Origin of the sequence: Empedobacter sp. GD03739 (genome assembly GCF_029843245.1) — a bacterium.
In the GTDB taxonomy this organism is placed as follows: domain Bacteria; phylum Bacteroidota; class Bacteroidia; order Flavobacteriales; family Weeksellaceae; genus Empedobacter; species Empedobacter falsenii_B.
In genome coordinates, this window is record NZ_JAOCHX010000025.1 from 1 (window position 1) to 50,978 (window position 50,978).

At 31.9% G+C, this 50,978-nt stretch carries 44 protein-coding genes, 2 tRNA genes and 2 riboswitches; of the genes, 31 read left to right on the forward strand and 15 right to left on the reverse strand.

Going from position 1 to position 50,978, the window contains the following annotated elements; all coding sequences use genetic code 11:
- Positions 1–148: 148 nt before the first annotated feature.
- From N5E64_RS09520 to N5E64_RS09535, 4 genes are all read left to right on the forward strand, one after another.
- Positions 149–568 (forward strand): hypothetical protein, encoded by a 420-nt coding sequence (locus tag N5E64_RS09520; RefSeq protein ID WP_280037293.1) that lies wholly within the window; start codon positions 149–151, stop codon positions 566–568.
- 5 nt (positions 569–573) lie between these two features.
- On the forward strand, positions 574–1,584 hold the full coding sequence (locus N5E64_RS09525) for a hypothetical protein (protein WP_280037294.1): 1,011 nt from the start codon (positions 574–576) through the stop codon (positions 1,582–1,584).
- Between the two features lie 695 nt (positions 1,585–2,279).
- On the forward strand, positions 2,280–5,408 hold the full coding sequence (locus tag N5E64_RS09530) for a SusC/RagA family TonB-linked outer membrane protein (RefSeq protein WP_280037296.1): 3,129 nt from the start codon (positions 2,280–2,282) through the stop codon (positions 5,406–5,408).
- Positions 5,409–5,421: 13 nt separating this feature from the next.
- Entirely contained in the window at positions 5,422–6,906 is a 1,485-nt protein-coding gene (locus tag N5E64_RS09535) for a RagB/SusD family nutrient uptake outer membrane protein (protein WP_115001928.1), read from the forward strand.
- 145 nt (positions 6,907–7,051) lie between these two features.
- Here the strand turns inward: N5E64_RS09535 and N5E64_RS09540 are convergent, their stop codons facing one another.
- Both N5E64_RS09540 and N5E64_RS09545 read right to left on the reverse strand, forming a co-directional pair.
- A complete protein-coding gene (locus N5E64_RS09540; protein ID WP_280037300.1) occupies positions 7,052–7,450 on the reverse strand; it encodes a DUF4296 domain-containing protein in 399 nt (132 codons plus the stop codon).
- Positions 7,447–8,169, reverse strand: a complete 723-nt coding sequence (locus N5E64_RS09545) for a polyprenol monophosphomannose synthase (protein WP_280037302.1) — start codon at positions 8,167–8,169, stop codon at positions 7,447–7,449. Before N5E64_RS09545 ends, N5E64_RS09540 begins: the two co-directional genes overlap by 4 nt.
- A 66-nt stretch (positions 8,170–8,235) precedes the next feature.
- On the opposite strand from N5E64_RS09545, the gene N5E64_RS09550 reads away from it, so the two are divergent.
- The 3 genes from N5E64_RS09550 to recJ are packed head-to-tail and all read left to right on the forward strand — an operon-like array spanning position 8,236 to position 11,416.
- Positions 8,236–8,910: a DUF4271 domain-containing protein gene (locus tag N5E64_RS09550; protein ID WP_219034040.1), complete on the forward strand. Its 675-nt coding sequence runs from the start codon at positions 8,236–8,238 to the stop codon at positions 8,908–8,910.
- Positions 8,911–8,917: 7 nt separating this feature from the next.
- Positions 8,918–9,667 carry a uroporphyrinogen-III synthase gene (locus N5E64_RS09555; RefSeq protein WP_019974792.1) on the forward strand — a complete coding sequence of 250 codons (750 nt, stop codon included), beginning with the start codon at positions 8,918–8,920 and terminating at the stop codon, positions 9,665–9,667.
- Positions 9,668–9,715: 48 nt separating this feature from the next.
- On the forward strand, positions 9,716–11,416 hold the full coding sequence (gene recJ, locus N5E64_RS09560; protein ID WP_280037306.1) for a single-stranded-DNA-specific exonuclease RecJ: 1,701 nt from the start codon (positions 9,716–9,718) through the stop codon (positions 11,414–11,416).
- On the opposite strand, the gene rsmI is transcribed toward recJ, so the two are convergent.
- The 3 genes from rsmI to N5E64_RS09575 all read right to left on the reverse strand — a co-directional run bounded on the left by rsmI (position 11,413) and on the right by N5E64_RS09575 (position 14,456).
- Entirely contained in the window at positions 11,413–12,087 is a 675-nt protein-coding gene (rsmI, locus tag N5E64_RS09565) for a 16S rRNA (cytidine(1402)-2'-O)-methyltransferase (RefSeq protein ID WP_221854392.1), read from the reverse strand. The genes recJ and rsmI overlap by 4 nt on opposite strands.
- Positions 12,088–12,147: 60 nt before the next feature.
- On the reverse strand, positions 12,148–12,642 hold the full coding sequence (locus N5E64_RS09570; protein WP_038336746.1) for a DUF4252 domain-containing protein: 495 nt from the start codon (positions 12,640–12,642) through the stop codon (positions 12,148–12,150).
- Positions 12,643–12,704: 62 nt separating this feature from the next.
- Positions 12,705–14,456, reverse strand: a complete 1,752-nt coding sequence (locus N5E64_RS09575) for a 1-deoxy-D-xylulose-5-phosphate synthase (RefSeq protein WP_280037309.1) — start codon at positions 14,454–14,456, stop codon at positions 12,705–12,707.
- Between the two features lie 71 nt (positions 14,457–14,527).
- Between N5E64_RS09575 and N5E64_RS09580 the strand changes: the two genes are divergently transcribed.
- From N5E64_RS09580 to N5E64_RS09595, 4 genes are read left to right on the forward strand one after another with little or no spacing between them, the layout of a single operon-like run.
- The gene (locus tag N5E64_RS09580) at positions 14,528–15,106 is read left to right on the forward strand and encodes a DUF3109 family protein (protein WP_280037310.1); all 579 of its coding nucleotides are present in this window, start codon (positions 14,528–14,530) and stop codon (positions 15,104–15,106) included.
- A 13-nt stretch (positions 15,107–15,119) separates the two neighbouring features.
- Positions 15,120–16,781: a DUF6909 family protein gene (locus N5E64_RS09585; protein WP_280037312.1), complete on the forward strand. Its 1,662-nt coding sequence runs from the start codon at positions 15,120–15,122 to the stop codon at positions 16,779–16,781.
- A gap of 5 nt (positions 16,782–16,786) precedes the next feature.
- Entirely contained in the window at positions 16,787–17,791 is a 1,005-nt protein-coding gene (locus N5E64_RS09590; protein WP_219034045.1) for a Gfo/Idh/MocA family protein, read from the forward strand.
- Positions 17,772–18,167, forward strand: a complete 396-nt coding sequence (locus tag N5E64_RS09595) for an acyl-CoA thioesterase (RefSeq protein WP_038336752.1) — start codon at positions 17,772–17,774, stop codon at positions 18,165–18,167. The genes N5E64_RS09590 and N5E64_RS09595 overlap by 20 nt, the downstream gene beginning before the upstream one ends.
- Positions 18,168–18,215: 48 nt before the next feature.
- On the opposite strand, the gene N5E64_RS09600 is transcribed toward N5E64_RS09595, so the two are convergent.
- Positions 18,216–18,737 (reverse strand): acyl-CoA thioesterase, encoded by a 522-nt coding sequence (locus tag N5E64_RS09600; RefSeq protein WP_219034046.1) that lies wholly within the window; start codon positions 18,735–18,737, stop codon positions 18,216–18,218.
- 180 nt (positions 18,738–18,917) lie between these two features.
- Between N5E64_RS09600 and N5E64_RS09605 the strand changes: the two genes are divergently transcribed.
- The 4 genes from N5E64_RS09605 to N5E64_RS09620 all read left to right on the forward strand — a co-directional run bounded on the left by N5E64_RS09605 (position 18,918) and on the right by N5E64_RS09620 (position 25,179).
- Positions 18,918–19,313, forward strand: a complete 396-nt coding sequence (locus N5E64_RS09605) for a hypothetical protein (protein WP_125349977.1) — start codon at positions 18,918–18,920, stop codon at positions 19,311–19,313.
- Between the two features lie 156 nt (positions 19,314–19,469).
- Positions 19,470–20,552: an efflux RND transporter periplasmic adaptor subunit gene (locus N5E64_RS09610; RefSeq protein ID WP_219034048.1), complete on the forward strand. Its 1,083-nt coding sequence runs from the start codon at positions 19,470–19,472 to the stop codon at positions 20,550–20,552.
- A gap of 18 nt (positions 20,553–20,570) precedes the next feature.
- Positions 20,571–23,738 (forward strand): efflux RND transporter permease subunit, encoded by a 3,168-nt coding sequence (locus tag N5E64_RS09615; RefSeq protein WP_125349975.1) that lies wholly within the window; start codon positions 20,571–20,573, stop codon positions 23,736–23,738.
- Positions 23,731–25,179: an efflux transporter outer membrane subunit gene (locus N5E64_RS09620; protein WP_280037316.1), complete on the forward strand. Its 1,449-nt coding sequence runs from the start codon at positions 23,731–23,733 to the stop codon at positions 25,177–25,179. The genes N5E64_RS09615 and N5E64_RS09620 overlap by 8 nt, the downstream gene beginning before the upstream one ends.
- Before the next feature lie 78 nt (positions 25,180–25,257).
- On the opposite strand, the gene N5E64_RS09625 is transcribed toward N5E64_RS09620, so the two are convergent.
- A complete protein-coding gene (locus tag N5E64_RS09625) occupies positions 25,258–26,412 on the reverse strand; it encodes an SPOR domain-containing protein (protein WP_114998158.1) in 1,155 nt (384 codons plus the stop codon).
- Positions 26,413–26,500: 88 nt separating this feature from the next.
- Between N5E64_RS09625 and dprA the strand changes: the two genes are divergently transcribed.
- From dprA to N5E64_RS09645, 4 genes are all read left to right on the forward strand, one after another.
- Positions 26,501–27,598, forward strand: coding sequence for a DNA-processing protein DprA (gene dprA, locus N5E64_RS09630; protein WP_280037317.1), 1,098 nt, complete (start codon positions 26,501–26,503; stop codon positions 27,596–27,598).
- 88 nt (positions 27,599–27,686) lie between these two features.
- Positions 27,687–29,954, forward strand: coding sequence for a two-component regulator propeller domain-containing protein (locus N5E64_RS09635; RefSeq protein WP_280037318.1), 2,268 nt, complete (start codon positions 27,687–27,689; stop codon positions 29,952–29,954).
- Positions 29,954–30,673, forward strand: a complete 720-nt coding sequence (recO, locus tag N5E64_RS09640) for a DNA repair protein RecO (RefSeq protein WP_280037319.1) — start codon at positions 29,954–29,956, stop codon at positions 30,671–30,673. Before N5E64_RS09635 ends, recO begins: the two co-directional genes overlap by 1 nt.
- Positions 30,674–30,756: 83 nt before the next feature.
- Entirely contained in the window at positions 30,757–31,908 is a 1,152-nt protein-coding gene (locus N5E64_RS09645) for a cystathionine gamma-synthase (protein ID WP_125349970.1), read from the forward strand.
- A gap of 48 nt (positions 31,909–31,956) precedes the next feature.
- On the opposite strand, the gene N5E64_RS09650 is transcribed toward N5E64_RS09645, so the two are convergent.
- On the reverse strand, positions 31,957–33,015 hold the full coding sequence (locus tag N5E64_RS09650; RefSeq protein ID WP_280037321.1) for a hypothetical protein: 1,059 nt from the start codon (positions 33,013–33,015) through the stop codon (positions 31,957–31,959).
- 131 nt (positions 33,016–33,146) lie between these two features.
- On the opposite strand from N5E64_RS09650, the gene N5E64_RS09655 reads away from it, so the two are divergent.
- Positions 33,147–33,740 (forward strand): hypothetical protein, encoded by a 594-nt coding sequence (locus N5E64_RS09655; RefSeq protein ID WP_280037324.1) that lies wholly within the window; start codon positions 33,147–33,149, stop codon positions 33,738–33,740.
- Positions 33,741–33,744: 4 nt separating this feature from the next.
- On the opposite strand, the gene N5E64_RS09660 is transcribed toward N5E64_RS09655, so the two are convergent.
- Positions 33,745–34,329, reverse strand: a complete 585-nt coding sequence (locus tag N5E64_RS09660; RefSeq protein ID WP_280037326.1) for a hypothetical protein — start codon at positions 34,327–34,329, stop codon at positions 33,745–33,747.
- A 27-nt stretch (positions 34,330–34,356) separates the two neighbouring features.
- Complete coding sequence (locus N5E64_RS09665; protein ID WP_280037327.1) at positions 34,357–34,836, reverse strand: hypothetical protein; 480 nt, start codon at positions 34,834–34,836, stop codon at positions 34,357–34,359.
- A 48-nt stretch (positions 34,837–34,884) separates the two neighbouring features.
- Here N5E64_RS09665 and N5E64_RS09670 point away from each other — a divergent pair, with 48 nt between their 5' ends.
- Positions 34,885–35,631 (forward strand): alpha/beta hydrolase, encoded by a 747-nt coding sequence (locus N5E64_RS09670; RefSeq protein WP_280037329.1) that lies wholly within the window; start codon positions 34,885–34,887, stop codon positions 35,629–35,631.
- Here N5E64_RS09670 and N5E64_RS09675 read toward each other — a convergent pair.
- Positions 35,628–36,068 carry a nucleoside deaminase gene (locus N5E64_RS09675; RefSeq protein ID WP_115001927.1) on the reverse strand — a complete coding sequence of 147 codons (441 nt, stop codon included), beginning with the start codon at positions 36,066–36,068 and terminating at the stop codon, positions 35,628–35,630. The genes N5E64_RS09670 and N5E64_RS09675 overlap by 4 nt on opposite strands.
- A gap of 250 nt (positions 36,069–36,318) precedes the next feature.
- On the opposite strand from N5E64_RS09675, the gene N5E64_RS09680 reads away from it, so the two are divergent.
- Positions 36,319–37,050 carry an EamA family transporter gene (locus tag N5E64_RS09680; protein ID WP_347881229.1) on the forward strand — a complete coding sequence of 244 codons (732 nt, stop codon included), beginning with the start codon at positions 36,319–36,321 and terminating at the stop codon, positions 37,048–37,050.
- A 36-nt stretch (positions 37,051–37,086) separates the two neighbouring features.
- Here the strand turns inward: N5E64_RS09680 and N5E64_RS09685 are convergent, their stop codons facing one another.
- Positions 37,087–38,163, reverse strand: coding sequence for a DUF5074 domain-containing protein (locus tag N5E64_RS09685; protein ID WP_180905735.1), 1,077 nt, complete (start codon positions 38,161–38,163; stop codon positions 37,087–37,089).
- A 6-nt stretch (positions 38,164–38,169) separates the two neighbouring features.
- Entirely contained in the window at positions 38,170–39,978 is a 1,809-nt protein-coding gene (locus N5E64_RS09690; protein WP_280037332.1) for a TonB-dependent siderophore receptor, read from the reverse strand.
- A gap of 33 nt (positions 39,979–40,011) precedes the next feature.
- Positions 40,012–40,155, reverse strand: a riboswitch (cobalamin riboswitch).
- A 174-nt stretch (positions 40,156–40,329) separates the two neighbouring features.
- Here N5E64_RS09690 and N5E64_RS09695 point away from each other — a divergent pair.
- The 5 genes from N5E64_RS09695 to N5E64_RS09715 all read left to right on the forward strand — a co-directional run bounded on the left by N5E64_RS09695 (position 40,330) and on the right by N5E64_RS09715 (position 46,405).
- Complete coding sequence (locus N5E64_RS09695; RefSeq protein WP_038336776.1) at positions 40,330–40,581, forward strand: TM2 domain-containing protein; 252 nt, start codon at positions 40,330–40,332, stop codon at positions 40,579–40,581.
- A gap of 158 nt (positions 40,582–40,739) precedes the next feature.
- Complete coding sequence (locus tag N5E64_RS09700; RefSeq protein ID WP_114998120.1) at positions 40,740–41,717, forward strand: pyruvate dehydrogenase complex E1 component subunit beta; 978 nt, start codon at positions 40,740–40,742, stop codon at positions 41,715–41,717.
- Between the two features lie 78 nt (positions 41,718–41,795).
- Positions 41,796–44,333: a DUF5686 family protein gene (locus N5E64_RS09705; protein WP_280037334.1), complete on the forward strand. Its 2,538-nt coding sequence runs from the start codon at positions 41,796–41,798 to the stop codon at positions 44,331–44,333.
- A gap of 30 nt (positions 44,334–44,363) precedes the next feature.
- Entirely contained in the window at positions 44,364–44,846 is a 483-nt protein-coding gene (locus N5E64_RS09710; protein ID WP_038336778.1) for an inorganic diphosphatase, read from the forward strand.
- A gap of 125 nt (positions 44,847–44,971) precedes the next feature.
- The gene (locus N5E64_RS09715; RefSeq protein WP_280037338.1) at positions 44,972–46,405 is read left to right on the forward strand and encodes a M28 family peptidase; all 1,434 of its coding nucleotides are present in this window, start codon (positions 44,972–44,974) and stop codon (positions 46,403–46,405) included.
- A gap of 40 nt (positions 46,406–46,445) precedes the next feature.
- Here the strand turns inward: N5E64_RS09715 and N5E64_RS09720 are convergent, their stop codons facing one another.
- Positions 46,446–47,822: a tryptophanase gene (locus N5E64_RS09720; protein ID WP_280037340.1), complete on the reverse strand. Its 1,377-nt coding sequence runs from the start codon at positions 47,820–47,822 to the stop codon at positions 46,446–46,448.
- A 117-nt stretch (positions 47,823–47,939) separates the two neighbouring features.
- On the reverse strand, positions 47,940–48,353 hold the full coding sequence (locus N5E64_RS09725; RefSeq protein ID WP_125349957.1) for an acyl-CoA thioesterase: 414 nt from the start codon (positions 48,351–48,353) through the stop codon (positions 47,940–47,942).
- A 116-nt stretch (positions 48,354–48,469) separates the two neighbouring features.
- Positions 48,470–48,610: riboswitch (cobalamin riboswitch) on the reverse strand.
- 86 nt (positions 48,611–48,696) lie between these two features.
- On the opposite strand from N5E64_RS09725, the gene N5E64_RS09730 reads away from it, so the two are divergent.
- The 4 genes from N5E64_RS09730 to N5E64_RS09745 form a co-directional block, all read left to right on the forward strand.
- Positions 48,697–49,848 carry an LOG family protein gene (locus N5E64_RS09730; protein ID WP_280037341.1) on the forward strand — a complete coding sequence of 384 codons (1,152 nt, stop codon included), beginning with the start codon at positions 48,697–48,699 and terminating at the stop codon, positions 49,846–49,848.
- Positions 49,849–50,017: 169 nt separating this feature from the next.
- Positions 50,018–50,090: transfer RNA gene (locus N5E64_RS09735), tRNA-Met, on the forward strand.
- Between the two features lie 6 nt (positions 50,091–50,096).
- A tRNA-Met gene (locus N5E64_RS09740) sits at positions 50,097–50,169 on the forward strand.
- Between the two features lie 144 nt (positions 50,170–50,313).
- Positions 50,314–50,978, forward strand: a 665-nt coding sequence (locus N5E64_RS09745; RefSeq protein ID WP_280037342.1) for a hypothetical protein, incomplete at its 3' end; no start/stop codon positions are given.

Here is a 50,978-nt window from a genome sequence, read left to right on the forward strand (position 1 = left end):
AAGACATTATATTTTTTTATACAAAATGATTTTGTTTTTATACAAAAACCCGCAATTCTTCGGTTTTGTATAAAATACGCATTGGTTCGTATAAATTTGAATTTGGGACTAATTTTTTGCTTTTTATTTACGTCGAAAAATTAGTAATATGTCGCATGCAAAAGTGTTAGAATTATATAATCTTATAGACGAAACTTCGTTATCTGAAGAACAACTTGAGTGTAAAATTATTCAAATAGTTGATCTTATTCGGTTTATAGAAATTTACAATGATTCAATTTTGATCAAAGATTTTTTGAAATACAATTGTAGCATTATTTCCCATGAAAATAAATCAATCGGAATTGTATTTTGTGAGCAACTCGAAGAAATTGAATCGCTTATCGCCACACAAAAACTTTTGATGATAAAGGAAAAAGAATTTCTGAATGAATTATGGATTGTTTTTGTTAAAGATTATCAACAATCAATTAATATTGAAAGTATTAGCAATGATCGTAAACTCAATCTTTTTGACAAGATTTTTAATTTCAATTTTTATAAACAAACAATTTTACAAGCCAGATAATAGCCATGAAATTAATTAAAACGTCAACAATATTATTTTGTCTTCTAACAAATGTTACCAATGTATATGGGCAAGACAATAAGGAAATAAAAGAACAAGATAGTATTTCCAAAAAAGCCTATATATATTTGACGCAACAATTTTCTGTTGCAAGACCATTGAATGTAGAATACACTTATGCCACGCCAACAAAATTTACTTCGAAAACGGATGGGAACAAAACTGATGGTAATCGAATTAATCATTATTCACAACTGAATATCAGTACAAATATCAATATTTTGAAAAAAAAGAATTGGATTCTTAGTACGACTCTTGGTTATAAGAATACCAATATGGATATAGAATTTGCTGAACCAACGTTTCAAGAAACAAAAAATGTAGATATTAATGCACATTATCTCTATGAATCCTTGAATTTGGCTTATAGTACAAAACTTTTTAACAAGCCTACTTTTCTAAGTTCTAGTCTTATTTTTGATGGTAGCGACAAATATTTTGGTCGAGTAAAAGGACTTGTAACAGGAAATATTTTATTAAAATCTACAGATCGAACTAAAATATTAGTAGGATTAGGATTGAACATTGATGAAGGTACTAAAACACCTGTAATTCCAATGTTTACCTTACAACATAGATTTAATAATGACTTTTTTGCAGATATTATTTTACCAAAACAAATTCTTTTCAGAATGCATCCTTTCAAAAATTCTCGATTATCAATAGGAACTGAATTGGAAGCAAACACGTTTTATTTATATCTTTTGAATCCTAATAATTTATCTGAAAAATACGAATATAGACAAGTTGACTTAAACAATGGATTGAAGTATGAATATTTGTTAAAACACAATTTTATTATCATCGCTAAAACAGGAGTAAAAACGCTAATTACAAATGGTTTATTTAATAAAAAAGACACGTTTGATGACAAGATTTTCTCTTCGACACAAGATCCTTCGTTTTATTTTAATTTAGGTATTTCTTATAATCCTTTTGTAAAAAAGCGAAAATAAATCAGTTATTGTCTCCCCAAAAAAAGCCTTACAATAAGTATCGAAAGACTTTTTAAATCTATCAACTATTAACTACTTGGGTAGTTATTACCTTTTGCAATATTGTGAAATAAGACGATTTCCTTTAAGATAAATACAGGGATTTGTTCGTCAAGAATTCAAAAATTTTAAGATGGTTAAAGCGACTACTATAATTAAAATAGAAACAATAACGATGTCTTTATAATTGATTGTTTTCGAACCAAATCCAACTTTCTTTGATTTACTTATCTTTTTAGATTGCATCAGAAGGATTTTTTAGTTAATACAAATATAGATTATAAATTTAATTGAATAACTTATTTGTAATTAAATAATTGTAAAAATATCAATATAATATATAAGAATGATTTTTATTGTTTTGAAATCTATTTGATTTATATACAAAATCATTTTTTGTGTGAAACGTGAAAAATTATGTTTTCTCATAATACTTTTTCATTTTCTCAAAAATCAGGTTGTACGTTTTAGTACAATTATATGTTAAAAATAGTTAAAACAACATATTTGAAATTTCTCCTAAATATTCCATTAAATAATAAACAAAATCATTGATTATTTATGTTAAGTAAATTTTAATAAAAATTGAATGAAAGTTAAAATAATCTCGAAGTTAAAGATGTCAAATATCATTGTAGCATCAATTTATATTAAACATGAGAAAAAAATTAACTTCATTAAGCTTATTCGCTTTTCTTGGTTTTGCTGCATTTTCGTATGGGCAAACGAAAGGAATTATAAATGATGGCAATGGTTTTCCAGAAGCAGATGTGCAAATTACGATCAAAGGATCTGACAAGGTAGCTTACACAGATGAAAATGGAGAATTTGATATTGATGCTAAAATTGGTGATATTTTAATCATTAATGGAAAAGAGTATGTGGTTTCGAGCAATCATTTGGGTGTTATAAAATTACAGTCTAACTCAACTGTAGATCTTGCTGAAACGGTTGTGACCGCATTTGGTGTACAAAAAAAGGAAACTGTGGTTGGTTCTGTTGGAACTATTAGTGCAGAAGATATAGAAAATAGACCTTTGTCTAATGTGGCAAAAGCATTAGATGGCGCTGTAGCTGGTGTGCAAGTTTCTACTGGTTCTGGACAACCAGGTTCTGGATTATCGGTGCAAGTTCGTGGAGTAGGTTCTTACAATTTATCGAGTTCGCCTTTGTATGTTGTAGATGGTGTAATTTACACAGGAAGTTTGCAAGATTTGAATCCGAATGATATTCAATCTTTAACAGTCTTGAAAGATGCTGCTTCAACTTCTTTATATGGTGCATCTGCAGCAAATGGAGTGGTGATGATTACAACAAAAAAGGGTAAAAAAGGTAAAGGATCGTTTAGATTATCTTCTAATACAGGAGTTGTAACAAGAGCTACGCCAGAATATTCGAGAGTGGGAGCTGGAGATTATTATGTTGCAACTTGGGAATCTATGCGAAATGGCTATTTAGCTTCGAATTCTTCTGCAACATTGGCACAAGCGAATGCTTATGCTTCAACTAATTTAATTACAAATAATCTTAAAAATAATATTTACGGAGTTGCCAATGATCAGGTTGTGGTTGATGGAGTTTTAACTTCGTCAGATGCTTTGTACAATGATTTTGATTGGCAAGATTATATTTCTCGAACTGGATCTTTTCAAAAGTATGATATAGATTATTCGGGTGGTGATGAGAAGACGACCTATTTTGCAGGGTTTGGTTATAATAAAGAAACTGGTTATGTGATCAAGTCTGATTTTGAGCGTTACAATGCACGTGTAAATGTGGATTCTCAAGTTACAGATTGGTTAAAATTAGGAACTAATTTAACGGGAAGTTTAATAAAATCGAATCAAGCAGATTCGAGTGGAGGATCTTCTTATATCAATCCATTTTATTTTACACGAGCAATGGGGCCAATTTATTCGCCTTATTTGTATGATGCAAATGGACAACGTGTTTATGATACTGAAGGAAATCCTGTTTATGATGGAAACGAATCTCGTGGTAGAGGTTCTAGTGCGAGTTCTGGACGAAATGTGTTGCAAGAAACGTTATTGAACAATCAGTATCAAGATACAAATTCTATTAATTCGAGATTCAATGCTGAAATTAAACTTGCAAAAGGTTTAACATTTACGACAAACTTATCGTATGATGTAAGGAATTACAAATACAAAGAATACGGAAACAAAGAAATTGGAGATGCGTCTGGTACTGCTGCTTTAGAAATTACGGATTATAAGTATACAGGAACAACATTCAATCAAATCTTAAATTATAGAAAATCATTTGGTTTACACAATTTTGATGCAATATTAGGTCACGAAAGTTTTGAAAGAAAAACTGATTATTCTAATGTGCGCAAAACTGGTGAAACGGTTTCTGGTATTTATGAATTAATTAATTTTTTGAATACAACAAGTGCAACGGGTTACAATTATATCATTAGAAAAGAAGGATATTTTGCACGTGTTAACTATGATTATGCAAGCAAATATTTGCTATCTGCTTCTGCTCGTTTAGACAAATCTTCTCGTTTTTCGGACGAAAATAATCAAGGTATTTTCTGGTCTGTAGGTGCAGGATGGAATATTCATAAAGAGGATTTCTTAAAAGATTCATCAGTGATTAATGAATTAAAATTACGTGCTTCTTATGGACAAGTAGGGAATGATGGTGGAATTGATGAAGAACCAGGTTATCAAGTCGATTTAGATTTATATTCTTTGGGATATAACAATGGAACAGAATCAGGAGTTTTACTTGGTCAAGTTGGTAATTCTAACTTAACATGGGAGTCTAAAAATTCGTTTGATGTAGGATTAGATTTTGCTTTGTTCAGAAATAGAATTTCAGGATCGTTAGAATATTATTTACAAGATGTAAAAGATATGATTTTCGCTGTTCCTGTGCCAAATTCTGCTGGAGTTCCAGGAAACTCTATTTATCAAAATATTGGTAAAATGAGGAATCAAGGAGTCGAGCTTTCATTAAATTTTGGGATTGTCAGAAACGAAAAATTCTCATGGGATTTAGGCCTGATTGCTGCTCATAATGAAAACGAAATGTTGAAAATGGCAAATGGAGCGGATGATGCAATTATTAATGGAACAAAACGTATTGCAGAAGGTCATTCTTTGTATGATTTCTGGTTACGTCAATGGTATGGAGTAGATTCTTCGGATGGAGCTGCATTGTATGTTCAAGATCCAACAAAAGCAGACGATTCTAACACGCGTACAGTTAACGGAACTAAAGTAACGACTAATTATGCAAATGCATTGTACGATTATTCAGGGTCATCATTACCAGATGTTTATGGTAGCATTACAAATAATTTCAAAGTAGGGAATTTTGATGCTTCAATCATGTTGAATTATCAATTAGGAGGAAAAACATACGATAGTAATTACGCTTTATTGATGAGTTCTTATCCGCAAGGGCAAGCAATTAGTACAGATATGTTATCAGCTTGGAAAAATCCAGGAGATGTTACAAATGTTCCGATTATGAGTACGGCAAATACAACAAATGCTTCTGCTGCTTCTACGAGATGGTTGGTTAGTTCAGATTATTTAACAATCAAAACAGTACAATTAGGTTACAATTTCGATAAAAGAGCAATTGAAGGAATTGGTTTAAGCAATTTGAGAGTGTATGTTTCTGGTGAGAATTTATATTCTTGGACTGCAAGACAAGGTTTAGAGCCAGCTCAATCATTCAATGGTACAACAACTTATCGTTATACGCCTTCTAGAACGGTAAGTTTAGGACTAAATGTTTCTTTCTAAAATTGAATTTATAATGAAAAAGATAAAATTATTACTAGCAGTTATTGCAATATCGTCGCTTTCGCTATCATCGTGTAGTGATGATTATTTAGATGTTGTTCCAACGTCTTCAGTAAGTGACCAAACTATTTATTCAACAGCAGATAACTTAATGGCTGCAATAAATGGAATGCATAGAAATATGTATGTTAGACAAAATGAATCTCAAGGAAATAATGGATATACTGCACAATTGATTATTACAGATGTAATGGGAGAAGATGTTGTGTTTCCTTCTACCGGAAATGGATGGTTTGTAAGTGAATTAAGATGGATTTCTCAAAGCAACAATTCTTCAACAACTTCATCTTATCCTTGGACGTTTTGGTACGAAATGATCAAAAATGCCAATAATATTATTACTTATGGAGAAGAAGCTTCTGGAGATCAGAATTTAAAAGATCAAGCTATTGGAGAAGCCTATGCTTACCGTGCATTTGGATATTTTCAATTAGTTCAGTTGTATGGTAAAAGATATGTAGCAGGTGCCGCAAATTCTGATTTAGGAGTTGTTTTAAGAGATGATCCAAAAGATGTTGATCCAAAAGCACGTGCAACTGTACAAGAAGTTTATACTGAAATTTGGAATGATTTAGCCAAAGCAGAAACTTACTTAACAGGAAAAACAGCTTCTAATGCGTCACATTTTTCTCTCGAAAATGTAAAAGGTATTATGGCAAGAGTTGCTTTGGTTCAGCAGGATTATACAAAAGCTGCTCAATATGCAAATGAAGTAAAATCAGAATTTTCGTTAATGTCACAAACGCAATACAAAGCTGGGTTTAACGATTATTCAAATCCAGAATGGATGTGGGGTGTAACAATTCAAGAAGATCAATCTGATTATTTCGGAAATTTCCATGCTTATATGTCACGAAATTATAACTCATCTCAAATTCGTACTGCTCCAAAAGTGATGAATACCAATTTGTACAATTCTTTTCCAACGACAGATGTTCGTACGCAAGTTGTGGATCCGACTGGAAAACATACAAGTTTAGGTTTACCGTCTAATTATTCGCTATTTGCATATACCTCTCAAAAATTCCTAGCACAAAGTACATCAAGTTCTTTAGGAGACGTTCCGTTTATGCGTGTCGCTGAGATGTATTTGATCGAAGCAGAAGCGTTATATAAATTAGGAAAAGAAACCGAATCCAAAGCAGTTCTAGCAACTTTAGAAAAAGCGAGAGATACAGACTTTACAGGATTTACAACTTCTGGAGATGCATATTATCAACAGATTTTATTGAACAGACGAATCGAATTATGGGGAGAAGGATTTAGATTCTTCGATTTAAAACGATTAGGTCAAAAATTAGATCGTACAGGAGCAAATCACAACGCAACTGTTATTAATAATGTTTATACAATAGAGCCAACAGATTTAAAATGGCAATGGATAATTCCTGTCGCTGAAATCAATTCGAATCCATTGTGTGAGCAGAATCCATCGTGATAACATTTTTTTTATATATCTTCTCCTCATAGAGAAGTATAACATTTTTAGATGTTTTCCATTCGGAAAACCTCTATTTTATTTAAAATTATATATACTAAAATATACCAAACAAAAAACCTCAAGTGATTCACTTGAGGTTTTGTTATTTTTCTGCTTCTATAACGTTATTTAAGCTATTCTTTTGATTTTTTTGACGCTCTTTTTCTTCGTCAGATAATTTATCTTCAAGATTTATTTTCACATCATTCAGCATTTCTTTGAATTTTTCAGGTTGCATCATATAATATTTGTAACTCTCAGAAAATTGATGAAATGTGATATCATAATTTTTCATAATATCTACCGCATCTTTTGCTAAATCGATACTTTGATCTTGATTTTGAATAGGAAACATCTGCAATCCTTGTTGACTAATATATAAATCAGTAAGAATATCAATCATTTCAGATTTACCGATGAGATCTTTTGGTTTGTCGTAATTTTTTGGTGCGCAACTAAAAATACTCAAAAAAATCAGTGATAAAAAGATCAAGTTTTTCATAATTTGCCAAATATTTTTCTTAATCGTAACGAAATTACACCAAAAACGGCTTCTCCAATAATATCAGAACTAATTTTTGATTCGCCTAAAGTTCTGTCTGTAAATATAATTGGAACTTCTTTTAGTGTAAATTTTTTAATCCAAGTTTTGTACTTCATTTCAATCTGAAATCCATACCCTTTGAATTGTATTTTATCCAAATCCAGAGACTTCAACACGTTTGCTCTATAACCAACAAACCCTGCTGTAGCATCATGAACAGGTAATCGCGTGATGATGCTCACATATTTCGACGCAAAATAAGACAATAAAACTCTGTTCATTGGCCAATTCACAACATTTACACCATTAGAATAGCGTGAGCCAATAGCTAAATCGGCACCATCTGCTAAAGCTTGGTATAAGCGAGGTAAATCATTTGGATTATGCGAAAAATCGGCATCCATTTCGAAAATATATTCGTATTTATTTGCTAAAGCCCACTTAAATCCATGTACATAAGCGCGTCCTAAACCATCTTTTGTGGTACGAATTTCTAAATGCAAACGTCCATTAAACTCAGGAATCAAACGTTTTACAATATCATTCGTTCCGTCTGGGGAACTGTCGTCAACAATAAGCACATCAAATGCTCCGTCAACAGCCAAAGCTGCACGAATAATGGCTTCTATGTTTTCTTTTTCGTTATAGGTCGGGATAATAACTAATTTGTCCGACATAAATATTATTTTGTGGGCATAAAGATAGTTATAAGATTGTTAGTCTTTTGTATTTTTGAAAAAATTATGAAAACAAACGATTTAATCTCGATAGGAAAAAATACACTTGGCAATGATACTGTTCTTATTGCTTTGACGGTGTGTTTGTTATTGGTTTGTGCAGCAAAATACTTGTTTGCTAAAAATTTCAAAACGCTAGATAATAAAACCGAATACATGAGTTTTACAGATGATAATACGACCTTATTTAGTTTTATTGTCAATGGTGTGACGGTTTTACTGATAAGTTTGTTGTTGGTTTCGTATTTTGATATTACGTATAATCATATTCCAAATTTTAAGTTTTATTATCTTTCACGTGTCGGAATTACCTTTGGTGTAATCAGTTTGATTATGCTCTTTAGGTTGATGATTGAGGTAATTTTTTATCGTGTTTTCTACGAATCTAGTTCTCTTTCATATTTTATGAAAAGTTCGAGTTTTGTTAATGCAAAAAATGTTTTACTCTTACTTATTATTTGTTTTTTGTTTTTTTACACACAAATTAACAAAGATTACTTGATGGTGATTGGCTTTATTTTGTTGTTTTTGAATAGAATATTCGAAATTTATCATATATATGCAAAACAAATAAGTGACAATAAATCAGTTTGGTATTATAATATTTTGTACCTTTGCACCCTAGAAATTTTACCTATAATGGTTTTAGCAAAACTATTAATTGTAGGTAAAGTAATCTAAAATTACTATGAAAGTTAAATCAATATTAGTATCTCAACCTAAGCCTCAGGCAGAAAACTCGCCATACTACGAGATTGAAAAAAGAAATAAAATCAAAATTGATTTTAGACCATTTATCCAAGTTGTCGGAATAGACGCTAAAGAAGTAAGACAACAAAAAATTGACTTTAGCAAAGTGACTGCTGTAATTTTTACAAGTAGAAACGCTATTGATCATTTTTTTCGTTTAGCAGAAGAAATGCGCTTTACTGTTCCAGATTCTATGAAATATTTCTGTGAGTCTGAAGCAATTGCATTCTATTTACAGAAATACATTGTTTACAGAAAACGTAAAATTTATATTGGAGAAAAAGTTTTTGCTGATATGGTGCCTTTATTTAAAAAGCACAAAGACGAAAACTTTTTATTACCAGCATCTGATGTTTTAAAACCAAATGTTCCTACTTTACTAGATAGTTTAGGATTAACTTGGCAAAAAGCAACTTTGTTTAGAACTGTTTCGAGTGATTTATCTGATTTGTCTGATGTAAAATACGATATTTTAGTATTTTTTACACCTTCAGGAATCAAATCATTATTCGAAAATTTCCCAGATTTCGTGCAAGAAAATACAAGAATTGCCGTTTTCGGGAAATCGACAGTAGATCAAGCAAAAGAGATGGGATTACGTGTAGACATTGAGGTGCCAACACCACAAACGCCTTCAATGACAATGGCGTTAGATAAATACGTGAAAGAAGCAAATAAATCAAAATAATATTCGCTTTACCCTTCTCTCTAATTAAAAAATATGTAAATTAAAGAGATGGAAAAAAGATGGGAAATAAAAGAACAGCCCAATACTGAAGTTGTTAAGGATTTAAGAGAATCGCTTAACATTTCTGAGGTGCTTGCTATTTTATTAGCCCAACGTGGAATTACGAATTTTGCGCAAGCCAAATCGTATTTTAATCCATCCTTAGACGAATTGCATGATCCTTTTTTGATGAAAGGAATGTCTGATGCGGTTTCACGTATCAAAAATGCAATTGATGACGAAGAAAATATCTTAATATTTGGAGACTACGATGTAGATGGAACGACAGCCGTAACTTTGTTTTACGAGTTTCTGACTTCTATCTACTCGAAAGTCTTTTTTTATATTCCAGACCGAAATAACGAAGGTTATGGAATCTCTCAACAAAGTATAGAATTCGCTGTACAAAACAATATTTCACTTGTAATTGCTTTAGATTGTGGAATAAAAGCGCACGAAGAAATAAAATATGCCCAATCAAAAGGCATCGATTATATTATTTGTGATCACCATTTACCAGATCGTTCTGTGCCAAAAGCGTACGCGGTTTTAGATCCGAAACAAAAAGGTTGTCGTTATCCTTACAAAGATTTGAGCGGTTGTGGTGTTGGGTTTAAATTGGTGCAAGCTTATACAGAGAAATTCAATCTTCCGAAAGAAAATCTTTTACCACTTTTAGACTTAGTTGCTGTAAGTATTGCGGCTGATATTGTTCCGATTACAGGAGAAAATCGTGTGCTGGCTTATGCCGGCTTGAAACGATTAAATTCAGAACCTCGTTTGGCTTTTCAGCAATTAATTCCGACCAATATTAAAAATAATGTCAATATTTCGAATGTTGTTTTTTCTATTGCGCCAAAAATTAATGCTGCAGGTCGTATAAAACATGGTTCGGAAGCGGTTCGTTTTATGTTGAGTACCGATGAAGAGGATTGCCGTAAATATTTGAATGATATTAATTCATTAAATAACGAGCGCAAAACTTTGGATCTTGATATGACGCATGATGCACTCTTTCAATTGGATCAAATCAATACCAAAGAAAAATATTCTACAATTGTTTACGATGCGTCTTGGAATAAAGGTGTAATCGGAATTGTTGCTTCTCGTTTGGTCGATTTGTATTATAAACCAACTATTGTTTGCACGAAGAATAATGAAGGTGAAATTGTAGGTTCAGCCCGTTCTATTCAGGAGTTTGACATACATTCGGCAATCGAAAAAAACAAAGATTTGTTAACACAGTTTGGTGGACATATGGCTGCAGCTGGTTTAGCAATGAAAGAAGAAAATTTTGAAGAATTCAAGATTAGATTTGATCAAACAGTGAAAGAAATGTCGAATGGAAAACATTTTACGCCATCAATTTTGATCGATAAAGAGATTTCTTTTAACGATATGACACGTTCTTTCTTGGAATCGGTGATGCGAATGGCACCTTTTGGGCCAGATAATATGAATCCTGTTTTTATTTCGAAGGATTTATTGGCAACCGATTTCCGATTAGTTGGTAAAGAACACGCGCGTTTGTACGTACATCAGCGAGATACACGTATTACGTTTCCTGCAATTGGTTTCAAATTAGGGAAATTTGGACCAAAATTAGAGAAAGGACAATCGTTTGATATGGTTTACACAATCGGAATGAATTATTGGCAAGGAAAAGGAACTTGGCAATTGAATATCAAAGATATTCGCTTCAACGATTAATGATGTCCTTCTATAACCAAAACCATTTCACCTTTTAAATTTCTTTTTTCAGCTATTTCGGCTAATTCAGTTAATGTTCCGCGTAAAGTTTCTTCAAATTTTTTCGAGATTTCGCGTGATAAACTTGCTTTGCGTTCAGCTCCAAAAGCTTCGGCTAAATCTTTTAATGTGCGTCCAATTTTATGTGGAGATTCGTAGAAAATCATCGTTTTCTTTTCTTCTACTAATGAATCTAATTTCGATTTTCGACCTTTTTTCACAGGTAAAAATCCAACAAAAGTAAATTCATTATTTGGTAATCCAGAAACAACTAATGCAGGAACAAAAGCGGTTGCACCTGGTAAACATTCGATTACGATATTATTTGCTACACATTCTTTTGCTAATAAATAACCTGGATCAGAAATACCTGGAGTTCCGGCATCAGTAATAATCGAAATGATTTGACCATCTTTTAGCTGACGAATAATATCTTCAGTTGCTTGATGCTCATTGTGCATATGGTAGCTACGCATTGGAGTAGAAATTTCGAAATGTTTCAGTAAAATACCACTATTTCGCGTGTCTTCTGCCAAAATCACATCCGATTCTTTTAGCACATCAACCGCTCTAAATGTCATATCTCCCAAATTTCCGATTGGCGTCGGAACCAAATATAATTTTCCACTCATGCGACAAAGTTACAAAGTAATTTCAAAAGAAAAAGCCAGCAAATTAGCTGGCTTCCTATATTATTTCAAAATATCTGCTAAATCTGCAATATCTTCAGCCGAAACTTTGTCCAAAATTTTGTCTAAATCTGTTCTAGGAATATCTAATTTCGAATCGATAACCAATACATTTCGTAAACCGTTAATTCCAAAAATCATTTTCTTAACTCGTCCGCCATCTTCTTGTAATGAAATGTTCAAACGGCTGTCTTTCGCTTTGAATTTGACTAAGTTCTCATATTTTTCACCACGCATAGATGACTGCAAATCATTCATGATTCTTTTTTGCTTTCCTTGTCCAGCATCTGAAACAACAAAAACTTTAGCCGATTTTAAATAATTAAATAAATCTGTTCCACCAGCTTTTCCAGCTAATTTCAACGCAAAAGAAGGTAAAGGAATTACAGTAGATTGATTATCATATTTTTTGTAGAATTCTTGCATGTTGCTTGTTGTACCGCAAGATTGCAATGTTAACAATACTGCTATAAAAGATAAACCGATTATTTTTTTCATTGTTCTTGTGTTTATAAATTAGAAAAAGCTATTACAACTCTCGTACCGAAAATTATTAATTTTTAGGATTGTTGAATTTTTAGGTAGGAAAAAATCATTTCTAAAATCGATGAATCATCTAAACCAATCATTTGTTCTAATTCGGTAATCGAAGCGTGTTCGATAAATTCGTCTGGATAACCGTTGATTGTAATATTTCCTTTGTAATGTATTGAATTCAGAAACTCTAAAATTCCACTTCCGAAACCACCTTTTTTTATTCCATCTTCAAAAGTTAGAATGGTAGAATATTTTAATGAAATAGCTTTTAAGCGAGATTCATCCAAAGGCTTGATAAATGGAAAATCAATCAAAGCGACTTTATCTTGAAGATGATTTTGGATGATAATTTCTTCGATTCGAGAACTAATCAATCCAGTTGAAAGAATTGCTAATTGACTTCCTTCAAAAATAATTTCAGATTGACCGATTTCTATTTTTTTGACTTTAGAATTGCTTGTTTGGATATTATTTTTTGGATAACGAATAGCAAATGGTTGAGTTGTAAACTGCGCTGTGTACAATAGATTTTTGAAATCTTTTTCGTTTCGAGGCGAAGACACAATCATATTCGGAATTTCGCGCAAATACGCAATATCAAAATAACCATGATGTGTCGCGCCATCTGTACCAACGAATCCTGCACGATCAATACAAAATACAACAGGTAGATTCTGTAACGCTACATCGTGAATGACTTGATCGTATGCACGTTGTAAAAATGTCGAATAAATCACACAATACGGAATGGTATTTTTCGTCGCCAGACCAGCTGCAAACGTCACCGCATGTTGTTCTGCAATCCCGACATCAAAAACACGTTCAGGAAAATCTTGATGACATTTCACCAAATTACTTCCTGTTAACATTGCAGGCGTTATCGCAACGATTTGTGAGTTATTTTCAAGTAATTGATGCATGGTTTCACCAAAAACATCTTGATACGATTTTTCTTTTTTCTTTGATTTTATTTCGCCCGTTTCTTTATCAAACAAACCTGGAGCATGCCATTTTACTTGATCGATTTCGGCTTTTTCGTAACCTTTTCCTTTTATTGTTTTGATGTGTAAAACTTTCGGACCTTTTATAGAATCAGCTTTATTGAAAGCATTTAATAATTCATCAAAATTGTGTCCATCAATTGTTCCAATAAAATTTAAACCGAAATTGGTAAAGATATTTTCGGATTGATTTTCTAAAGATTTAAAATGTTTTTTCAATCCACCAACCGAAGGATCAATTCCGATATCATTATCATTCAAAATCACTAAAACATCCAAATCTGTAGATCCAAGATGATTCAATGCTTCTAAACTCATTCCAGAAGTAATCGATGCATCACCAATAATTGCAATGTGTTTTCTATTGATTTGATTGATTTTATCTGCTGTTGCCATCCCAACAATTGCTGAAATAGATGTAGAAGAATGTCCCGTTCCAAATGTATCAAACTCACTTTCTATACGCGTTGGAAAACCAGAAATACCATCTTTTTGACGAAGAGAATCGAAAATTTGTTGACGACCAGTCAAAATTTTATGTGGATAACATTGATGACCTACATCCCAAATCAACAAATCTTTAGGTGTATTGTAGTGATAATGTAAAGCAATCGTTAATTCAATCACACCCAAACTAGCACCTAAATGTCCTGGTTTTACACTCAAAGTATCCAAAATAAATTCGCGCATCTCGTGAGCTAAAGCAGTTAATTGAGACGCTTCAAAAGTCCTAAGTTCCTTAGGATGATTGATTTTTGAAAGTAGATTATCCATTATTCTTTTACAAAATTACATTTTTCTGAGGAAAATTCCGTACCTTTGCATGTTACAAAATTTAATGTAACATGTTCCAAATAGGAAAAACCCTTGTATCTGAAGAACTACTAAATGAAGATTTTGTTTGTAATCTGAACAAATGTAAAGGGATTTGTTGTGTAGAAGGTGACGCAGGAGCGCCTTTGAATGATGACGAACTAATTGTATTAGACGATATTTATGAAGATGTAAAACCTTATTTGCGTCCAGAAGGAATTGCGGTGATTGAGCAAGAAGGTAAGTACACAATGGATACTGACGGCGATTGGGTAACTCCATTAGTCAATAATCGTGAATGTGCCTATTTAGTTTTCGAAGAAAATGGTTTTTCAAAATGCGGTATTGAAAAAGCATACGAAGATGGAAAGGTCGATTACAAAAAACCAATTTCTTGTCATTTATATCCAGTTCGTGTTAAGGAATATTCAAATTTCACTTCTGTGAACTATGATGTATGGGATATCTGCTCAGATGCTTGTACCTTAGGAAAAGAATTGAAAGTGAATGTTGCAACATTTGCAAAAGATTCGTTGGTCCGAAAATTTGGACAAGAATGGTACGATGAATTAATGGCCATTCAACAAGAATTAAACAACCAAAAAAAGTAAAAAAAAAATTATTATGTCAATAACAAGAGCAAGAAGATCTACTGACGCTATTGAAAGATTATATATCTCTATGCGTCATTTATTTCATAGAGGAGTGTACCGTCCATCTGGTGCACCTGGAAAAATATTAAGAAATTTATTATTCGAAATTAATCCTGAAATCTACGGGTCAATGACAGATCCAAACAAAGTAGAATTAAGTGGGTTGATGTACGTTTTAGATCGTTTACCAGAAGGAATTGTAGAAACGCCATATGTGTCTTTTACATCTGACGAAGGTTATGATCGTTCTATTTTTACACCAATTATTCCTGCAAAACGTCGTCGTTTTTGCTATAGAATTGATGATGACCAGATGAATATCGAAATTTCTCGCGGTCGTTCTGACATTTATGATGTGTTAACGCACTTAACATTTTTATATAACGAAGCGGATAAAATCAGAAATAGAGCATTTAGTAACGAAACACTTTCTAAAAGTAGAGCGTGGGAATTTATCGAAAATGTTGCATTTAATGAAGTTGAAATTTCTCGAAAAGAACGCGAAGTTGCTTTGATGCATTTATCGACGATTTTAGGAAGAACATTTGAAGAAACACAAGAAATTCATCATTATTTCAGTAAAGCAGACGACAAAGATTATTTTTTCCGTGTAGTTTATTGGATGGGATATACTAGCCAACAAGATCGTATCGGAACAAAGAAACGTGAAATTACATTTACGTCAACTTTACGTGAATCGATTGGTCATCATATGATTGGAGAAAAATGGGCGAATGAAATCAAACGTGTATTATTCGAAAATAATCTTCAAGATAAAAACATTCACATCATTTCTGCTAATATGCATAGTGTGTCTAACATGTTGTATGCCTATGATGGATTAAAAAGAAAATACAAAAATGATGGTGTAGAAATTTACGAAGATTTGAGTGCGGCAAACAACAAAATGTTGCGCGATTCGTTAAATGAATACACTCAACAAAATGGTTTAGTTTACATCAAAGATCAATCAGGAACAAATATCGATGTTCAAATTATTGATTTATCTAAAGTAAACATTGCTAATTCTGCATTTTCTTATGCAAAAGATAAGAACAATGAGGTGATTATTGTGATGGATTATGCTTTTGGTGAGCAAGCATTCGAGGCGATGGATGAATTGTTGAAACCATACAAAGTTGGAGATGTAAAATTCAAAATGAATGTAAAATCTGTTGCGATTATGGGTAAAGCTGGAATTTTAGAAGGAAATAAAGGTGATATTATGATTGCTACAGCACATGTTTTCGAAGGAACTACAGATAATTATGTTTTTGATAACGAATTAACTGCTGCTGATTTCGAAGGTCAAGGTTTAGGTGTTTACGAAGGACCAATGATTTCAGTTTTAGGAACATCATTACAAAATAAAGACGTTTTAGAATATTTCAAAAATTCGTCTTTCCAAGCAATTGGATTAGAAATGGAAGGAGCGCATTACCAAAAAGCAATTCAGGTTGCATCAAAAATTAGACATCACATCGATAAAGATGTTAAAGTAATGTATGCATATTACGCTTCAGATAATCCTCTAGAAACAGGAAGTACATTGGCTTCTGGTGGTTTAGGATTAACAGGTGTAAAACCAACATATCTAATCACACAAAAGATATTAGAAAAAATTATTAAATAAATTCAATGAAGAATTTTTCCATTTTAGGCTACGGTCATATTGGACGTGTACATCAACAAGCAATAGAGGAAACGGAAAACGCACAATTAATTTCGGTGATTGATTTCAATTTACCAGAAGATTTACCTTTCAAAGGTTATTCAACACTTGAAAGTTTTCTGAATGAAGATCAAGAAACGGATGTTGTTGTGATTGCTACGCCAAATGGTTTGCACCGCGAACATGCGATTCGTTGTTTAAAAGCGGGAAAAAATGTTTTGATTGAAAAACCAATTGCATTAACTGTAGAAGATATTACTGAAATACTGAAAGTTGCTGACGAAAAGAAACTTAGAGTTTTTACGTCGATGCAGCTTCGTTTTTCTCCAGTTGTGCAATATGTAAAGAATTTGATAGATAATAATTCATTAGGGAAAATTTTCATGGTGAATATTAATTGCTATTGGAATCGTAACAAGAATTATTACAAGTTGCGTGAATGGCACGGAAACCAAGAAATGGATGGAGGTGTTTTATTTACTCAATTTTCGCATTTTGTTGATATCATGAATTTTTGGTTTGATGAGGTAATTTGTACAAATTCAAAAAGTTTCAATTTTACGCATCAAGAAGTGACAGAATTTGATGATTCGGGTTGTGTTGATTTTACTGCCGATGGAGCAATCGGACATATGATTTATACAACGTCAGTTTTCAATAAAAATTTCGAAAGTAATATCACGCTTATTGCTGAAAAAGGAACAATTAAGATTGGAGATCAATATCTTAATCAAATGATTTATTCTGATTTAAAAAATGTGTGTTGTTCAAACAAAATTTCTACTGAACAAAAGAATTTTCATCCTAACGCCATTGCCGAAATTTCTGACGCGTTAATCCGTCATAATGAATCTTTGTTAGATGGAAAATATGCTGTAAATTTAGTCAAGTTTATTTCGGATGCGAATCATTTGGCAACAGAAAATAAGCAAGAACTTAAAATAGAAAACTATGAAATTTCACACTCGTAAATGGGTAAAACCAGAAGATCTTAACCCAAACAAAACACTTTTTGGAGGAAAGCTTTTGGCTTGGATTGATGAAGAAGCGGCGTTGTATAGCATTGTGCAATTAGAAAATTCGCATGTTGTGACCAAATATATGTCGGAAATCAACTTTATGGCTTCGGCTCGTGAAGGTGATATTGTAGAAATTGGAATTGAAGTGGTGAAATTTGGAACAACTTCATTGGTTTTACAATGCGAAGTACGTAACAAAATGACGCATGAAACCATTATTACAGTCGATCGAATTACGATGGTAAATTTAGATGCAGAAGGAAAACCAAAACCACACGGGAAAACACAAATAGAATATGTGGTGGATCGTTTAGCTGGAAAAGGTTAAAAAATTATATCAATAAAAAAGTCGAAACATTGTTTCGACTTTTTTATTTTATTCTGTAATAAACAACGATTTTAATTCGTGTGCATCAGCAGGATTCATTCTGCCAGCCAAAATCAAACTTAATTGTTTACGACGCAAAGCAGCTTCATAACGCTCGATTTCTTGTTCAGATTCTGGAATTAATTCAGGGACTTGAACAGGTTTATTATCATTATCAACGGCTACAAATGTATAAATACCGCTATTTGTTTGGTTATAAACACAATTTTCGTAATCGTAAACATAGACATCAACATACACTTCCATCGATGATTTGAATGCGCGAGTTACTTTAGATTCTAACTTCACTGTACTTCCCATCGGAATCGGAATGTTAAACGCAACGTGATTGACACTTGCTGTTACAACCAAAAAACTTCCACCATGCATTTTCGCAGAAATAGAAGAAATTCTGTCCATAGAAGCCAATAATTCGCCTCCGAACATGTTTCCTAAGTTGTTGGTTTCATTCGGTAAAACCAAGTTTGTCATTACTGCTAACGACTCTTTTGCTGTTTTTGCTTTCGCCATAAACTTTTGTTTGTTGGGTGCAAATTTCAACAAAATATTCGAGTTTTGAAACAGTTATTATCGTTGTGTTAAGTGTTTGTAATTGAGTTTTTTATTAAATCAATAAAATTTTATAGTTAAAAAATGTTAATATAGATTATTGTATTATTTCAAGTCTTACATTTGAACAGAATTATGAAAATGTTTATCACATACTTGCTATCTGCTTTGTTTCTGCTATTTTTTGCGGAAACTAAAGTGTTTGCGGGTACTCAACATTTTCAAGGAAATTTAACTTCACAGACGGTTGTTAATGATAATACACATATTTATCACGCAAGTAAAATTGTTGAAACTAAATTTTCTAAAACTTCAAATTCAAATCAATTTCAAGAATTTAATCCAAGTATCGAAACGATTGATGATGATTTTCAGACATCAAACAAAATCGATTTAGAAACTTGTATCAAACTATTAAGTGTTGTTCTGGTTTTAAACTTTATGATTCAAGGTTTAAGAAAGAAGCACATCTTCTACAATAAAACCATCAAATTTTCGAGTTGTAAGTACATTTTGTTACGTACAATCAGAATTTGATTGATTTCTTAAATTTTTAAAATTACACCAAAAATTAGTGTTCAGTTCATGAATAGCTGAATGTTAACCAATTTTTGTATGTAATATTTTTTGGTAAAACTACTTCTGCCAAGAAATCCATTTCATCAAATTTTACATTTAATAGTTAGAAGAATTATGAAAAGAGTCGCATTATTTGTAGCTCTAAGTACTGTATTGTTGACAACAAGTTGTTCATCAAAAAAACAGGAAAAAGAAGAAGTGAAAGATTATCCAATCACAACGCCAATCAAAATGGATACGATTGTAGATAAGGATTATGTAGCCCAAATTCAATCGGTACGAAACATCGAAATTCGTGCGCAAGAAAAAGGTTATTTGCAAAAAGTTTTTGTGGATGAAGGTCAACATGTACAAGCTGGTCAATTGTTGTTTCGCATTATGCCTTCGATGTATCAAGCCGAATATTTAAAATCGAAAGCTGAGGTAAAAGAGGCACAAATTGAATTACAAAATTCAGCAACTTTGGCTGATAATAATGTCGTTTCTAAGAACGAAAAAGCCATTGCGCAAGCACGATTAGAAAAATCGAAAGCAGAAATGCAATTGGCTCAATTACATTTATCATTTACAGATATTCGTGCACCATTTTCTGGTGTTATTGATAGAATTCCTATGAAATTGGGAAGCTTGATTGACGAAGGAATGTTATTAACAAATTTATCTGATAACTCATCAATGTTTGCTTATTTCAACGTTTCTGAACCTGAATATTTAGATTATCAAACAAATATTCAAGATAGAGCGAATAAACAAGTTTCGTTGATTATGGCGAATAATAAACCTTTACCAGAAAAAGGTTTGGTAGAAACGATAGAAGGAGAATTTAACAACGAAACAGGAAATATTGCGTTTCGTGCACGTTTTGCAAATCCAAATCATCTGTTAAGAAATGGTGAAACAGGGAAAGTAAAAATGACAGTTCCGTTACATGATGCTTTATTAATTCCACAAAAAGCAACCTACGAAATTCAAGATAAAACCTATGTTTTTGTAGTAGATAAAAATGGTGTTGTCAAATCGAGAAATATCACGATTGGTCTAGAAATGCCTGATGTTTATGTGGTAGAAAGCGGACTTTCGGAGAAAGATAATATTTTGTTAGAGGGTGTTCAGAAAGTGAAAGATGATGATAAAATCAAAACGAAATTTATTGCACCAAGAAAAGTTCTTTCATCGTTGAAATTAAAATCAAACTAATCTAAAAAATTCAAAGTTATGTTTGATAAATTTATTCGAAGACCCGTTCTATCGATTGTCATTTCGTTGATTATAGTTTTCTTAGGAATTCTATCATTAGTCAAATTACCCGTAACGCAGTTCCCTTCAATTTCGCCACCAAAGGTGAATATTACAGCGGAATATCCGGGTGCAAATAATGAATTATTAATCAAATCGGTGGTAATTCCATTAGAACGTGCGCTAAATGGTGTTCCAGGAATGAAATATATTACATCTGATGCTGGGAATGACGGTGAAGCGTCTATTCAAGTGATATTTGATTTAGGAACTGATCCCAATATTGCAGCTGTAAATGTGCAAAACCGTGTTTCTTCGGTTGTCAATAAACTTCCGCCTTTAGTAGTTCGCGAAGGAGTGAAAATTACACGCGAAGAATCAAACATGTTGATGTACATTAACTTGTACAGTAACGATCCAAAAGCTGACCAACAATTTTTATATAATTATGCAGATATCAATATTTTATCTGAGTTGAAACGTATTAATGGAGTTGGAGATGCAGATATTTTAGGAAACCGAGAATATGCAATGCGTGTTTGGTTAAAACCAGATAGAATGCAAGCCTATAATATTTCTGCGGATGATGTGATGAAAGCGTTGGATGAACAAAGTATTGAAGCTTCGCCAGGGAAAACAGGGGAAAGTTCTGGAAAACGTTCAGAAGCTTTTGAATATGTATTAAAATATTCAGGTCGATATAACACAAAAGAACAATATGGAAACATCATTTTAAGAGCAAATCCTGATGGAGAAATCTTACGTTTAAAAGATGTTGCTGATATAGAATTCGGAAGTTCGATGTATGATATTTACTCAACATTGAACGGAAAACCTTCTGCCGCAATTGTGATAAAACAATCGTACGGAAGTAATGCGAGTGAAGTGATTAAAAATATCAAAGCATTAATGGCTGATCTTAAAGAGAATAATTTACCAAAAGGAATGGATTACGAGATTTCATATGACGTTTCGAAATTCTTAGATGCTTCAATGGAAAAAGTGGTACATACACTTTTTGAAGCTTTCGTTTTAGTTGGGATTGTTGTGTTTTTATTCTTAGGTGACTGGCGTTCTACATTGATTCCTGCGTTGGCGGTTCCTGTTTCTTTGGTCGGAACTTTTGCGTTAATGAGTTTCTTTGGAATTACATTAAACTTGATTTCATTATTTGCCTTAGTTATGGCGATTGGAGTTGTCGTCGATGATGCGATTGTGGTGATAGAGGCTGTCCACGCCAAGATGGAAGAGAAAAATCTCTCGCCTTTACGAGCGACGGAAGAAGCGATGCGCGAAATTAGTGGAGCAATTATAGCAATCACATTTGTAATGGCAGCTGTTTTTATTCCAGTTGCGTTTATGTCTGGTCCAGTTGGAATTTTTTATCGTCAATTTTCGATTACGATGGCAACATCAATTATTTTATCAGGAATTGTTGCCTTAACGCTTACACCAGCTTTGTGTGCAATGATTTTGAAAAATAATCATAATCAACCAAGAAAGAAAACGATGCTAAATAAATTTTTGTTGAAGTTTAATAATTTGTTCAACAAAGGTTCTTTTAAATACGAAAAAGTTTTAACCAAAACAGTTAACAAACGAACTGTTACATTCGGAATTTTACTTGCATTTTGCGCTGGAGTTTTCTTTTTGAATAATAGTTTGCCTTCTGGATTTATTCCAAACGAAGACCAAGGAATGTTTTATGCAATTATTCAAACACCTCCAGGTTCTACGTTAGAAAGAACGAATGAAGTTTCTCAAAAATTACAAAAAATAGCGGAAGGAATTGATGGCGTTTCATCAGTTTCATCTTTGGCTGGTTATGAGATTTTGACAGAAGGTACAGGAGCAAACTCTGGAACTTGTTTAATTAACTTGAAAAGTTGGGACGAACGTTCTAAGTCTGCGGAAGAAATCATCAAAGAATTAGAAGAAAAAGCTGGAAATATTAATGGTGCGAATATCGAATATTTTCAACCACCATCTGTTCCTGGATATGGAGCTGCAGGAGGTTTCGAGTTGAGATTATTGGATAAAGCGGGTAGTGGAGATTATCATAAAATGGAAGAAGTGAGCCGTGATTTTGTAAAAGAATTAACTCGTCGTCCAGAATTGAGCTCTGTATTCACATTTTATAGTGCTTCCTTTCCTCAATATGTCTTGAAAATTGATAATGATATTGCCGAACAAAAAGGAGTTTCGATCGAAAATGCGATGGATAATTTATCAACATTAGTTGGTTCTAATTACGAAACAAGTTTCATCAAATTTGACCGACCTTATAAAGTGATGGTACAAGCTTCGCCAGAATATCGTGCGCTACCGGAAGATTTATTGAAATTGTATGTGAAAAATGATCAAGGTGAAATGGTTCCATATTCAGCTTTCATGAAAATTGAAAAAGTATATGGTTTATCAGAAATTACGCGTCACAATATGTATAATGCAGCAGAAATTAGTGGTACGCCAGCTTCTGGTTATAGTAGTGGACAAGCGATTGCAGCGATTAATGAAGTAGCTAAGAATACTTTGCCTCGTGGTTTTGGAATTGATTGGGCAGGAATATCGAAAGATGAGGTTTCTCGTGGAAATGAAGCGGTCATAATTTTTGTCATCTGTTTAATTTTCGTTTACATGATTTTAGCAGCACAATACGAAAGTTTTATTTTGCCTTTACCAGTTATTATTTCATTACCAACAGGGATTTTCGGAGCATTTTTCTTCTTGAAATTATTAGGATTAGAGAATAACATTTATGCACAAGTTGCAATGGTGATGTTGATTGGACTTCTCGGTAAAAATGCGGTGTTGATTATTGAGTTTGCAGTACAAAAACATAACGAAGGTTTATCAATTGTAAAATCAGCGATTGAAGGTGCGGGTGTTCGTTTCCGTCCAATTTTGATGACATCATTTGCGTTTATTGCAGGTCTTATTCCGTTGGTTATTGCTTCTGGTCCGGGAGCAGTAGGAAATAGAACAATTGGTACTGCTGCTGCAGGCGGAATGTTGTTCGGAACTATTTTCGGGTTGTTTATTGTGCCTGGTTTGTATGTTGCGTTTGGCGCTTTGGCGGATAAAATGCAATTGGTGAAATACGAAGATGAAAATCCTTTAACAGAAGAAATCACGGAAGATGAATAAAAATAGTTTAAAAAATATAATTGCAATAAGTCTTTTTGGAACAATGATTTGGAGCTGTAAAGCTCCTGCGGTAAGCAAAGAGATTGAAAATCATCAAGCACCAAAAATTCCAGAAGCTTATCAGAATGTTCAAAATGATAATACACCAAGTTCTGGGTTAACGCCTTGGAAACAATTTTTTACTGATCCAAATTTGGTCGTTTTGATTGAAGAAGCGTTAAAAAATAACCAAGAATTGATTATTACACTTCAAGAAATTGAGATTTCTAAAAATGAAGTGTTGTACAAAAACGGAAAATTATCGCCAACTGTTTCAGCAAATGCAGGAATTGGAGTTGAGAAAGTTGGTCGTTATACAAGTCAAGGTGCTGGTGATGCTTCGACTGAGATAAAACCCGGGAAAGAAATGCCTGATCCTTTGATGGATTATGCGATTGGATTGAGCGCTGATTGGGAAGTTGATATTTGGAAAAAATTACGTAATTCGAAAGATGCTTCGATTGCGCGATATTTATCAACGGTAGAAGGAAAGAATTTTGTTTTGACAAATTTAATTTCAGAGATCGCGTCGTCTTATTATGAATTATTGTCTTTAGATAGTCAATTGGAGTTAATTCATCGAAATATTGAGTTACAGAAAGAATCACTTCGTGTAGTTAAAATTCAAAAGGAAGCAGCGCGTGAAACTGAATTAGCGGTGAAGAAATTTGAAGCAGAATTATTAAAATCAGAAAGCGAAGAGTTTAATATTAAACAAGATATTACGGAAACCGAGAATAGGATTAATGCTTTATTGGGAAGATATCCGCAAACGATAAAACGTGATGGTTCGTCTTTTATGGATTTGATTCCACAAACAGTGCATGCAGGAATTCCTTCTGAATTATTATCAAATCGTCCTGATATCAAACAAGCAGAATTAGAGTTAAAAGCTTCTGCTTTAGATGTGAAAGTGGCTCGTGCAGAGTTTTATCCGTCGCTTAATATTTCTGCGGCTTTAGGACTAAATGCGTTCAAACCATCTTATTTGGTAAAAATGCCAGAGTCCATTTTGTATTCATTGGCTGGAGAATTAGCTGCGCCTTTAATCAATAAAAGTGCGATAAAAGCGGAGTTTAATACAGCAAATGCTCATCAAATACAAGCGTTGTACGAATATGATAAAACGATTTTAAATGCTTATTTAGAAGTGTCAAATCAAATGTCGAAGATTAATAATTTAGAACAAAGTTATTCGTACAAAGATAAACAGGCGAAAGCACTTGTAGAATCTATTGATATTGCGAATCAGTTGTTCAAAAATAATCGTGCAGATTATCTAGAAGTGTTAACAACTCAACGTGATTTATTAGATGCAAAAATGGAATTAATCGAAACAAAAGAAAAACAATTAAGTACAGTTGTCGCTATATACAAAAGTTTAGGTGGTGGCTGGAAGTAGTTTTCATATTCATTCTAACAAAGAAATAAGCTGCCCAAAAGGCAGCTTATTTCGATTTATTTTGTATTAAAAAATGATTTAATTTTCAGTTCTAACCCAAGTTCCAGGAGACTTTTTATTCACATCATTCATATATTTTTGCGCTTCTTCTATATTATTGAAGCTGCTATATGTAACATAATAATAGCGACCTTTTACATAAGAAATTCCAGCATCTTTGTAACCTTGTTTTTTCAATTCTTCAACCAAACGATCAGCATCTTCTTGACGTTTTAATGAAGCCGCAATTACTTGATATTTTTTATTGCTAGATTTTGCAGTTGTTTTAGTTGCAATTTCTTTTTTGTCCTCAACTTTCTTTTCAGCTGTTTTAGGAGTTTCAACTTTCGTTAATTTTTTCGTTTCTGTTTTTACAACTTCTTTTGTCGAAGGTTTTTCCTTTACAATTGCAGTAATTTCCTTTTCAGTCTCATTCAGTTTCGTTTCTTTTACAACTGTAATTTCAACTTTTTTAGGCGTTTCAATTGTATCTGTTTTCGTTACGGTTTCAGCAATTTGATATTCAACCAAAGAAGGTTCAGCAATGGTTTGTGGCATATTATACACATCGTATTGCACTGTAGGTTTTTCAGTTTTGGTTGCGTCATCTTTACCAATCATTGGTAAAACCAAACCGCTCCATTGCTCCGTTACGAATTCTTGCACGGGTTGCGGTGTATTAAAATATAGGAAGCCACCAACAATAATGGGAATTAATGAGGCTGCGGCTAAAAATTTTGACATGTGTTTGTTAGAGGTTTTAGTTTTAGACGAATCTAAAATGTAATTGGCTTGTAAATTTGAAAGACCGTAAGCGGCGATGAAATAATTTTGAGCATTTTCTGGTTTGAAGTCAATTTTTCCAGCGTCATTAAATTGTAATGATCCGATATTTTGTAAGGTTAAAACTTTTCCATTTTTCAAATGTTCTTGCCAAAAATAAACTTGTTCATTCAAAAATGTTTGCGCATTTTCAAAAGACATTGGCTCATCTTCTACAATTTTATTAACCAAAACACCATCACTTTTTGTTAAAGTTGTATTGAAAGAAAGCTCTTTTCTTGGTGGAATAAATGTGTTTGTTTGCTCGTCAAACGCCACATTAGCAGTGTTTGAGATAAACGCACCAAAGTTTGGAACGATTACACAATCGTGCTGAAATAATAATTGACTAATATGCTCTTCTAACCTCATACTACGAAATTAACATTTTTTTTAGATTTAGCAAAAAATAAATACTTAAAATTATTCTTAGTTGGTTTAATATTAATAATTTAACAAAATGCAAACCGATTTACCATATATTTTAGCACTTTCTTTCCAGAAAGGAATTGGCGATATCACGGCTCGAAAAATTATTCAATTTTTTGGTTCGGCAGCGGCTGCTTGGAATTGTAAACCAAAAGATTTGATGCAAATTTCGGGAATTGGACAGCAAATAAGCAAAGATTTTGGGAATAAAAAATGGTTAGATTTAGCTTTTAACGAAATAGAATATTGTAAAAATAATCAAATCAATATTTTAACTTTTTATGATGAAGCTTATCCACAATTCTTAAAAGAATGTATTGATGCACCTTTGGTGATTTTTTGCAAAGGAAATTTAGAATTTAATCATCTCAGTAATAAAAAGATTTCGATTGTTGGCACACGAAAAATGACCAATTATGGACGAAATTTTATTACTGAATTAATCGAAGGTTTAGCTGATTTTGATGTTACAATTGTAAGTGGATTAGCGTATGGTTGCGATATAGAAGCGCATACAAATGCGCTCAAAGATAATGTGGCGACGTGGTCGGTAATGGGAACAAATTTTGAACGAATTTATCCTGCTGCTCATAAAAAAGTTGCTGTTGAGATGTTACAAAAAGGTGGTTGGATTACAGAACAACCAAGTTTTAAAATTGCTTCACCTGAAGCTTTTTTACAACGAAATCGGATTATTGCAGGTTTGTCGGATATTACAATTGTGGTAGAGTCTGCTTTTAAAGGAGGAAGTTTGGTGACTGCAAAATTTGCAAATGAATATAATCGCGAAGTATTTGCTTTACCAGGGAAATCAACCGATGTGTTGAGTATTGGGTGTAATTATTTGATAAAATCTCATCAAGCTTATTTGGTCGAAAATTCGAAAGATATTATTGATTATTTTAACTTCAATTCGAAGAAGAAACCAAAACAAATAGATTTGTTTATTGAGTTTTCTGATGATGAAAATTTAATTGTAAATTATCTCAAAACCAATGGAAAACAACATATTGATAAAATGTCTTTTGACTTAAATTTGAAATCCTACGAATTGATGCCAACTTTATTAGATTTAGAATTGAAGCAAATAATTTCTACTCTTCCAGGTAAATTTTATGATTTATTGTAACAAGCAATACAATTTTTAGCAAGTTATTTTGTTATAAATTACAGTATTTTTGTGCATTATGAAGACAAAATTGTTCATTTTCATCACCATGATTTTCACAAGTTTAAACGCTCAAAATGATAAAGTGCGTTGGACTGATCTTTTTTCTTACAATAATGTGAAATTGTTGGAAGAAGTAAATGGTGTGATTTATTGTGGAACTGAAAACGGAATTTTCTTGTTCAATCCTCAAAATCCAACAAGTGATTGGATTAAACTAAATAAAACCAATTTTTTGAACAATGTTGGGGTTTCTGCAATGGCTTATGATATAGATTCGGATTCGTTTTTAGTTGGGTATGAAAATGGAGGTTTAGATTTATTGAAATCTGGAGAATCGACAATGGTTTTGGATATCAAATGGAATGGTTTTTCGGGTGATAAAAAAGTCAATCATATTTTTATAAATGATGGCATTGCGTTTATTTCTGGAGCTTTTGGAATTGTTTCTTTCGATTTAAAAGATGAAGAATTTAAAGAAACGACACGCACAAATTCTATCAAAATTATAGATCAAATTTTTAATGATGTAATTGTAAATGATGCTTTAGTTTTTAAAAAAATAGAACCACAATCTTCTATACTTTATATTGCAACTTCAAAAGGAATTTTTTTTAGTGAATTATCGGATAAGAAAATAAATAATCCAAATATTAATAAATGGCAATACAAAAATTTGGGACAAAATATTTCGAATATAGAATTATTTGAAAATGAGATTTATTATTCGGTAAACAATGAATTGAAAACTTTAAATGGCTCTTCAGTGGGTTCTTATAATACAATTCTTAATTTAAAATCATCTAATGGACAATTAATTGTTACTCAAAACAATCAAGTTTCTGATTTGAGTGGTGTACATTATTCTAAAAATGATCAAGATGGAAATGTTATAAACTTCAACACAGGAATTTTTATTAACAATATTTATTTTGGAGGATCTGTAAATCATGGAATTATTAATTTATCTAATCATAAAGAATTTTATCCCGATGGACCTTTCAATAATAAAGCTTGGTCTGTAACAACAAAAAATGGAAAAGTCTGGATTGCTCCAGGAGGAACTCTAGGTTATGGAAATGTTTTAGATAATAGTGATGGTTTCTATTATTATAATGTAAAACAATGGAACAATTTTCGTTCAAAAGATATTTTTGATATTCGAGATGTTTTAAGAATCGCTCCTCATCCAGATAAAAATAATAATACATTTATAGTTTCATCATTCAATAAGTATGGACGCGATGTAAATGGGCGAACAGATTTATTAGAATTTGATCCAACTAAATTCGAGTTTGTAAATAATTATAAACCTGATCGAATTATTAGTAATCAGTTCCCTAGTTCTAGAATTTCTGGATTAGCCTATGATAAATTAGGAAACTTACATATTGGTGCTTCATTTCCAGATGGAAAATCTCCTGATTATAATTCGGTTTATTACTTAGAACGTAATGCTAATGGGACGTGGAATAATATTTCTGTTGATAAAGCCTCTGCAATAGTGGCTCTAACTCCTGATTTTTCTGATATTTATACCTATTATCCAAGTGGTAGAGAAGGAGGAGGGGTTGCTGTATTAGATAAAAATTATCAAATAGTAACAACTTTAACAACTTCAAATAAGCTACCAATTAATAATGTTCTGACTGTTGCAAATGACAAATCAAATAATTTATGGATTGGGACAGAACAAGGTTTAGTCGTTTTGTACGGAGCTGATAATGCTGTAAGTTCTAATAATATTGTCGCAGAACCAATTGTGATTATTCAAGATGGAATTCCAGAGGCGTTGTTAACAGATGTTGGGATTTATGCGATAAAAGTGGATAATGCAAACAATAAATGGATTGCTACTAATGGAGCGGGCGTTTATTATGTTTCGGATAGTGGAGAGTCGACGAAATTGCATTTTACTTCTAAGAACTCACCTTTACCTTCGGATATTGTGTACGATGTTTCCATAGACGAATCGACAGGAAAAGTATTTTTTGCAACAGAAAAAGGTGTGGTTTCGTATAATGGAGATGTGTCGACAGAAGCGAATAATTTTAACAATGCAATTGCGTATCCAAATCCTTATCGACCAGAATATAAAGGGAATGTTACGATAAAAAATCTTCCAAATCGTGCGTTGGTTAAGATTACAGATATTGTTGGAAATTTACTTTTTGAGAAAAAAGCCGAAGGAGGAATTGTTGAATGGAATACAAATAATGCAAAAGGAAAGCCAGTAGCTTCTGGAATTTACTTAGTTTTGATGACAAATGCAGATGGTACAGAAACCAAAACATTGAAAATTGCAGTTGTCCGTTAATGAAAATTTTAGAAACCAAAGCCATTGTACTTTCGATCTTAAAATATGGTGACACGAGTTTAATTATTCGTTGTTATACACAAGATTTTGGCTTAAAATCATTTATAGCAAAAGGAGTTTTCTCCAAAAAAAAGCGAAATACTTCGTTGTATTTTCCGCTAGCAGAAATAGATTTGAGCTTTCAACCGAAATCAAATGAACAACAATTGGTTTTCTTAAAATCAGCTCAGACGTCGCATTATTATGAATCGTTGCATTTTCATCCCATCAAATCGGCGATTGTTTTTTTCTTAGCTGAAATCCTAAACTTAGTTCTAAAAGAAGAATCAGATAATCCAGAATTATATTTTTACATTGAACATTCGTTAAAAGAATTTGATCAAAAAAAAGATGATTTTGCAGATTTTCATTTGATTTTTTTAATTCAATTATCACATTTTCTTGGTTTTTATCCCAACTTAGAAATTGATGGAAATCTATTCGATTTAGAAAATGGATTTTTCACAAATTCGAATTCATCTATCAATATGTTGAAAGCAGATGAAACTGTTTTGTTCAAAAAATTGTTAGAATTACACTTTTCCGAAGATTCAAAAAATACATTCAACCAATCGCAACGTTCTCTTTTACTCGAAATTCTAGTGAAGTACTATCAAATTCACACCAATAATTTTAAGAAGCCAAAATCATTACAAGTTTTATACGAATTGTTTAGTTAATCTCCCGAAATAAATTCTAACAAATCTTTAAAACAAAGAATAAATAAAACTCCATATATTTGCTATAGTTAAAAGCATTTACAATGAAATTCAATACAAAAGCTATACATGGAGGTCAACAACATGACCCTTCTACAGGAGCCGTAATGACTCCAATTTACCAAACATCAACATTCGCGCAAAGATCACCAGGAGATTACAAAGGATACGAATATTCTCGTGGTGCAAATCCAACAAGAACTGCTTTAGAAAATGCATTAGCATCTATCGAAGGTGGAGTTGCAGGTTTTGCATTTGGTTCTGGTTTGGCAGCAATCGATGGTGTATTAAAATTATTTAAACCAGGTGATGAAATCATCGCGATGGACGATTTATATGGAGGTTCTTACCGTTTGTTTACACGTGTTTATGAAAAATTCGGATTGAAATTCCATTTTGTAGACATGACAAATGTTGAGGCTGTTGTTGCTTTAATTAATGATAATACAAAAATGGTTTGGGTTGAAACACCTACAAATCCATTGATGAAAGTGGTTGATATCAAAGCGGTAAATGATGCTGCAAAAGCAAAAAAATCTGATATTTTAGTCGCTGTTGATAATACATTTGCGTCGCCATATTTACAACGACCAATTGAGTTGGGAGCAGATATTGTGATGCATTCAGCAACAAAATATTTAGGAGGTCACTCAGATTTAGTTGCTGGAGCAATTGTGGTAAACTCTGAACAATTGGCAACAGATGTTCACTTCAATTTATTTGCAACAGGAGGAATTTTAGGACCACAAGATTCTTACTTAGTTTTACGTGGAATCAAAACATTGGCTGTTCGTATGGATCGTCATTGTTCAAATGGAATGAAAATCGCACAATTTTTAGAAGCTCATCCTAAAGTTGCGCATACGTATTATCCAGGTTTAGAAAATCATCCACAACACGAAATTGCGAAAAAGCAAATGAAAGATTTCGGAGGAATGGTAACGTTTACGTTGACTTCTGGGAAAAAAGAAGATGCTTTCAAAATTTTAGAAAACTTAAAAGTCTTCACTTTAGCTGAATCATTAGGAGGAGTTGAATCGTTAGCAAATCATCCAGCTACGATGACACACGCATCTATTCCAGCTGAAAAACGTGCTGAAATTGGTATTACAGATGATCTAATTCGTTTGTCTGTTGGTATCGAAGATATAGATGACTTATTAGAAGATTTAGAACAAGTTTTGAACTTGATTTAATCGATAAATGGAAAATAAAAAAACGGAATCTATAAGATTCCGTTTTTTTTATTGAATTGGAGTTAACGCTTCAGAATTTCGGAGTATTGCAACATATTGAAAATAATCAGTTGTTTTTAAATTTTCTTTTGGTGTAAAGTTTTCTCCAAATAATCTTGACTTTATTTGAATTAAATTTTGAGAAGATTTGTATGGTGAATTTTTCGCATTAAGATTAAAAATTGAAATGGAATTAGACTTTGCAAGTTCTTTAAAATCAAGAATACCTTTTATTAACATCATCGGTCCATCAGCATTTACCCAGTTTATTTTTTCATTTTCTGGAGTAGGAAATTGATCATTTTTAGGTAAATACATTTCACTGTCCAATGTATAACTTACGATGCTTGTTACTTTATATTTATTATCTAAAAGTCTTTCTGCAAAAGGTTTTTCTTTGTCATTCATACTTTTTTGAAGTGTATGAAAAAGTCCAAATAATCCATAGAATTTCTCATTTTGTAGATGATTCTTTGAAATGACATGTTTAAAATTCTCAATCATTGCTGAATCTCTTGAAATTTTGCTATTAGAATCATCAAAATTTGTATCAATACCCAAAACAACAATTTTTGATGAATCATTTAATGTTTTATTGTAATCATATAAGTTGCTCCATTTTTTTAGTAACTCTTGACTTGATTGTTGAGGAATTCTTTTTTTAATAGCTAAAACAACTTCTTTTAATAATTTTTCGTTTTTAATATCAGAATTTAGAAATGTGTTTAATTTTTTAGAATTTAAACTGTCCATTTCTGCGATGTAATAGTTGAACCCAAGATTTTTATTCAAATATTTAAACATAAATTCATCTAATTTTTGATTGTCAGCAAAACCATGAATTTCGCCTAATAGAATAACATTTGAAGTGTTGAAATTATTATCAAAAATCTGAATATTAAAGTTATTGTCAATTGTTGTTTTGTTATTTTTTAGATAGTCAATATTTGTTTGATTTTTAGATCCTAGGAAAATTTTATTGCTAATAAGTAAATACAAAAAAATAAAAGTAATTATTGAAATCAATGCAATAAAAAAGATTTTTAGGGTTTTGATAAGTGTTTTCATGTTGTTTGTTGTTAATTTTCATCAAAACTATAGTTAGCAAAAGACTTGTATAAATATATATTTACGAATTGTTGATTTTTTAGGATGAATTGTGAAAATCGTTTACTGAAAATTTTTTCTATTTTTATAAAATGAAGTTTCTAATTCTTTTCTTACTTTCTGTGATGAGTTTTGCTCAAAAGTTGGATACGATTAATCTCAATCAAGTTGAGGTAGTGAATTATTCCAATTACAAACAATTTCGTCCAAAGTTTAAACAAGTGGTTCGATTAACGGATAACACAAGTTTCGGACTTAAAATATTTTCGAATTTATTACTTCCAAATGAGAAAGAAATTGAAATTGTCGCAATTGAAATTTTGTTTGAATCAAAAGTGAAAAAGAAAAATTATTGCAACGAATATTATTATTTCAAACCAATGATTCTAAAATCGATTGAGGATAAACAAAGTTTGATTGAAGAAAAATGGTTTGAAGTGGATAAAGATTATCAAGGAAAATATATTTTTCCGATTCATTTAAAACTTAAACCTTCCGAAGCCAAAAACTATTTTATTGGTTTAGAAACTTCTTACGAAAATCCTTTTTGTCCCGAAGGAAATGGCTATTTTGATTTGATTAATACGAAACAACCAGTTGATTTATATTATGAAATTAATGGTGAAATGATTAAACAAGATATTTTGAAAAATCATTCACTCAACTACAAAATCTACTACAAATAGAAATTTACTTCCACAATAATTTCAATTCAACTTTATATTTTCCAGCGTATGGTTTTGGGTTTGTCGGTTTCTCAGAAATCGAGAATTGATACACACCACGAGCAGGTAATTCGAAAATGGTTTCTTTGCCAAAAGGACCACCTTTTATAGAATCCACAGGTCCTTTGATGTGATTAATTCTGATATTTGCTGTAGAATCTTGCGCAGAAATTTTGATCCAAACTTTTTTAGCAGAATCTGCATTAAAGGTAAATGTATTTGTTTGTCCTGCTATTTTAGTTGGTTCTGCTTTAGCTTTTGCATAACTTACTTCCAGATTTTCGGTTGTGTTATTAGCACTTAACGGAATAATTTTATCTGTATTAGATATAACTTTTTGCTGAGGTTTTATCACAACTTTTTTCTGAGGAGAAGCTGTTTTTACCACTTCTTCTTTCATTACATCTTCTGTTGTTGGTTTATCTTTTTTTACCAAATCCTTGTACGCAGAATCAACTCCAATCTTGCTTGGATAAATGGTTGGTGTAGATTTGTCTTCACAACTATAAAGCGTAATCAATGTAATAAAAGCGATAAAAGTCCATTTCATAACAGAAAAATTCTGTTGTAAAAGTAACTATTTTAACTGCAATTTCAAGGTATATTTTCCTTCAAATGGATCGCCTTGCATCAAACTTTCGCCAATTCGAATTTGATACAAACCTTTTTCGTTTAAATCGTAATTGATTTCTTGTCCAAAAGGACCATCTTTTTCATTATTTGGAGAGATAAGTTGATTAATTCTAATGTTTCCTAGTTTATCTTGAGGAATTATTTGAATAAAAACAGATGAAGAAGAATCATTTCTAAAACTAAAAGTTTGTTGTTCTTTCGCTTCTTTTTCAATCTCAAATTCGCCTTTTCCATGAATTAATTTCAATTCAGAATTATTCATGATTTTAGGAGTAGCCAAAGCAATTTCTTGCATAGAAGAATCTTTTTTGACTACTTTTTGGGTCGTTTCTCCTATTGATATTGTTTGATTACTAGTCATACAATAAATGATAATAGCACCAATAGCTATTGAGAGGATAATAATGGGTCTATATTTTTTCATTATTGTAAATTTGTGGCTTAGTTAATTACAAATTCTGAACCAAACTATATGTTGTTTTACAAAAATACAGGAAACGGTAAACCCTTGGTGTTTTTACACGGTTTCTTAGAGAGTCATTTAATTTGGAATAATTTACGAAAAAATCTTGAGAAAGAAGCACAAATTATTACAATAGATTTGCCTGGACATGGTAATTCTGAAAATTTGCAACAGGTAAATACGATGGAAGAAATGGCGGAAAAAGTGATTGAGGTTTTGGATGAATTAAAACTTGAGAAAGCAACTTTTGTTGGGCATTCGATGGGTGGTTATGTAGCGTGTGCGTTAGCTGATCTTTTTCCAGAACGAGTAGAAAATATTGTTTTGATTAACTCCTCGACTTTACCAGATGATGAAGCGAAGAAAAATCAACGTTTGAAAGCGTGTGAAACTGCTCGTAAAAATTTCAATGCGTTGGTGAGTTTTAGTATGCCTACTTTATTTGCAGCGCATCATCGAGATCAATTCAAAGATGAGTTGAAATTTGTAAAAGAAATTGCTTTAAAAACTCCAATTGAAGGGGTTTGTGCAGCTTTGAAAGGAATGCGAGAGCGTCCAGATCGTTCGTCGATTTTGTATGATTTCAAAGGTGGAATTTATATTATTGTTGGAATGAATGATGAAACAGTTAATCCTGAATTATTTTTAACTTTAATTCCAAATTTACCTAATATTCATTTGTACAAATTTGATGGCGGACACATGGCTTTTATAGAAAATTATGATGAGGTTTTATCGATTTTGAAATCAATTTAGCGCTTACGTTGGAAAAATTCTTTCATCAATTGACCGCATTTCTCTTCCATAATTCCCGAAACAATTTCAGTTTTTGGATGTAATTCGCCAATTTTTGCTTTAAAACCGCGTTTTTCATCCGAAGCACCATAAACCACTTTCGAGATTTGGCTCCAATACAATGCTCCGCCGCACATCACACAAGGTTCTAAGGTTACATACAATGTGCAATCTTGTAAGTACTTTCCACCTAAATAATTTGCTGCAGAGGTAATGGCTTGCATTTCTGCGTGCGCTGTAACATCAGTCAATGTTTCCGTTAGATTATGTGCTTTCGCGATAATTTTGTTGTTGCAAACAATCACAGCTCCAACTGGAATTTCGTCTCGCTCGAAAGCTGTAACCGCTTCGTTAAAGGCGATTCGCATAAAATATTCGTCTGTAAAAAGATTTTCCATTTCTATAAAATTTAAGGCAAAAATAATCATTTCCAAATTGGATATTCGATACATTTGTACAAATTGATGCCTCTTTTATGAATCAATCAAAATATATCATTGCAGCCATTATAACCTACTTTATGTGGGGATTTTTTAGTTTCGGATTGGAACCGATCGCCGGTTATCCACCTTTGGATATTCTATTTTTCAGATTGTATGTTTCCGTTTTCTTTTTAGTGGTCATTATGTTGGATTTCGACGTAATAAGATGAAAGCTGATTATGATTTATTCAAATCATTTGATAAAAAGAAACAGAAAAAATTAGTAAGTTTAATTGTTGGCGGATCATTGATTTTGATGACGAATTGGTTGATGTTTATTATCGTGATGAATCATATTAGCGTACAAGCAGCATCGCTTTCGTACTTGGTTTGCCCGATTATTACTACCGTTTTGGCTTTCATTATTCTGAAAGAACATTTGACCAAAATAAAATGGATTGCAGTTGGTATTAGTCTTTTAGCATGTTTGGTTATTTCTATAGGTCATCTTATAGACTTGGTTTATAGTTTGATTGTAGCTTGTACATTTGCACTCTATATCATTATTCAGAGAAGTTTGAATGTTTTTGATAGTTTCAATTTGTTGATGACACAATTATTAATTGTAGCCATTCTGATGTTACCATTGGTTTTCATCTTTTCAGGACCAATTCCGACCGAAACAATTTTCTATCAATGTATCATGATGATTGTGATTTTGTTCACTATCATTCCAATGTTCTTAAACAATTTTGCTTTAAAAGGAATTGACTCTTCAACTGTTGGAATTTTAATTTATTTGAATCCAATTATGAATTTTGTTTTAGCAATTTTCTATTACAAAGAAGCCGTTTCTCTAATGCAAATGATCGGTTATAGTTTGATTTTACTCGCGATTGTAGGGTTTAATTCACAAACAATTTTCAAAATGAAAAACATAAAAAAATCTGAAGTTTAAACTTCAGATATTTTTATGTTGATTTTTCAGGAAATATTATTTGATGTAAACAGAATTTGGTGAAACTCCAGTTGTAATTGCTGGATTTTTAAGACCTCCTTGTGCATTCTGAATTAATAATCGTCCATTAGAATTGTAATCTTTTGCGTCTAAAACATAAAAAGTATCACCTTTTACATAGAAACCATATACACTATCAGCACCTGTTATGTAATCTGCTTTTGTAGGCAAAGCTGTTGCATTTGTAGCCATAGAATAAACAGAATTATTAACGATGTAATACAATTTACTATTCTCCGCAACTAAGAAATTAGGATGTTGTCCATCAGGAAAATTCATTTCTAATTTATCTTCTGAAGTTAAATTATAACGAACCAATTTTCCTTTTGTAGTAGTTCCCCAATTAACACCTTGAGAAAGCACAAATAAATTTCCGTTTTGAATTGTTAAATCTGTCGGAACATCACCAACATTTATACTTTTTTTATCATTTGTTTTAAGGTCAATAATTGTAACTGTTTTACCTGTTCCCCAGCCACCTTTTTGTGCAACATAAAGTTTGTTATTGTCAAGAATCATTTTTTCTGGACCTTCATCTACTTTATATTTTTCTACAAATGTTAAATCGCTGATTTTGTATTTTGCAATAAAATCGTCTGTCGTAACATTAGGATCTCCCCAGTTTGAGATATACAAAAATTGATCATCAGAAACGATATAACGAGGGTTGCTCATATTATCTGATGATGGAATTGTACTAATTTTTTTGAAAGTTGTGTTGTCAACAACTTCTACTTTATTAGAAACATTAAGAACAATATAAGCTTTGTTTCCTTTGAAATACATGCTTTGTCCTACAGAACCCAATTGCGCACCTGCGTTCGCAGTCTTGAAAATTTCTTGAATAGGATTTGTTGTACTTACATCTTTTGTTGGATCAAAATAAGTGATTTCTGCGTTAGCTGAATTGAAACCTCCTTCATTCAAAATAAAAACTCCTTTCGAATAATTTCCATTTTCTGGATCATTGTTTGGTCCATCATCGTCATTTGAACAAGATTGTAAAAAGACTCCAGCCAAAGCTATAAGTGCGATTGATTTAAATTTAGTCATAGTTTTTTAAAATTTTATTTGTATTTGTATGTTATAATTTGTGCCTGGTTGCCAACGGTTTTCTTGCGTTTGATATTCTTGGTTAAACACATTATTCACTCTCATAGAAACGCTATAAAGTGGTGAAATCGTATAATTTAAACCTAAATTCGTTAGCCAAAATCCGTCAAGTGTTCTTTCTTCTTCTGAATCAGTAAAAACTTTACTTGTATAAATATTTTGTACAAAAGCAGATAAACGTTTGTAAGTGTATTGTGCGCTCGCCGTCCATTTATGATTTGGCGAATACATCAATTCCTTATTTTTAAATTTATTTTTTGTTTTGGTATACGCATAAATTGTATTGAAACTAAACGCATTCCATTTGTAATTTCCAATCATTTCAAAACCATAGGTTTCTGCTTTGTTGATGTTCACAGGAACCCAATAAGAACTGTTTTGCGAACTCGGAATCCATTGAATCATATCACTCAACTTATTATAAAAAATATTGGTTTGAATGTTTAGATTTTTGCTGATAAAATCATTTCCTAATTCAAATTGATAAGCTGATTCTGATTTCAAATTTGGATTTCCGCCAGTTTTCCAAAATAAATCATTGTACGTTGGATTTCTGAAATTTTTCGAAACATTTCCTCTTAATTGATACGAATATATTGGACGATAATTAAAACCTAATGAATAAATAAATGGATTTTGGTATGTATCAGAAAAATCTTGGCGAATACTCGCTTCGTATTCCAAAACATCTGATAATTTATGCTTCGCGATTAAGGCAAAATTGATAGAATTTTGATCACTTTTGGTCAAATTATTTCCACTTCCTTGATTATAATTAGCTTCAGATAAAAGCGAAAGCTCGAAATTATTGGTCAATTGATGATTCAGATAATATTTTAAAATATAATTATCAACTTGTAAATCGTCCGAATAAGATTTGTGAATATTGTTGAAATAACTGCTTTCTTCTCGGATATATGCCAATTTTAACTGCGATTGCCACTTTTCATTTGGATTGAAATTCCATTCTGTCATCAAACGATAGTCCTGATTTTCGTATCTAGAAGGCGTTGAACCAATGTCAACTAAAGGAAATTCGCGCTTCCCAAAATTGATCATTGAATAAAGTTTCAATTCGTTTTCAGGATTAATTTTATAGCCAAAATTTCCATTAATTGTATTGAAATAATATTTTCCGTTCAAATTCTTCTTCATGTGATTCGGAATTTTATAATCATTATCAGATTGATTTCGTTCGTAATCGATTGAAGAACTAAATTTTTCTGTACTATATTTCAATTGATATTTTCCCGACCATGTATCGTAACTTCCGTATCCTAAATTTATTTTTTGCTGTAAACCTTTGTCATACTCAAATTTATTCAACAAATGAATTGTACCGCCGATAGAACCTGTTCCATACGCAATACTTCCGCCTCCTGGTTTCACTAAAATTCCGTCAAACGAATTACTTGCAAATAAATTAAAATCCGTTTGTCCTGTTGTTTGCGAATTGACATTTATTCCGTTCCAAATTACCGCTGTATGCGAAGCTAAAGTTCCACGAAACGAAGGCGAAGAAACCATTCCTCGTCCATTTTCTTTAAAATAAATTGGCGTTTGCGCTTGTAAAACTTGCGTCAGTTGATTAGGATTTTGCTCTAAAATACTATCATTAAGTTTGATAATACTTTGAGATTTGTAATGATTTTTAAGAAAAGCATCGTTCAAAATCAAAGGTTTCAAATTGATGGTATCCGTCTGTGCAAAAGCAATTCCAGCGATAAGATTAAAACAAAGAAAAAGTTTTTTCATATTAAAATCTGTTTTTCCTCCGAAAACATTTTCTATTAATTTGTTAGCAATGGCAGGTTTCCTGACTTATTCTTTTACAAAAAGTATGTTAGAATTTACAGTTGCGGGGACAGTTTTGGAATTGAACCAAATTCCCTTTTAACTCACTCGTTGAGCACCATTTTATGCAAATGTAAAGAAAAGCAATTGATTTTATAAAAAGTAGATTGTTAAATCGTTAACCTTAAATTAAGATCAGATTTATTTTATTTGTACAGTATTCAAAATCATTATATCTAGTGATTTTTAAGAATGATGGACAAATTAAATTTGTAACCAACAAAAACAATTATTATTTAAACTTTAAAAACGATGGAAAACAATCAGCCGTACAAATCAGAGAAAAAAATCATTGCTGGAATTTTAGGAATTTTAGTAGGATATTTAGGAATTCATAAATTCTATTTAGGATATACAAAAGAAGGAGTTATTCAAATTATTGCCACTTTTGTAACATTTGGATTTGCTGGACTTATTGGATTTATTGAAAGGATTATTTATTTGACTAAATCTGACGAAGAGTTTGATAAAACATATGTAGAAGGTCACAAAGGCTGGTTCTAAAATAGAGATTACATTCTTTTTTAAATATTTTTCGATCCCAAAATAACTTTAGATTATTTTGGGATTTTTTTATTGAATGAATTCGTTTTAAATAATTCGCAAGTTTTTTATTACATTTGCTTTAGGAAAAAATATAATAAAGAACGAAATCGCATAAAATGGCTATAAAAACATTTAGAGAAGTAATCGCAGAGGCAATGAGTGAAGAAATGCGTCGCGATGAATCTATATTTTTAATTGGAGAAGAAGTAGCAGAATACAACGGAGCGTACAAAGCTTCGAAAGGAATGTTAGACGAATTTGGAGCAGAACGTGTAATTGATGCGCCAATCGCAGAGGCTGGTTTTTCTGGAATCGCAATTGGATCTACAATGACGGGATGTCGTCCAATCGTAGAATATATGACATTCAACTTCTCATTAGTGTCTATTGACCAAATTATCAATAACGCTGCAAAAATTTATCAAATGTCAGGAGGACAATTCAACTGTCCAATTGTATTTAGAGGACCTACTGCTTCTGCAGGACAATTAGGTGCAACACACTCACAAGCTTTTGAGAATTGGTATGCAAATGTACCAGGTCTTAAAGTAATTGTTCCTTCAAACCCTTATGATGCAAAAGGTTTATTAAAATCTGCAATTCGTGATAACGATCCAGTAATTTTCATGGAATCTGAACAGATGTATGGAGATAAAATGGAAATGCCAGATGAAGAATACACAATCGAAATTGGTAAAGCAGAAATCAAACGTGAAGGTACAGATGTAACGTTAGTTTCTTTCGGGAAAATCATTAAGCAAGCTTACATTGCTGCTGATGAATTAGCTAAAGAAGGAATTTCTGTAGAAGTAATTGATTTACGTACAGTTCGTCCATTAGATTACGATACAATTTTCAAATCTGTTAAGAAAACAAATCGTTTAGTAGTTTTAGAAGAAGCTTGGCCTTTCGCTTCAGTTGCTTCAGAAATTACGTATATGGTTCAACAAAAAGCATTCGATTATTTAGATGCACCAATCAAACGTATCACAACAAAAGATACATCAGCGCCGTATGCTCCAAACTTGTATGAGACTTGGATTCCTAATGCAAAAGATGTAGTTGAAGCTGTAAAAGCTGTGATGTATAAATAATTAAGATTTATAAACTATATTTGTAAAGTCTAGCATACATTTTGCTAGACTTTATTTTTTTTTAACCAAATCTTATTGATGAAAAGTTATATAACAGTTTTTTTTATAGTTGTTTTAGCGTCTGTGCACGCGCAAGTAAAAATTCAAGGAAAGGTAATCGATTCTGAAACTCAGAAGCCTATTCCTTACGCAGATATTCGTTTACCAGAACTTAAAGTAAGTGCAACATCAAACTCTGATGGTACTTTTTATATCGAATCTAGTTCGAATACAAATAAAATTGTCGTATCAAAAAATGGATACGAAACTTCTGATTATGTAATCGAAAATAAAATCGATTATAATTTTATTGCTCAATTATTTTTAGCAGAAGACAATACTTCAGAAGAAGATGACGGAACGGTAGATTTACAAACTGCGGTTGTTTCGGCAAAGAAAAAACGTCTTAAAAAGAAAGAAAATCCAGCGTATGCTATTTTACGTGAAGTATGGAAGCATAAAAAGAAAAATGGACTAAAATTAGCGCCACATTACCAATATGATGAATACGAAAAGTTGCAATTTGATATTAGTAATATCGATTCAACTTTTATGAAACGTAAGATTTTCAAAGGGATGGAGTTTGTTTTTGAGAAAGTAGATACTTCTTCAATCAACGGGAAAACGTATTTACCCGCTTTCTTAAACGAATCGATCTATAAAATAGCAGGAATCAATAAACCTTCTACAAAAGAGCGCCGTGAATTAATTGCAAACAAAACCTCAGGTTTCGAGAAAAATGAAGTCGTTGCTGCGACAGTAAAAAACTTATTCCGGGATATTGACATTTACGATAATCGTGTTAATATTTTAGACATCAAATTTGTAAGTCCTATCGCTACCGATGGTTTTGCGGTTTATGATTACGAACTAAAAGATACGATTGATGTCGATGGAGTAGAATCTTATCGAATCAAATATTATCCTCGCCGTGAAGGTGAATTAACTTTCAAAGGAGAATTATTTATTTCGAAAGATGCTTATGCTGTGAAAGAAGTTGTAATGGAGACAACGAAAGAAATGAATGTGAATTTTGTGCGTAATATTTTCATGAATTTAGAATATGATATTCCAAATGATTCTATTTTCTATCCGAAAAAAGAATACGCGATGTTGGATATGTCGTTGTTGAGTAAAAAGGAAAGTGCGAAAGGTATTTTTGCGCATAAAACGGTGAATTATTACAATTACGATTTCGATACAACACATCCCGAAGCTTTTTATTACGAGAAATTAGATCCAGCAAAAGCTGCGCTTAACGAAAAAGATAATCAGTTTTGGGCAGAAAATCGTCCTGAAGCTTTAACGAAAGATCAAGAAGGTATTTACGAAACATTAGAGCAATTAAATAAAGTACCAAAATTCAATAATATTGTGAAAGCAATCGAGATTTTTGGTTCTGGATATTACAATGTTGGAAATGCAATTGATATCGGGAATTTATATTCATCTTTTGGATACAACCAAATCGAAGGTTTCCGTTTGAGAGCTGGAGCTCGTACATATTTTTCGCAAAATGATATGTGGCGTGCTCAAGGTTTCTTGGCATATGGTTTTCGAGATGAAAAATTCAAATATGGAGCAGATTTTCGTTATATGTTCAATAAATATAATCGTTTTCAAGTCGGTATCGGAACAAAACGTGATGTAGAACAATTGGCTGCAACGTTAACGGCTTCTGACGGAATTATGACGCGTAGTTTTGCTTCGTCGTCAATCATCAATCAAGGAGATAATACATTTTTGAGTAATAATAATTTGACAAATGTGTATGCATCGATTGAACCTTGGAAAAATGTAACATTTCGTGTTGATGGAAATTATCAATTAATCAAACCAGCAGATACAGAACATTTCTCGATTGGTTATGAAAAAAATGGTCAGATAAAAGAAACTTTAACAAACTCAAGTGTAAGTGTTTCGGTAATTGCTCGTCCAGGTGCAAAATATTCTCAATATGGAATTGATCGTTACGAAATGACAACACTTGCTCCAACGTTGATGTTGCGTTATACAAAAGGATTGAAAGGTGTAATTAATTCAGATTTTGAATATGATAAATTACAATTTTTATATACACAACCAATTTTGATTGGATCTTTTGGTAAATCATTGGTAACTGCAGAAGCTGGAAAAACATTTCAAGGTGTTCCTTTATCATTAATGAGTGCATTACCTGGTAATGAGAGTTACGGACAAGTTTATGGTACATTTTCGCAATTAGATTATTATGAATTTGTAACAGACGAATATGTAACGATGAATTGGGAACATCATTTTAACGGTTGGATTTTGAACAAAGTTCCGTTAATTAAGAAATTAAAATTAAGAGAGGTTGGTTTCTTGAGAGCGGCTTACGGGGATATTTCGGAGAAAAGTAAAGCTATTAATCGTTCCACGATACAATATTTTGCACCAAATCAACAAATCTACTACGAATACGGGTTTGGGATAGAAAACATTGGTTTTGGAAACATTAGACCAATACGTGTTGATTTTAATTGGCGCGGAAATTATAATAATTTGCCAGATGTTCGTAAATTTGGCATCACAATCGGTTTAGATTGGAATTTTTAGAAAATACATAATAAAAAAAAGAATATTACAATGACTTTTGATGCAATCATTGAAATCCCAAGAGGATCTCGCAATAAATATGAAATGGATCACGAAACAGGAAGAATCCGTTTTGATCGTGTTTTATACTCTCCAATGTTCTACCCAGCTGATTACGGTTTCGTAGAAAATACATTAGGATTAGACGGAGATCCAATTGACGTATTAGTTTTCTTAACAGAACCTACTGTTCCTGGATGTGTAATAGAAGTAAAAACAATCGGTGTTCTTAAAATGTCTGATGACAAAGGACAAGATGAAAAATTAATTTGTGTACCAGTTGCTGATCCAACATGGAACCAATTAGAAAACATCACTGATATGAATCCTCATACATTGAAAGAAGTTGAGCACTTTTTCAGAGTTTATAAAGACTTAGAAAATAAGACAACAACAATTGAAGGGTACGGTGATAAAGCAGAAGCAGAACAATTATTGCAAGATGCAAGAGAGCGTTTCGTACCAGCTCATTAAGAAATAATTTATAATTTCATATAAATAGTCCTCATTTTTTGAGGACTATTTTTTTTGATTAAATTTTACTCCCATTCTATCAACTATTTCCAAAAACATTTTTAAGTTTATAGAAATACTCACACATGAAATCGAAATTTTTATTAACACTAGGTTTAACCTCTACAACCATGTGTTTATCTGCTCAAACTAATCAACAAGTTTTAGACTTGATTAACAAAGAAGTACAACAAAATTCTGAAGCTTATCAACAATTAAAAAAAGCAACCGAAACAATTGGACATCGCGCTACAGGAACAGAAAATGGACGAATAGCAGAAGAATATGCAGCCAATTTGTTGCGTTCGTATGGTTATGATGTTTCTTTTCAAGAATTTACATTTAGCGGATGGAATCGTAAAAGTTTAGATTTAAAAATCAATAATCAACCTATAAAAGCCGTTGCTTTGGCGCATTCGCCAGCAAATGTTAGTCTTTCGGGAGAATTGATTGATTTGGCAAATGGACTTGAAGATGATTACAAAAAAATTGGTGATAAAGTAAAAGGAAAGATTGTTTTTGCTGCGCTTGGTTTGTTGGATGGTACGCCAAAAGAAATCGAAAATCTACATCGTTCAGAAAAAACAGCTTTAGCAGAAAAGTACGGAGCGAAAGGAATTATTTTGTTTAATCGTCCTGCTGGAGGAATTCTATTAACAGGAACGGCCTCTGTAACGGGAGAAATTATTAAAATTCCTGCGATTAATATCAGTTTAGAAGATGGATTGAAAATCAAAGAAAATCTATCAAAAGGAAAAGAAATTGCTAAAATCGAAATGAAAAATGATGTTGGACAAATGAAAGGTCGCAACATTATTGCAAAGAAAATCGGTTCTAAATTTCCAAATGAAAAAATAGTTCTTGGAGGACATTTAGATAGTTGGGATTTGGCTACAGGAGCAATTGATAACGGCGTTGGAAGTTTTTCTGTAATGGATATTGCGAGAACGTATAAAAAGTTAAATCTTCAAAATGATCGAACAATAGAATTTGTTTTATTTATGGGCGAAGAAGTAGGTTTGATAGGTTCTAAATATTATGTCAATCAAGCGTTGAAAGATGGGTCTATCAATCAAATTAAAGTAATGTCGAACATGGATATGACGACAAATCCAAAGTCTTATTATTCGACAATGGAAAGTAATTTGCCTATTTTAACTGATTATGCGAATGATGTACAAAAAGTGATTCCAGATTTTAAATTGAAAACATTTGCGAGTGTAGATTTACATTCAGATCATCAACCTTTTATGTTGCAAGGCGTGCCTATTATTGGGCTTTCGGATAGTCAATTTACAAAAGGAGCGCTAAATTGTTATCATGCAAATTGTGATACATTTGATTATGTAGAAGAAATTGGTTTGAAAAATAACGTGATTTTGGAAACCTATTTGTTGTATCGTTTGAGTAATTTGAAAGAAATTCCTTCAAAACGTTGGAACGAGCAAGAAATAAAAGAAGCCTTAATCAAAGGAAATTTAGAAACTCCACTTCGTATTTCGGGCGATTGGAGATGGTAATATCAAAAAAATCCTTCAGAAATTCTGAAGGATTTTTTATTTATTTCTTTTTCAATTTTACAGTGAAATGTCTTAAAATTTCTGATTCCCACGAAATTTCATAACCTGAATTAATTTCGTTTCGCCTATCAAAAATATTTTTCAAAGCTACTGCAATATAATCCATATGACTTTGGAAATAAGTTCTTCTCGGAATTGCCAAACGCAATAATTCTAATTTTGGATAACGGTTTTCTCGTGTTTCAGGATCACGATCTGCCAAAATAGTTCCGATTTCTACACCTCGAATTCCAGCTTCTTTGTACAATTCAATTCCCAAAGTTTGTGCAGGAAACTCTTCGCGTGTTACATTTGGTAAAAATTTTACTGCATCAACAAAAATGGCATGTCCACCGATTGGCTGCTGAATTGGAATCCCAAATTCAATTAATTTATTCCCTAAATATTCAATTTGTTTGATGCGCGATTGTAAATAAGAATATTCTGTCGATTCTTGTAAACCTTGTGCTAAAGCTGCTAAATCACGTCCAGCTAAACCGCCATAGCTTAAATATCCTTCGTAAATAATTCCGAAATTTCCACAAATTTTATATAGCTCTTCGTTATTCAGTGCAATAAATCCACCAATATTTACCAAACCATCTTTTTTTGCAGACATCGTCATTCCATCTCCATAAGAAAACATTTCTAAAACAATTTCTTTAATCGTTTTTGTCTTGAATTCTTCTTCTCTTTCTTTGATGAAATAAGCATTTTCTGCAAAACGAGCGCCATCAAAAAAGACTGGAATTCCATATTGATTAGACAATTCACGAACTTGACGAATATTTTCGATTGACACAGGTTGACCACCAGAAGAATTGCATGTAACAGTGATTAATGTGAACGGAATTTGTTCTTTTCCATATTCTTTGTAGACATTTTCTAACTTTTGTAAATCGATATTTCCTTTGAAAGGATGAATCAATTCGCTGTCAAAAGCCTCATCAATAGTACAATCAATTGCGTGTGCTTTTCTAAATTCGATGTGACCTTTTGTTGTATCAAAATGTGAATTTCCAGGAACAACATGACCTTCTTTTACAAGAGCTGAAAACAATACATTTTCCGCTGCACGACCTTGATGCGTAGGTAAAAGAAACTCAAATCCTGTAATGGCATTAATGGTTTCTTTCAGTTTTAAGAAAGATTGAGAACCTGCATAACTTTCGTCTCCAGTCATCATCTCAGACCACTGTTTATCAGACATTGCTCCAGTTCCCGAATCAGTTAATAAATCAATAAATACTTTGTGGCTTTCTAGGTTAAATAGGTTGTAATCTTTTTCTTCGATCCACTTTTCACGTTCTTCTCGAGTAGATTGATAAATTTCTTCGACCATTTTTATGCGAAATGGTTCGGCAAAAGGTAATTCCATTTTTTGTGTTTAATGTAAAACTAAGAAACCTTTAGAATATTATCAATTATTAATTGGAATTCATAAAAAAATCCTCTATCAAAAAGATAAAGGATTAAAAATTTTCTATAGCTCGTGTTAGTCAATAACAGGAACAGGTCTTTTATTTTCGTTGATTGCAACTAACGTAAAAGTTCCAGAGATTGCTTTATCGCGACCATCACGGTACATACTTTCGATATAAACATCAATTTGTACATCCAAACTTGTGCGTCCTACACGAACAACTCTTCCCACAAATTCAACAATTGTTCCTGCGGGAATAGAATGCTTAAAATCAATTTTGTCACTACTTACTGTAACAATAGGTTTACGACAAAAACGAGTTGCTGTCATAAAAGCAATTTCGTCCATCAAATACATTACTGATCCTCCAAACATTGTGTTGTGGTGGTTTGTATCTCCAGGAAAAACAGCTTTAAAAATGCGAGTTTCAGAATTGATGATACGTTGTTCGATCAACTCTTCTCTTGGTGTTTTTTCCACTTCCATTATCATATATTTACACGTTACTTTTCTTCATTAATTTTTGAGTTGATAATGTTTTTTTGTGGTGGTTTGATGATTTCATAGAACATAATTTTTACTTTTTTCGCGAAAGTTTTTGATTAATTATTAACTCAATTTAGTGGCATTCTGACTTGTCAAAAACATTGATTTACAGTTGCGCGACAGTTCGTGAATTGCACACGATTCCCCAATAAGTTGAGCACGAATTTGATGCAAATATAAATTAGAAAAATGAAAATTTACAGATTTATTGCGCCGAATTCGTTGGTTTGGAATAATTCGTGTAAATTCATTTTACGAATTTTTAATGAAGTAAGAAAAAAGAATGAAAATAAAACCAATCAAAGATTTAGTTCATAATCTATCAGAATGGAATGAATTAGTTTCTCAAACCAAAGATTTAACCGATAAAGTAGTTCAAGATGTTAATTTTTTGCGTCAAGAAATCAATTGGGAAGAGTATAATTTATGTAATACATCGTTTTTGGGTTGTAAGTTTAAACAATATGAAGCAATCTATTTAATCGAAAAAGGAGCATTCGTTTATCCAAAATTTGCATCAATTCCCTATAATCCATATCGTGGAAAATTGTATACTTGGCAAGAGTTGATGGAAGGTTATAATCAGGACAATGATGAAAGTATAGATCTTAAAATCTACAAACATTTCAAAAAACATAAATATAATCCATCTGTTTCAGAAGCTTTGGCGCAACGTTTACACGATTTGTCTATTGATGATTGTTTGCGTCGAATTTTAGAATATGATGAAAACGGAATGACGAAGAAAAAAGTGATTGGTTTTATGGGTGGACATTCTACTGCGCGCAATTCTGAGTTTTATAATGAAACGGCGAAAGCAGCGAAATTGGCAACTGAAAAAGGTTATTTTGTTGTTTCTGGTGGAGGACCTGGAATTATGGAAGCAGCAAACTTAGGTGCTTATATGGCAAACTATGCAGATGAAGATTTGATGAATGCGATTAATATTTTAGCAGATTTAGATTTTATTGATGATCAAAGAACCGAATACTTGGCAAAAAATTATATGACTAATGCACAGAAGGTTTTAGAGATTTACCCAAATGGTGCAGAAAGTTTGGCTATTCCTACTTGGTTTTATGGTCACGAGCCAAGTAATTTATTTGCCACGAATATTGCGAAATATTTTTCTAATAGTATTCGTGAAGATATGTTGTTAACAATTAGCTTATTTGGTTTAGTTTATGCGCCTGGAAGTGCAGGAACGACACAAGAAATTTTTCAGGAAGCAGCTCAAAATCATTATGGAACTTCCGGATATTACAGTCCAATGATTTTTTTGAGTAAGAAAAGATATGTAGAAGATACAGCGATTTATTCGGTTTTGCATCAATTAGCAACAGGAAGACCATATAAAGAGTTATTATTTTTAACAGATAGTGCTGATTTAGCAATTGATTTTATCGAAAATCATCCACCAATCAAAGCGATTTAAAATTATTTTAGAAGATTATTAAAAATAAATTTAATTATTTAAAACTACATAAACCTCTTTAATAAAATGGTTTATGTGGTTTTTATTTGTTTTATGTCCGAATAAAATAAAATAATTTCGAAAAATGTTTGGTATTTTAAATAATGAACGTATATTTGCAGTCCAATAACGCGAGATGGAGCAGTAGGTAGCTCGTCGGGCTCATAACCCGAAGGTCACAGGTTCGAGTCCTGTTCTCGCTACTAAATCGCGAGGTGGAGCAGTAGGTAGCTCGTCGGGCTCATAACCCGAAGGTCATCGGTTCGAGTCCGGTCCTCGCTACTACAAAGAGAGTTTCTAACAAGAAGCTCTCTTTTTTTATGTCTTTAACTGAGAATTGATTTAAAAAAGACTTTAAGTTTTTAGATAAAGAATTTAATTGTATTTGATTTCTTATAGTTGTATATTTAAAGAAAAGATTAATTAATGCTTGTAAAATATAAAGGAATTGATCTCAATTTACAGAATGAAGAACTACAACCGATTAATAATGTAACAAATTATTATTGGGAGATAATTAATGATAATTTATTTTTTAAGTATGATAATGAAATTATTTATGCTGACTGGGTTGATGCTATTCTAATTTTTAAAATCAGTGATAGCCAATATTTTTCAGATTATATTGATAGATATTCTAAATTCAATATAAAAATTGAGAATGGGATTATAAAAAATAAATTTATTTCAATTTATGTAGATGAAAGTTCTACTTTTTTTGTTAAAAAGAATGAAATTGTACCAAGTTACTCCATTCCAAAATTAGAAGAAATAGTTTCGTTTTTACAAAATCCTAATTTAAATACTGAGGATAAGTGGTTAAAAAAAATAATTAAAGAATTAAAAGAGGTAATATCATCATATAGTTCTAAGAATGGATTACCATCCTTTGATTTTTTTCAAAATGGAGGGTCTATTCATGAAATAATAACAAATGATATTAATTTTATTAATGGATCAGGTTATATATATTTTAACTTTGGAGATGATTTATATAATATAATTTCAGCAAGAGTTTTTGAATATTATGTAAATTATATAAATGAGTCTGTGGATAGATCAACAAATTTTATTTTTGGTTCAAACAAGAT

Bases quoted from the DNA above. Each gene is read 5' to 3' on its own strand.
- rsmI (WP_221854392.1), bottom strand. From the start codon at position 12,087: ATGAGTGGAAAATTATATTTGGTTCCGACGCCAATCGGAAATTTGGGA.
- dprA (WP_280037317.1), top strand. From the start codon at position 26,501: ATGCAAACCGATTTACCATATATTTTAGCACTTTCTTTCCAGAAAGGA.
- N5E64_RS09600 (WP_219034046.1), bottom strand. From the start codon at position 18,737: ATGGCGAAAGCAAAAACAGCAAAAGAGTCGTTAGCAGTAATGACAAAC.
- N5E64_RS09650 (WP_280037321.1), bottom strand. From the start codon at position 33,015: ATGAAAACACTTATCAAAACCCTAAAAATCTTTTTTATTGCATTGATT.
- N5E64_RS09530 (WP_280037296.1), top strand. From the start codon at position 2,280: ATGAGAAAAAAATTAACTTCATTAAGCTTATTCGCTTTTCTTGGTTTT.
- N5E64_RS09715 (WP_280037338.1), top strand. From the start codon at position 44,972: ATGAAATCGAAATTTTTATTAACACTAGGTTTAACCTCTACAACCATG.
- N5E64_RS09680 (WP_347881229.1), top strand. From the start codon at position 36,319: ATGAAAGCTGATTATGATTTATTCAAATCATTTGATAAAAAGAAACAG.
- N5E64_RS09725 (WP_125349957.1), bottom strand. From the start codon at position 48,353: ATGGAAGTGGAAAAAACACCAAGAGAAGAGTTGATCGAACAACGTATC.
- N5E64_RS09685 (WP_180905735.1), bottom strand. From the start codon at position 38,163: ATGACTAAATTTAAATCAATCGCACTTATAGCTTTGGCTGGAGTCTTT.
- N5E64_RS09615 (WP_125349975.1), top strand. From the start codon at position 20,571: ATGTTTGATAAATTTATTCGAAGACCCGTTCTATCGATTGTCATTTCG.
- N5E64_RS09520 (WP_280037293.1), top strand. From the start codon at position 149: ATGTCGCATGCAAAAGTGTTAGAATTATATAATCTTATAGACGAAACT.
- N5E64_RS09695 (WP_038336776.1), top strand. From the start codon at position 40,330: ATGGAAAACAATCAGCCGTACAAATCAGAGAAAAAAATCATTGCTGGA.
- N5E64_RS09660 (WP_280037326.1), bottom strand. From the start codon at position 34,329: ATGAAATGGACTTTTATCGCTTTTATTACATTGATTACGCTTTATAGT.
- N5E64_RS09625 (WP_114998158.1), bottom strand. From the start codon at position 26,412: ATGAGGTTAGAAGAGCATATTAGTCAATTATTATTTCAGCACGATTGT.
- N5E64_RS09620 (WP_280037316.1), top strand. From the start codon at position 23,731: ATGAATAAAAATAGTTTAAAAAATATAATTGCAATAAGTCTTTTTGGA.
- N5E64_RS09705 (WP_280037334.1), top strand. From the start codon at position 41,796: ATGAAAAGTTATATAACAGTTTTTTTTATAGTTGTTTTAGCGTCTGTG.
- N5E64_RS09590 (WP_219034045.1), top strand. From the start codon at position 16,787: ATGAAGAATTTTTCCATTTTAGGCTACGGTCATATTGGACGTGTACAT.
- N5E64_RS09710 (WP_038336778.1), top strand. From the start codon at position 44,364: ATGACTTTTGATGCAATCATTGAAATCCCAAGAGGATCTCGCAATAAA.
- N5E64_RS09550 (WP_219034040.1), top strand. From the start codon at position 8,236: ATGAAAACAAACGATTTAATCTCGATAGGAAAAAATACACTTGGCAAT.
- N5E64_RS09700 (WP_114998120.1), top strand. From the start codon at position 40,740: ATGGCTATAAAAACATTTAGAGAAGTAATCGCAGAGGCAATGAGTGAA.
- N5E64_RS09605 (WP_125349977.1), top strand. From the start codon at position 18,918: ATGTTTATCACATACTTGCTATCTGCTTTGTTTCTGCTATTTTTTGCG.
- N5E64_RS09595 (WP_038336752.1), top strand. From the start codon at position 17,772: ATGAAATTTCACACTCGTAAATGGGTAAAACCAGAAGATCTTAACCCA.
- N5E64_RS09675 (WP_115001927.1), bottom strand. From the start codon at position 36,068: ATGGAAAATCTTTTTACAGACGAATATTTTATGCGAATCGCCTTTAAC.
- recJ (WP_280037306.1), top strand. From the start codon at position 9,716: ATGGAAAAAAGATGGGAAATAAAAGAACAGCCCAATACTGAAGTTGTT.
- N5E64_RS09575 (WP_280037309.1), bottom strand. From the start codon at position 14,456: ATGGATAATCTACTTTCAAAAATCAATCATCCTAAGGAACTTAGGACT.
- N5E64_RS09690 (WP_280037332.1), bottom strand. From the start codon at position 39,978: ATGAAAAAACTTTTTCTTTGTTTTAATCTTATCGCTGGAATTGCTTTT.
- N5E64_RS09545 (WP_280037302.1), bottom strand. From the start codon at position 8,169: ATGTCGGACAAATTAGTTATTATCCCGACCTATAACGAAAAAGAAAAC.
- N5E64_RS09535 (WP_115001928.1), top strand. From the start codon at position 5,422: ATGAAAAAGATAAAATTATTACTAGCAGTTATTGCAATATCGTCGCTT.
- N5E64_RS09635 (WP_280037318.1), top strand. From the start codon at position 27,687: ATGATTTTCACAAGTTTAAACGCTCAAAATGATAAAGTGCGTTGGACT.
- N5E64_RS09570 (WP_038336746.1), bottom strand. From the start codon at position 12,642: ATGAAAAAAATAATCGGTTTATCTTTTATAGCAGTATTGTTAACATTG.
- N5E64_RS09665 (WP_280037327.1), bottom strand. From the start codon at position 34,836: ATGAAAAAATATAGACCCATTATTATCCTCTCAATAGCTATTGGTGCT.
- recO (WP_280037319.1), top strand. From the start codon at position 29,954: ATGAAAATTTTAGAAACCAAAGCCATTGTACTTTCGATCTTAAAATAT.
- N5E64_RS09525 (WP_280037294.1), top strand. From the start codon at position 574: ATGAAATTAATTAAAACGTCAACAATATTATTTTGTCTTCTAACAAAT.
- N5E64_RS09645 (WP_125349970.1), top strand. From the start codon at position 30,757: ATGAAATTCAATACAAAAGCTATACATGGAGGTCAACAACATGACCCT.
- N5E64_RS09730 (WP_280037341.1), top strand. From the start codon at position 48,697: ATGAAAATAAAACCAATCAAAGATTTAGTTCATAATCTATCAGAATGG.
- N5E64_RS09540 (WP_280037300.1), bottom strand. From the start codon at position 7,450: ATGAAAAACTTGATCTTTTTATCACTGATTTTTTTGAGTATTTTTAGT.
- N5E64_RS09555 (WP_019974792.1), top strand. From the start codon at position 8,918: ATGAAAGTTAAATCAATATTAGTATCTCAACCTAAGCCTCAGGCAGAA.
- N5E64_RS09580 (WP_280037310.1), top strand. From the start codon at position 14,528: ATGTTCCAAATAGGAAAAACCCTTGTATCTGAAGAACTACTAAATGAA.
- N5E64_RS09610 (WP_219034048.1), top strand. From the start codon at position 19,470: ATGAAAAGAGTCGCATTATTTGTAGCTCTAAGTACTGTATTGTTGACA.
- N5E64_RS09720 (WP_280037340.1), bottom strand. From the start codon at position 47,822: ATGGAATTACCTTTTGCCGAACCATTTCGCATAAAAATGGTCGAAGAA.
- N5E64_RS09585 (WP_280037312.1), top strand. From the start codon at position 15,120: ATGTCAATAACAAGAGCAAGAAGATCTACTGACGCTATTGAAAGATTA.
- N5E64_RS09655 (WP_280037324.1), top strand. From the start codon at position 33,147: ATGAAGTTTCTAATTCTTTTCTTACTTTCTGTGATGAGTTTTGCTCAA.
- N5E64_RS09670 (WP_280037329.1), top strand. From the start codon at position 34,885: ATGTTGTTTTACAAAAATACAGGAAACGGTAAACCCTTGGTGTTTTTA.